General features: G+C 45.2%; 46 protein-coding genes and 1 tRNA gene. 27 read left to right on the forward strand and 20 right to left on the reverse strand.

Annotated elements, in window-relative coordinates:
• Positions 1-209 precede the first annotated feature (209 nt).
• The 3 genes from GCHA_RS21190 to mutY all read right to left on the reverse strand — a co-directional run bounded on the left by GCHA_RS21190 (position 210) and on the right by mutY (position 1911).
• Positions 210-285, reverse strand: a tRNA-Phe gene (locus GCHA_RS21190).
• A gap of 175 nt (positions 286-460) precedes the next feature.
• Positions 461-733 (reverse strand): oxidative damage protection protein, encoded by a 273-nt coding sequence (locus GCHA_RS21195; RefSeq protein ID WP_007992024.1) that lies wholly within the window; start codon positions 731-733, stop codon positions 461-463.
• A 113-nt stretch (positions 734-846) separates the two neighbouring features.
• The gene (mutY, locus tag GCHA_RS21200) at positions 847-1911 is read right to left on the reverse strand and encodes an A/G-specific adenine glycosylase (protein WP_007992026.1); all 1065 of its coding nucleotides are present in this window, start codon (positions 1909-1911) and stop codon (positions 847-849) included.
• Between the two features lie 76 nt (positions 1912-1987).
• Here mutY and GCHA_RS21205 point away from each other — a divergent pair, with 76 nt between their 5' ends.
• The 7 genes from GCHA_RS21205 (at position 1988) to arcA (ending at position 9130) form a co-directional block, all read left to right on the forward strand.
• Entirely contained in the window at positions 1988-2719 is a 732-nt protein-coding gene (locus GCHA_RS21205; protein WP_007992027.1) for an alpha/beta fold hydrolase, read from the forward strand.
• A gap of 80 nt (positions 2720-2799) precedes the next feature.
• Positions 2800-3519, forward strand: coding sequence for a tRNA (guanosine(46)-N7)-methyltransferase TrmB (trmB, locus tag GCHA_RS21210; RefSeq protein ID WP_007992029.1), 720 nt, complete (start codon positions 2800-2802; stop codon positions 3517-3519).
• Positions 3519-4550: a methyltransferase gene (locus tag GCHA_RS21215; RefSeq protein ID WP_007992030.1), complete on the forward strand. Its 1032-nt coding sequence runs from the start codon at positions 3519-3521 to the stop codon at positions 4548-4550. Before trmB ends, GCHA_RS21215 begins: the two co-directional genes overlap by 1 nt.
• A gap of 118 nt (positions 4551-4668) precedes the next feature.
• A complete protein-coding gene (gene glgA / locus GCHA_RS21220) occupies positions 4669-6099 on the forward strand; it encodes a glycogen synthase GlgA (RefSeq protein ID WP_007992031.1) in 1431 nt (476 codons plus the stop codon).
• Positions 6100-6105: 6 nt separating this feature from the next.
• A complete protein-coding gene (locus tag GCHA_RS21225; protein ID WP_007992032.1) occupies positions 6106-6447 on the forward strand; it encodes a hypothetical protein in 342 nt (113 codons plus the stop codon).
• Positions 6448-6559: 112 nt separating this feature from the next.
• Positions 6560-8203: a sensor histidine kinase gene (locus tag GCHA_RS21230; RefSeq protein ID WP_007992033.1), complete on the forward strand. Its 1644-nt coding sequence runs from the start codon at positions 6560-6562 to the stop codon at positions 8201-8203.
• A gap of 219 nt (positions 8204-8422) precedes the next feature.
• Positions 8423-9130, forward strand: coding sequence for a two-component system response regulator ArcA (gene arcA, locus GCHA_RS21235; protein WP_006993490.1), 708 nt, complete (start codon positions 8423-8425; stop codon positions 9128-9130).
• 76 nt (positions 9131-9206) lie between these two features.
• On the opposite strand, the gene GCHA_RS21240 is transcribed toward arcA, so the two are convergent.
• On the reverse strand, positions 9207-9710 hold the full coding sequence (locus GCHA_RS21240; RefSeq protein ID WP_007992034.1) for an FxsA family protein: 504 nt from the start codon (positions 9708-9710) through the stop codon (positions 9207-9209).
• Positions 9711-9969: 259 nt separating this feature from the next.
• Here GCHA_RS21240 and GCHA_RS21245 point away from each other — a divergent pair, with 259 nt between their 5' ends.
• Positions 9970-11760 carry a protein-disulfide reductase DsbD gene (locus tag GCHA_RS21245; protein WP_039992893.1) on the forward strand — a complete coding sequence of 597 codons (1791 nt, stop codon included), beginning with the start codon at positions 9970-9972 and terminating at the stop codon, positions 11758-11760.
• 35 nt (positions 11761-11795) lie between these two features.
• The gene (locus tag GCHA_RS21250) at positions 11796-12680 is read left to right on the forward strand and encodes an alpha/beta hydrolase (protein WP_007992036.1); all 885 of its coding nucleotides are present in this window, start codon (positions 11796-11798) and stop codon (positions 12678-12680) included.
• A 101-nt stretch (positions 12681-12781) separates the two neighbouring features.
• Here GCHA_RS21250 and upp read toward each other — a convergent pair whose 3' ends face one another.
• Both upp and GCHA_RS21260 read right to left on the reverse strand, forming a co-directional pair.
• On the reverse strand, positions 12782-13411 hold the full coding sequence (gene upp, locus GCHA_RS21255; protein ID WP_007992037.1) for a uracil phosphoribosyltransferase: 630 nt from the start codon (positions 13409-13411) through the stop codon (positions 12782-12784).
• A 25-nt stretch (positions 13412-13436) separates the two neighbouring features.
• Positions 13437-14036, reverse strand: coding sequence for an acyl carrier protein phosphodiesterase (locus GCHA_RS21260; RefSeq protein WP_007992039.1), 600 nt, complete (start codon positions 14034-14036; stop codon positions 13437-13439).
• 214 nt (positions 14037-14250) lie between these two features.
• On the opposite strand from GCHA_RS21260, the gene aroQ reads away from it, so the two are divergent.
• The 3 genes from aroQ to accC are packed head-to-tail and all read left to right on the forward strand — an operon-like array spanning position 14251 to position 16609.
• Positions 14251-14736: a type II 3-dehydroquinate dehydratase gene (gene aroQ / locus GCHA_RS21265; RefSeq protein WP_013752520.1), complete on the forward strand. Its 486-nt coding sequence runs from the start codon at positions 14251-14253 to the stop codon at positions 14734-14736.
• Positions 14737-14795: 59 nt separating this feature from the next.
• Positions 14796-15245, forward strand: coding sequence for an acetyl-CoA carboxylase biotin carboxyl carrier protein (gene accB, locus GCHA_RS21270; protein WP_007992042.1), 450 nt, complete (start codon positions 14796-14798; stop codon positions 15243-15245).
• Between the two features lie 14 nt (positions 15246-15259).
• Complete coding sequence (accC, locus tag GCHA_RS21275; protein WP_007992044.1) at positions 15260-16609, forward strand: acetyl-CoA carboxylase biotin carboxylase subunit; 1350 nt, start codon at positions 15260-15262, stop codon at positions 16607-16609.
• Positions 16610-16667: 58 nt separating this feature from the next.
• Here accC and GCHA_RS21280 read toward each other — a convergent pair whose 3' ends face one another.
• Positions 16668-18017, reverse strand: a complete 1350-nt coding sequence (locus GCHA_RS21280) for an MATE family efflux transporter (RefSeq protein ID WP_007992046.1) — start codon at positions 18015-18017, stop codon at positions 16668-16670.
• Between the two features lie 309 nt (positions 18018-18326).
• On the opposite strand from GCHA_RS21280, the gene prmA reads away from it, so the two are divergent.
• Entirely contained in the window at positions 18327-19205 is an 879-nt protein-coding gene (gene prmA, locus GCHA_RS21285; RefSeq protein ID WP_007992051.1) for a 50S ribosomal protein L11 methyltransferase, read from the forward strand.
• Positions 19206-19242: 37 nt separating this feature from the next.
• Here prmA and GCHA_RS21290 read toward each other — a convergent pair whose 3' ends face one another.
• Positions 19243-19755: a winged helix-turn-helix transcriptional regulator gene (locus GCHA_RS21290; protein WP_007992053.1), complete on the reverse strand. Its 513-nt coding sequence runs from the start codon at positions 19753-19755 to the stop codon at positions 19243-19245.
• Positions 19756-20478: 723 nt separating this feature from the next.
• Between GCHA_RS21290 and GCHA_RS21295 the strand changes: the two genes are divergently transcribed.
• The 4 genes from GCHA_RS21295 to GCHA_RS21310 all read left to right on the forward strand — a co-directional run bounded on the left by GCHA_RS21295 (position 20479) and on the right by GCHA_RS21310 (position 31847).
• Positions 20479-21150 (forward strand): PEP-CTERM sorting domain-containing protein, encoded by a 672-nt coding sequence (locus GCHA_RS21295; RefSeq protein WP_007992057.1) that lies wholly within the window; start codon positions 20479-20481, stop codon positions 21148-21150.
• Positions 21147-28196, forward strand: coding sequence for a family 16 glycosylhydrolase (locus tag GCHA_RS21300; protein WP_007992058.1), 7050 nt, complete (start codon positions 21147-21149; stop codon positions 28194-28196). Before GCHA_RS21295 ends, GCHA_RS21300 begins: the two co-directional genes overlap by 4 nt.
• 228 nt (positions 28197-28424) lie before the next feature.
• On the forward strand, positions 28425-30413 hold the full coding sequence (locus tag GCHA_RS21305) for a hypothetical protein (RefSeq protein ID WP_007992059.1): 1989 nt from the start codon (positions 28425-28427) through the stop codon (positions 30411-30413).
• Between the two features lie 315 nt (positions 30414-30728).
• On the forward strand, positions 30729-31847 hold the full coding sequence (locus GCHA_RS21310; protein WP_007992060.1) for a nucleoside hydrolase: 1119 nt from the start codon (positions 30729-30731) through the stop codon (positions 31845-31847).
• Between the two features lie 99 nt (positions 31848-31946).
• Here the strand turns inward: GCHA_RS21310 and GCHA_RS21315 are convergent, their stop codons facing one another.
• Both GCHA_RS21315 and GCHA_RS21320 read right to left on the reverse strand, forming a co-directional pair.
• Positions 31947-33218, reverse strand: coding sequence for a hypothetical protein (locus tag GCHA_RS21315; RefSeq protein WP_007992061.1), 1272 nt, complete (start codon positions 33216-33218; stop codon positions 31947-31949).
• Between the two features lie 109 nt (positions 33219-33327).
• Complete coding sequence (locus tag GCHA_RS21320) at positions 33328-33768, reverse strand: MarR family winged helix-turn-helix transcriptional regulator (RefSeq protein WP_007992062.1); 441 nt, start codon at positions 33766-33768, stop codon at positions 33328-33330.
• Between the two features lie 128 nt (positions 33769-33896).
• Between GCHA_RS21320 and GCHA_RS21325 the strand changes: the two genes are divergently transcribed.
• Complete coding sequence (locus GCHA_RS21325; protein ID WP_007992063.1) at positions 33897-34325, forward strand: organic hydroperoxide resistance protein; 429 nt, start codon at positions 33897-33899, stop codon at positions 34323-34325.
• A gap of 4 nt (positions 34326-34329) precedes the next feature.
• Here GCHA_RS21325 and GCHA_RS23095 read toward each other — a convergent pair whose 3' ends face one another.
• Positions 34330-34497 carry a hypothetical protein gene (locus GCHA_RS23095; RefSeq protein WP_007992064.1) on the reverse strand — a complete coding sequence of 56 codons (168 nt, stop codon included), beginning with the start codon at positions 34495-34497 and terminating at the stop codon, positions 34330-34332.
• Between the two features lie 162 nt (positions 34498-34659).
• On the opposite strand from GCHA_RS23095, the gene GCHA_RS21330 reads away from it, so the two are divergent.
• Positions 34660-35595, forward strand: a complete 936-nt coding sequence (locus GCHA_RS21330) for an AAA family ATPase (RefSeq protein ID WP_007992065.1) — start codon at positions 34660-34662, stop codon at positions 35593-35595.
• Positions 35596-37023, forward strand: a complete 1428-nt coding sequence (locus GCHA_RS21335) for a vWA domain-containing protein (protein WP_007992068.1) — start codon at positions 35596-35598, stop codon at positions 37021-37023. It abuts the gene before it with no gap.
• On the opposite strand, the gene GCHA_RS21340 is transcribed toward GCHA_RS21335, so the two are convergent.
• On the reverse strand, positions 36998-38008 hold the full coding sequence (locus GCHA_RS21340; RefSeq protein WP_007992072.1) for a GlxA family transcriptional regulator: 1011 nt from the start codon (positions 38006-38008) through the stop codon (positions 36998-37000). The genes GCHA_RS21335 and GCHA_RS21340 overlap by 26 nt on opposite strands.
• Positions 38009-38173: 165 nt before the next feature.
• Here GCHA_RS21340 and GCHA_RS21345 point away from each other — a divergent pair, with 165 nt between their 5' ends.
• Both GCHA_RS21345 and GCHA_RS21350 read left to right on the forward strand, forming a co-directional pair.
• Positions 38174-39355, forward strand: a complete 1182-nt coding sequence (locus GCHA_RS21345) for an acyl-CoA dehydrogenase family protein (protein WP_007992073.1) — start codon at positions 38174-38176, stop codon at positions 39353-39355.
• 2 nt (positions 39356-39357) lie between these two features.
• Positions 39358-40497, forward strand: a complete 1140-nt coding sequence (locus GCHA_RS21350; protein ID WP_007992074.1) for an acyl-CoA dehydrogenase family protein — start codon at positions 39358-39360, stop codon at positions 40495-40497.
• 287 nt (positions 40498-40784) lie between these two features.
• Here GCHA_RS21350 and GCHA_RS23100 read toward each other — a convergent pair whose 3' ends face one another.
• The 4 genes from GCHA_RS23100 to GCHA_RS21365 all read right to left on the reverse strand — a co-directional run bounded on the left by GCHA_RS23100 (position 40785) and on the right by GCHA_RS21365 (position 44099).
• Positions 40785-40973, reverse strand: coding sequence for a hypothetical protein (locus GCHA_RS23100; RefSeq protein ID WP_083880198.1), 189 nt, complete (start codon positions 40971-40973; stop codon positions 40785-40787).
• Positions 40974-41093: 120 nt separating this feature from the next.
• Positions 41094-41492 (reverse strand): hypothetical protein, encoded by a 399-nt coding sequence (locus GCHA_RS23105; RefSeq protein WP_039992894.1) that lies wholly within the window; start codon positions 41490-41492, stop codon positions 41094-41096.
• A 115-nt stretch (positions 41493-41607) separates the two neighbouring features.
• Positions 41608-41799 (reverse strand): hypothetical protein, encoded by a 192-nt coding sequence (locus GCHA_RS21360; protein WP_007992076.1) that lies wholly within the window; start codon positions 41797-41799, stop codon positions 41608-41610.
• 155 nt (positions 41800-41954) lie between these two features.
• The gene (locus GCHA_RS21365) at positions 41955-44099 is read right to left on the reverse strand and encodes a TonB-dependent receptor plug domain-containing protein (RefSeq protein WP_039992895.1); all 2145 of its coding nucleotides are present in this window, start codon (positions 44097-44099) and stop codon (positions 41955-41957) included.
• 256 nt (positions 44100-44355) lie between these two features.
• Here GCHA_RS21365 and GCHA_RS21370 point away from each other — a divergent pair, with 256 nt between their 5' ends.
• Both GCHA_RS21370 and GCHA_RS21375 read left to right on the forward strand, forming a co-directional pair.
• Positions 44356-45633 carry an MFS transporter gene (locus GCHA_RS21370; RefSeq protein ID WP_007992082.1) on the forward strand — a complete coding sequence of 426 codons (1278 nt, stop codon included), beginning with the start codon at positions 44356-44358 and terminating at the stop codon, positions 45631-45633.
• Positions 45634-45711: 78 nt separating this feature from the next.
• Positions 45712-46206 carry a hypothetical protein gene (locus tag GCHA_RS21375; RefSeq protein ID WP_007992083.1) on the forward strand — a complete coding sequence of 165 codons (495 nt, stop codon included), beginning with the start codon at positions 45712-45714 and terminating at the stop codon, positions 46204-46206.
• Here the strand turns inward: GCHA_RS21375 and GCHA_RS21380 are convergent.
• Positions 46203-46496 (reverse strand): ArsR/SmtB family transcription factor, encoded by a 294-nt coding sequence (locus GCHA_RS21380; protein WP_007992084.1) that lies wholly within the window; start codon positions 46494-46496, stop codon positions 46203-46205. The two genes, GCHA_RS21375 and GCHA_RS21380, sit on opposite strands and share 4 nt — an antisense overlap.
• A gap of 130 nt (positions 46497-46626) precedes the next feature.
• Here GCHA_RS21380 and GCHA_RS21385 point away from each other — a divergent pair, with 130 nt between their 5' ends.
• Positions 46627-47544: a permease gene (locus GCHA_RS21385; protein WP_007992085.1), complete on the forward strand. Its 918-nt coding sequence runs from the start codon at positions 46627-46629 to the stop codon at positions 47542-47544.
• Between the two features lie 186 nt (positions 47545-47730).
• Here the strand turns inward: GCHA_RS21385 and GCHA_RS21390 are convergent, their stop codons facing one another.
• Both GCHA_RS21390 and GCHA_RS21395 read right to left on the reverse strand, forming a co-directional pair.
• Entirely contained in the window at positions 47731-49458 is a 1728-nt protein-coding gene (locus GCHA_RS21390; protein ID WP_007992087.1) for an FAD/NAD(P)-binding protein, read from the reverse strand.
• Between the two features lie 263 nt (positions 49459-49721).
• On the reverse strand, positions 49722-50612 hold the full coding sequence (locus tag GCHA_RS21395; RefSeq protein ID WP_007992088.1) for a dienelactone hydrolase family protein: 891 nt from the start codon (positions 50610-50612) through the stop codon (positions 49722-49724).
• Positions 50613-50897: 285 nt separating this feature from the next.
• Here GCHA_RS21395 and GCHA_RS21400 point away from each other — a divergent pair, with 285 nt between their 5' ends.
• Entirely contained in the window at positions 50898-51692 is a 795-nt protein-coding gene (locus GCHA_RS21400; RefSeq protein ID WP_007992090.1) for a formyl transferase, read from the forward strand.
• A 122-nt stretch (positions 51693-51814) separates the two neighbouring features.
• Positions 51815-52693: an ADP-polyphosphate phosphotransferase gene (locus tag GCHA_RS21405; protein WP_007992092.1), complete on the forward strand. Its 879-nt coding sequence runs from the start codon at positions 51815-51817 to the stop codon at positions 52691-52693.
• 5 nt (positions 52694-52698) lie between these two features.
• On the opposite strand, the gene GCHA_RS21410 is transcribed toward GCHA_RS21405, so the two are convergent.
• A complete protein-coding gene (locus tag GCHA_RS21410; RefSeq protein WP_007992093.1) occupies positions 52699-53721 on the reverse strand; it encodes a patatin-like phospholipase family protein in 1023 nt (340 codons plus the stop codon).
• Positions 53722-53790 lie beyond the last annotated feature (69 nt).

Raw genomic sequence — 53790 nt, forward strand, 5'->3', positions numbered from 1 at the left:
ATTAACGTGGAATGGTATAAGTGAGGGCTGACATGGCAGGAAGAATAAAAGTTACGTGGTAGCGCTCCATCCATGGCAGGTCGTTCAGCCAGATGCTGCTACGCAGCTAAAGAGACTGGCTTCACCCCAGACTCGGTTCCCGCGTCTGGCTATCACCAAAAACAAAAAAGCCCCAACGGACAACGTTGAGGCTTTTTTGTTTTAAATAATGGTGCCCAGACGCGGAATCGAACCACGGACACGAGGATTTTCAATCCTCTGCTCTACCAACTGAGCTATCTGGGCAAATCTGTTAACGTTGCTGGCTTGTGCCTGCTTCGTTGTGGGTGCGTATTAAACGGATTCTCGGCATTCAAGTCAACTATTTTATGCGATTTATTTCGCTTTATTGTCTGTTTGCGTAAAAAATGCGCGTTGTTGGTTGAGTTCTGTGCAATTTTAGCGAGGTCCGTATGCTAAGTTAAGCTTTTGGGGGCACATAACCTTCAATGTCAGGTTCTTTTCCTTCGAATAAAAAAGCCTGCATTTGCGTTTCAAGAAAGTTACGCGCAGTTGGCTCCATCATATTTAATTTTTTTTCGTTAATTAACATGGTTTGTTTCTTTTGCCATTCGGCCCATGCTTCTTTGGAAATATTATCGAATATCTTTTTACCAAGTTCGCCGGGATAAAGTTGAAAGTCTAAACCGTCAGCTTCTTTGTTTAAGTGCTGGCAAAATACTGTTCTGCTCATGCTGATCCTCAATTTTAAAAGTTAAGGCCAGCAGTTGCTGGCTTGTTTTGACGCAGTCTATCAAATTCAATGCTTTGTGCTAAGCAATGAATGCCTTGGCTTTATATACTTGCTTAAAGCTGGGTCTGGCACACTGCAAGTAATTTCTTAGTGGGGGCGGCTAAGCCGACGTTTGGTTGTTTCAGCAAATCGTACCAAATTTGTTGCTTTTCGTTCACCTGTGATGATGACGGTTGTTCAAGAAGCAAAATAACGGGCTGAATATCTAAATGGAAGTGACTAAATGTATGACGAAAAGGCTCAAGCGTGAGACGAGTATACTGACCTAGCGCTAATTGCTGCGCTGTGGCATCAAGCGTATCTAATGATTCTGCTTCATAGAAACCCCATAGACCGCCCCATAAACCACTGGGTGGTCTTTGATAAATCAAAACCTGTGATTGCCACATAGGAATGAGCATCACGGTGGTGCGCACGGGAATATCTTTCTTAGGTTTTTTACCAGGCAATTCACTTTGCCGGCCTTGGGCAAAAGCCAAGCAATTTTGTTGCAATGGGCAGCTATCACACTTGGGTTTACTGCGGGTGCAAATGGTGGCGCCCATATCCATCATGGCTTGGGTATAGTCACCAGTGCGTGAATTGGGGGTGAGGGAGTCTGCATATTGCCATAATGCTTGTTCGACGTCTTTCTTGCCGGGCCAGCCATCGACGGCAAAATAGCGCGCTAGCACACGCTTTACATTGCCATCTAAAATACTGTGATGCTGTGCGCATGCTAAAGACAGCACCGCTCCAGCAGTGGAGCGGCCAATGCCTGGCAAGGCAATTACATCGTTAATGTCTTGAGGGAATTTACCGTCATATTGGTCACGAATGACTTGAGCCGCTTTTTGTAAGTTCCGAGCGCGGGCGTAATAGCCTAGCCCGGTCCAGTGATGTAGCACTTCGTCTTGGGGGGCATTGGCTAAGGTCAAAATATCAGGAAAGCGTCGCATAAATTTTTGATAGTAGGGAATAACCGTTTTGACTTGGGTTTGTTGCAACATAATTTCTGAAACCCACACTGAGTAAGGGGTTTTCCCTTGCTGCCAAGGTAAGTCTTTGCGACCATGGCTATCAAACCAAGATAAAATACGGTTTGCGAAAGAAGATGTTAGCTGAGACTGTGATTGCACGGGTTGATATACTGCTTATGTACATGAAAGTTATAACGCGATCATACCTTAATAATAAACAAATGGTTCATTTGAAATGACAACGATCCCCCCCCAAGCTGCATCCAATACCTCTCTTTCTCAGCCGGTTGTGTTTTACCCAGGCACCTTGTGCGATGAGCGTGTGTTCATGCCATGTTGGCGAGACATTGATATTCCAAAGCGTGCATTTGTGCCGTTACAGTGGGCAGAATCATTGGAACACATGTTAGCGTTGAGCCGCGATCGATTGGATTATTTTGATGAGCCTGCACATTTAGTTGGCTTTTCAATGGGTGGCTATGTGGCAGCCTTAAGTGCATTAGAGCAGCCGCAGAAGGTTGCCTCACTGACCCTGATCGGCAGTTATCCAGGGCCGTTTGCTGAGCAAGAACGCCAAGCGCGTAAAAATATCATTCAAACGATAAGAAATAAAAAATATCAAGGTATGAGTGACAGCCGCTTGAAGCAGTTTGTATCTGCATTAGGCAACACCAAAGTGGTAGACACTATTAAGGCGATGGAAAGTGACCTAGGCCCAGCAGTATTGGCCGCTCAAATGGGCGCTTTAAGTGAACGCGAAGACTTAACAACGCGCTTAGGCAAAGCAAAGTTCAGGATACATTTTCTGGTGGGTGAGCACGATAAAATAGCGCCGCCCAGCAAAATAGGCGCGTTAAGCGCTAACATAGCCAACAGCCAACTGAAGATTATTGCTAATGCTGGTCACATGCTGCCCCTAGAGCAGCCTAACGTGCTTGCCCAGTATTTTGCTGAAAATTTCAGCTAAATTATTCTTATAACCTTGCAATAGCTGTACTGGGCGGCATAATGCGCGCCTGCTAAGTACAGCGAGACACGAGAAAAACCATGAGCCAATTTAAATCCAAAGAAGAAGCAGCCGAATCCGGCGTTTATATCCGAAAAATTCAGAGCTTTGTAAAGCGTGAAGGCCGCTTAACCAGAGGCCAAGAAAAGGCAATCGAAACCAACTGGGAAACCATGGGTTTAGAGCACAAATCTGGCTTGCTTGATATGAATGAAGTGTTTGGTCGCACGGCACCTGTGGTGTTGGAAATTGGTTTTGGTATGGGCAAATCTCTAGTCACCATGGCTAAAAATGAGCCTGATAAAGATTTTATTGGCATTGAAGTGCATCGCCCAGGCATTGGCGCATGTTTGGCTGACGCACAAGAGCAAGGCGTCACTAATTTGCGTGTTTACGAACATGACGCGGTTGAAGTGTTAGCGGATTGCATAGCCGATGGCAGTTTAAGTCGTATGCAGCTGTTTTTTCCTGATCCTTGGCACAAAAAGCGTCATCACAAACGTCGTATTGTACAACCGGCATTTGTTGAAAAGTTACGCAGTAAATTGGCTATTGGTGGTGTATTCCATATGGCGACCGATTGGGAAAACTACGCTGAGCACATGCTAGAAATTATGGCTGTGGCACCGGGCTATAAAAACCTTTCATCTACCAACGATTATGTACCGCGCCCAGAGCAGCGCCCTTTGACTAAGTTTGAACAAAGAGGCCATCGTTTAGGCCATGGCGTGTGGGACTTAATGTTCGAGAGAGAAGCATAATGTTAACAGCAGCAAGCCAAGTATTATTGCGTAGCGAAGAACTTCTAGAGCAGGGTAAATGGTTGCTCGTAAACCCGACAGACGGGCAAGTGTTCTCAGAATTAGCTAACCCAGATGTTCATGGGTTTCATCAGTTTTTTGACATTTACGAGCAAAGCGTGGCAGTGACGAAAGGCCAAGGGCGCGACTCTCAGCACCAGTTTGCTGCTGCTTACGAAGCCGACGCATCGTTTGATGGCGCAGTACTGTATTTGCCTAAAGCTAAAGCGCATGGGCAAATGTTGTTGGCGAATATTGCTCCTTGTCTCAAACCTGGCGCCACGTTGCTGGTGGTTGGCGAGAATAAAGGCGGCATTAAAAGCGCAGCAAAACTGTTAACACCTTACTCCGATAACGTGAATAAAGTCGACTCCGCACGGCACTGCGCCATGTTTGCAGCGGTTATTGATAAACCTGTTGCGCCGTTTGATATCACTAAATGGCAGGATGTTTCAGAGTATCAAGTGTCTGATATTACTTTTAAAGTGTGTTCGTTACCGGGAGTATTCAGCCATGGTGATCTAGATACAGGTACACAGTTGCTGCTCGATAATATTGATAGAGTGGTATCGGGGCGTATTTTAGATTTCGCTTGTGGCGCGGGTATTATCGGTTGCTTTGCGGGCCTTAAAAACGCTCAAGCTCAGGTCGTGATGAGTGACGTTAGTGCCTTGGCTATTTATTGCTCGCAAAAAAGTGCAGAGTTAAATGGTGTAAAAGCTCAGGTTATTCCTTCGAACGGTTTGCGAGCGCTGACAGGTAAGTTTGCCCAGGTTTTTACCAATCCTCCGTTTCACACTGGCATCAAAACAGATTACTCGGTAACCGAAAGTTTTATGCAACAGCTTAAAAATCATCTGCAAGACCGAGGCAGCTTAATTTTGGTGGCGAATAAGTTTCTGCGCTATGCAGATGAACTTGAAAAACAATTTAAATCAGTACAGTTTTTAAAAGAGACAAGCAAGTTTAGTGTTTATTGTTGTCGTCGTTGAATGCAGTTATATTAAAGCGCTAACAGAGTAAATGTATGTCTTTGAGTCCACGTTAATCAGCATCGCTATGATTTTCCGATAAGGCAGTGAATCGAAAAACCAATGGGGTATAGTGTTGATGAAAGTATTATTCGTTGTATCTGAGGTTGAAGATCTGGTCAAGACCGGTGGCCTGGCAGATGTAGCAAAAGCCCTGCCTATCGCATTGAATGAAATGGGTCACGAGGTGTGTATCGTGATGCCTTATTACAAGACACTTGCACAGCAACACCCAGGGGAAGATTGGGCTGAGCCACAAACATTGTTTGCTAGCCGTAAACCTTACGATTTTACTATTAAGCGCTTACAGATTGGCAACGTTCCTGTTTACGCAATAGATTACCCCGCCTACTTCTCTCGTGATGGCTTGTACTCTGACAGTTATCACGCCTACCCTGATAACGCAGAACGTTTTGCTTTTTTTGCCCAAGGGGCACTTCAAGTCGCTAAAGCGATAGATTTTCAACCTGATATTGTGCATTGCAACGATTGGCATACGGCGCTAACACCGTATTTTATGAGCATAGATGACAGTGGTTTTTTTGATCGCAGTCGTAGCGTGTTTACTATTCACAATGGTGCTTATCAAGGCACCCATCGTTTTTCAGATATCCCGTTTTTACAGCCACATTATTTACTGCACTCGCAATTAGACGGCGACGCGCTGAATTTTGTGCGTATGGGAATTCGCTACGCGCATAAAATCAATGCGGTGAGCCCTAACTACGCTCAAGAGCTTTTGACACCGCTTGGTTCACATCATTTGTACCACGAGTTTCAACAAAGGCGCAGTGACTTGAGCGGTATCCTAAATGGCTGTGATTACACCCAATGGGACCCAATAAACGACCCCAATATTACTCAAACCTATACCGCTGATGATATGAGCGGCAAAGAAGCGTGTAAAATTGACTTACAGCGAGAGGCGCAACTGCCTCAGGACTTAGGTATTCCGCTGGTGGGCATGGTCTGCCGTTTGACCGAACAAAAGGGCTTCGGTTACATTTTACCTATGCTTGAACAGCTCATGCAGCACAATGTTCAACTGGTTATTATTGGCACCGGCGATCCGCAAATTAGCCACACCTTGCGCGGCGTTGCTGAGCGTCATCCTGACAAGTGCGCGTTTATCGAAGCCTTTAGTGTCCAAAAAGCCCATATGCTTGAAGCAGGAAGCGACTTTTTCTTAATGCCGTCATTGTTCGAACCATGTGGCTTAAATCAGATGTATAGCCTTGCTTTTGGCACTTTACCTATCGTTCGAGGCGTCGGCGGGCTCAAAGATACAGTGACTGATTTAGCGGATAATCCAGAACAAGCAACCGGTTTTGTGTTTGAGCACCCAGACAGCGAAGCATTGCTTGCCTGTATTCAACGCGCCTTGTTGTTCTACCGAGAGTACCCGCAACGTTTTAAAGAAACACAAATGCGTGCCATGCATAGCCGTTTTACTTGGCAACAAGCGGCTGAACAATATTTGGCATTATATAATGCGGCCTTAGGTGGTTAATTTAGCATGAGCTTAATGGCTCATAAGCCTATTGTTGTCGTGCTTGGTGGAATGCTCGGTGGCCTGTTATTTTGCAATAATGCGCAGGCCGTACCTGAGCAATGCTTGCAATCGAGTGCACGTAGCGAAACGTGCCCACATTTACTATATAAAAAGTCACCGATTGATATTGCAAAGTTAAGTATTAAAACGGGTGAGATGGTGTGCCTTTGTTTGACCGATGTTGCAGGAATGCGTGGTGCGTCTGAGGAGGACCTAAGCCGCCCTAAACTACTGGTATCTCTGCGTCGGTTGGCTGATGATTGGGATTTGTCAGAATCAGAATTACTACGCCTGATACGTAAATAGAAATACGGCGAGGATAATAAAAGCCCCTTCATATGCGATTAACTGTTTCATTTTTAACTGGTTTAGCTCAATATGGAATACAGGCTTGGTTAGGGTCCAATTTTAACTACATATGCATGCTAAAAGTAATTTTTTGTCGATTAAAAGCCTGATTATTTGGGTTGTGATGGCGATTACATCGTTAGCATTGCTTATGGCAACAAGCATCAACTTATACGGTCAAATCAGTAGCTATCGAGTGCAACTGATAAACAACGTCAATATTTTCTCTGAACTGATTAGCCGCAACGCGGTTTCGACCATCGAAGATGAACTCAATTTCAATGAAGAGCGTAACCTTAGCACCCTTAGCGCATCTGATATCCTAGAAAACGTACACATCTACCGCTTTGTTGAGGACGGCAAGTTAGAGTTTTTTGCAAGCTACAATAAAGATGGCGTAGCACCTGTAAATGCAAAATTCGATCGTGTTGACTCGCTATCTGAGCCGACGATTGATGGCAGCACGGTAGAGATGATCCGAGAAATAAAGCGCGATAACGGGGAATTACTAGGATACACCTATGTGCGCGCATCTGCCGATGGTCTAGAGCGTTTGATTTCTCGCTCCATTGGGATCGCCGTAGGCGTATTGTTGCTGTCTTTATTGTTGTGCTTTTTGCTTACGCTGAAGCTTCAAAATACCATCACAGCGCCTATTCGTAACCTCGCGCACTTAGTACAGCGCATCTCTCGGCACAAAGATTATTCAGGTCGGGCTAAGCCCAGTAGCATCAAAGAACTAGATATTCTCAGTGATGCTTTTAATGCCATGATGCAACGTACGCAGGAGCATATGCAGCGCCAAAACGAGGCTGAAGAAGAACATAGGCGCCTGAATATTAGCCTAGAAGAAAAGGTCACCCAGCGCACCCTCGCCTTAAAAGAAGCGAACAGTGAGTTAATTCAAACATTGGAAAAGCTTCATCAATTTCAGCGCCAAATGGTTCAGAACGAAAAAATGGCCTCTTTAGGAGACATGGTAGCCGGGGTCGCGCATGAGGTTAATACGCCTATCGGGTTGGGTGTGACAGCGTCCACCATGATGCTCGACCGTTTAGCCAGTATGGAAAAAGACTTCGAAAATAAGACCTTAAAAGCGAGCTCACTTTCTAAATTCATTGCAGAAGGGCAGGAAAACCTGAATATCATTTACCGCAACTTGAACCGAGCTGCCGAACTGATATCAAGCTTTAAACAAGTTGCGGTGGACCAATCATCAGAAATTGACCGCGTTTTTTCATTTTCTAAGCTAATGGATGAAATTTTGCTTTCCATGCGGCCTAAATTAAAAAGCATGAAGCATGTGATCAACATCGATTGCCCTGAACATCTCTATATTGAGTCAAAGGCGGGGCCAATAAACCAAATCATTATCAATTTGATCATGAATTCCATCATTCACGGTTTTGAACACAAAGACCAAGGCGTGATTAATATTAAGGTGGCACTGATTGCAGATAAAAAAATCAGTGTGCTGTTTACCGATGACGGATCGGGTATTCCCGAATACTTGCGCAAACGGATTTTTGACCCGTTTGTGACAACCAAACGAGGGCAGGGTGGAAGTGGCCTAGGTATGCACCTTGTTTATAACCTTGTAACGCAGGCATTGAATGGTTCTATTTCGTTGAATAGTGAAGAGGGACATGGGGTTGAATTCACCATAGTATTCCCGGTGAAGAAAGCGACCCAGAGCGCGCCACATTTGAATTAAGCGCATATTTAATGTTTGCTTTTTTGCTTTTGATCCCCACATCACTTTCGTACTGGAAAATATCTTCAATGTGTTGTACGCAAGTGCCTAACCGTTGGGTACAAATGCCGAGTTAGGTGGGTTGTTTGCACTAGTTAAAATTTAATCTAGATAAAACCCTGATTTTTAGATATTTTCTGATAAACTTTTATCCATATTTTTTAACATGGTGTGAAAACAATGCTGACGCCCAATATTTTAATTGTAGAAGATGAAGTTGTTACCAGAACAACACTCAAAAGCCTGTTTGAAGCAGAAGGCTACAATGTATTTGAAGCCGAGAACGGCAGTGAAATGCATGAGTTTTTTGAAAATCACGCAATCAACCTAGTGATCATGGATATCAACCTTCCGGGTAAGAACGGTTTGATTTTGGCTCGCGAAGTGCGTGATCGTAAAAATATCGGTTTGATATTTTTAACTGGCCGCGATAATGACGTGGACCGTATTTTGGGTCTTGAAATTGGCGCTGATGATTATTTAACTAAACCGTTTAATCCGCGGGAATTAACCATCAGAGCAAGAAACTTGCTAACGCGTACTTTGAATAATGCAGAAGATGATGACTTGCCAAGTCGTGTAAGCTTCAACGGTTGGACTCTGGACGGCGATAGCCGTAGCTTGATTTCACCTAGCAAGAAAGAGTTTAGACTACCGCGCAGTGAATTCCGTGCGTTGCATTTATTCTTAAGCAACCCTGGCAAAATATTAACGCGTGAACAGTTGATCATGGAAATGACCGGCCGTGAATTACGCCCTAATGACCGTACAGTTGATGTAACGATTCGACGTATCCGTAAGCACTTCGAATCAGAAGTGAATGCAGACGAATTGATCGTGACCATTCACGGCGAAGGTTACCGTTTCTGCGGAACAGTTGACGTATAGTCAGTTGTAGCTCAGTGTAGACTTAACAAAAAAGCGGCTTAGTAGGCCGCTTTTTTTATGATTGTAGTATGAGTATCTAGTCCGGTTTGTTAAGCCTTTCTGACTCAGGCTTTTTGTCGTCTTTGCGTTCATACTCACCTTCAATAATATCATCGTTTGAAGAGGGGCGTTGCCCAAATCCTTGACCTGGCTGACCACTGAAGCCACCTTGTGCTTGATTAACAACTTGAACGGATAGTTTGGCCAATAACCCTTTGGCTATAAGCGGGCGTGTCATGGGTAGACAAAACAGAAAGCCTAACGCATCTGTTACAAAACCTGGGGTAACCAACATAACACCAGCGATTACCAACAGTAACCCTTCTGCAACTTCTTGGCCGGGAATCGTTCCCTGCTGCATTTTCTGTTGCGCATGAACCAGCGTGCTGATGCCCTGCTGACGAACCAAGTACGAGCCTATCATAGCCGTTGCGACCACGATTGCGACTGTATTCCAGCCACCAATTTGCTCACCAACACTGATTAACAATGATATTTCTATGATTGGCAGCAAAACGAACAATAAGAATAATTTACCCAAAACTGTCTCTTTAATTACTTTATGAATGAATATAATGGCGTCAAAAGGCCGATAACCAAGGGTAACAGTGTTACAAAGTATGGCAACTGCTCATTGCTGCGTCACTTAGTGGTAAGCTGTGATTGATTATCATATTTTTGAAAGACATCACACTTTGATAAGGTCCATATTGGTCTATTAGCGGATGCCTGATGCATTGTTGGTGGTATTCCCTTATTCTAGTTTTAACAGTTGTACTGAAATAAAGAAGTCGTTTTTAATGAAGTTAATACAATCGTTTTTCGTGCTTTCGATCCTGTCTTTGTGGTCGCTATCTAGCTTAGGCCAAGACAATGCTTTTGATTCTTTGTTTAGCAATGAACCTGAGTTTTTAAAGGTCGATCAGGCCTTTGTGTTCGATTACGTGCAAAACGGTAACGAACTTATTGTGACTTGGGACATAGCAGATGACTATTATCTTTATCAGCAACAGTTTAAAGCTGTTTCGAAAAACGCCACCTTAGGCGAGCCTACTTTTCCGAAAGGGAAAATGAAGGAAGACGAGTTCTTTGATGAGCCCCAAGAGGTTTATTATCACACCGTTTCTGTATCGTACCCTATTTTACAATCGAGCAATGATTCAGCGGTTAAAATCCGTTATCAAGGCTGCGCTGAAGCAGGCTTGTGCTATCCCCCGACCACACAGGTCGTTTATTTAAATGCAGTTAGCGGAGCGCAAGCTGCCACTGGCGGCGAATCAGCTTCATTAGGGGCAAGCAGCACAGCTAGTGCATCTGTCTCGCAACAATTTGAATTAGTAGATTTACTGACAGGTGAACAAAGCCTGGTTTGGGTGTTATTGATCTTCTTGGTATTGGGCGTTGGTTTAGCCTTTACCCCATGCGTATTCCCTATGTATCCGATTTTATCGGGTATTGTGATCGGTCAAGGGAAGGGGATCAGCATTTCACGCGCGTTTATTTTGTCTTTTGTTTACGTACAAGGTATGGCCCTCACTTATTCTCTTCTCGGTTTGGTTGTAGCATCGGCTGGTGTGAAGTTTCAAGCTGCCTTGCAACACCCGGTCATTTTGGGTGTGCTGATCGTAATTTTTGTATTACTCGCATTGGTCATGTTTGGTGCCTACGAATTGCAGTTGCCTTCTCGCTGGCAAGAAAAACTAAATGGCATGAGTAATAAACAGAAAAGTGGTAGCTATTTCGGTGTCTTGCTTATGGGGGCGATATCCGGCTTGGTTGCATCGCCATGCACCACTGCACCCCTAACTGGGATCTTGTTGTACATAGCGCAAAGTGGTGATTTGCTGCTGGGTTTCAGCGCTTTGTATGCATTAAGTTTAGGTATGGGCATACCGCTAATATTATTTGGTATAACGGGTGGAAAATTACTGCCCAAAGCTGGCCCATGGATGAACATAATCAAAGTTACTTTTGGTTTTATGATGCTAGCAGTGGCGTTGATGTTCGTAGAGCGCTTAGTCAGCCACGTGGCAACAGATATATTGTGGTCACTGTTAGGACTCGTGACTTTTAGCTATTTTTACGTAATGAACCAAGCTAGCCAAGTTAGCTTTGCCAAAGGAATACGAGCCCTCGTTATTTTTATCGGCCTGTTCGCATCTGCGATGTATGGGTATCAAACACTCTTCCCGCAGGCGCCAACGAATGCCAATCATGCTCAGCAAAGTCACCCTACTTTTGCAGTCGTTAAAGACCTGCAAGATTTTGAACAAAAGTTGGCTGCGGCTAATGCCCAAGGTAAAACAGTCATGGTCGACTTATATGCAGATTGGTGCGTTGCCTGTAAGGAATTTGAAAAGTATACCTTTCCTGATGCGCAAGTTGTTGATGCTCTAAGTAACACAGTTTGGATGCAAATTGACTTAACCGATAACACCGCAACCAATATTGCATTTCAAGAGCATTTTTCCATCTTAGGTTTGCCAACTATTTTGTTCTTTGATACCCAAGGTAATGAAATCAGTGGGTCACGGGTTACTGGCTTTATGCAAGCGCCTGCCTTTGCCGCCCATGCTAAAAGTATTTTATAACCTGAGAAGTAATGGATTTAACAAGGAATGAATACATGTTAACTCATCGCATTATTAAACCGTTCGCTAGTGTGTTGCTGCTCTTTGTGGTGTGTTTTACCGCAAGCGCTAACGTCGTATCAGAGCGCGTGATAAGCCTAGCAAATTCGACGCAAGCAACGTTTACCCAAGCCCAAGGTCTAGAACAAGACCAAAAGCTAGGCAAGGTTCATCCAAAAGCCAGTGTGTTACTCATTCATGGATGGGCAGGAAATATGAATGAAGTGGGTGATATATACAAACGCTTAGCCGCACAGCTAGCTAGACACCAGATAGCTTCGCTAAGAATTAATATACGCGGTGAAAGCGAAGGGGCAAAAAACGGCTTTCGTTTAACCAGCACGTTTACATCCCGAGTAACAGATGCTGAGGCAGGGTTAGCATTTTTACGCCAGCAATACACTGATACACCCACAGGTGTAGTGGGTTTTAGCCTTGGGGGCGCAACGGCAATCAAATTAATGGGGTTACACCCAGCCGATATTAATAGTGTGGTCCTTTGGTCAAGTGCAGGAGACCCAGCATTAGTAGGGCAAAGTATTTTATCTCCGGCACAAATGCGTGAAGTGCTCGAAACAGGTGAGGTAAAAGTGCCCACATGGGAAACGCTGACCGTAACCAAAGAACATATTTTGGGCATGATGGGCCATGATATTTATCACAATGTGAGTGCTTATCAAGGTGCTCTGCTGTCAATTCGAGGCAGTGAGGATTACGTCAAACCCATTGAAAAACACTTATTCCCATTAACCTCATCGGCAGTTGCAGAAGCACGGATAATTCAAGGGGCCGATCATATATTCAACACATTTGAGCAGAATCGTAATTATGACGAACGGCTAATCAAGCAAACGGTTGATTGGTTGGTCGATACTCTTTAGTAATGATCTTCAAAGGGCCGAGGGAAATGAAGCGCTGATTAAATACGGCTGAATTAATACGGCAATGGTTCGGCCCATTGCCGTGTCGCCCAATTTAAACGTTACCGAGTGCCAAATATTTTGTCACCAGCATCGCCAAGACCAGGCAAAATATAGCCATGTTCATTAAGCTTTTCATCTACCGCTGCCGTGTAAATATCCACATCTGGGTGCTTGCTAACCACCGCCTCAATACCTTCAGGCGCAGCGACCAAAAACAATCCCATGATATGCTGGCATCCTTTTTCTTTGAGCAAATCTATAGTAGCGATTAAGGTGCCCCCTGTGGCTAACATGGGATCAACAATCAGTGCTGTGCGCTCTTCAACGTCTTTAACCACTTTGTCAAAATAGGCGACCGGTTGCAGGGTTTCTTCATCACGATATAAGCCAACCACACTGACCTTAGCGTTGGGGATCAGCTGCATTACGCCATCTAGCATGCCAAGGCCTGCGCGCAAAATAGGGACTATAGTGATTTTCTTGCCCTTGATTTTTTTAACCTTAATAGGCTCATCATTCCAGCCACTAATCTCGACAGTCTCGGTTTCTAGTTCTCGGGTCGCTTCGTAGGTCAGCAAGTTGCCTACTTCACTGGCAAGCTCTCTGAAGTTCTTACTACTAATACCCGCTTCGCGCATTAAGCCCAATTTATGTTGTACTAAGGGGTGGTTGATTTCTTTAACTGACACAAGTTACCTCGAACGTGAAATAGATCTATTTAATAAGTTTACTGACAAACAACGCACTGTGCCCAAGTAAATCTGGATAAAAGTGTAAAAAAGACTGTTGCAAGCCAGCTGAATTTTCGTGAATGAAGCCCATGGCTTGTTGTGCGAACTCAGTGGGGCGAGTGAAGCGTTTCTCGACCGTTTGCATGGCGCGTGAGCAGGCATCAAGCTGTTCATAATCGTCTAGCCATTGGTGGCGCAAAAGCCCGGTTTTCACTCGGCTAAAATGCGGGCTAATGTCGTGATGCAATAATGCCAAGTCATGATAAAACTGGTTAAACAGGGTGTGTTTTTTGACGTCTATTGCAGAAAAATGTTGCCAGTGTTGCATCAGCAGGTGATCAAAATAGATATCCAGCACTATGCCTGAATAGCGGCGTATTGATTTCGGAAACTGCTGTTTTAATGCCAGTACTACAGGGTGGGTATCTGTGTAGGTATCAATTTGGCGGTGCAAGCGCACACCGTGCTGCAAATCCAGCGGCAAATCGTCTAGGGCGCTTCCTTTAATAAAGTCGCCTAAAAAATTACCAACCAAACTGGTTTTTGTATGTTGAGCAAGGTGCAGGTGAGCAATGTAATTCATAAGTATATTTGACCCTGATATTGGCTTGGCGTCAAACAAGCGATAAATATACCTAGCGTGAAGATTAAATACGCAAACTTTGGGTCAATCTTCGCTGATAAGACCAGTATTTTGCTGCTAATTTGTAAGTTAGCTCTATAATGGCCTCAATTAAGTGCAATGAGTAGAGAATTTCGACGAAAATAGTCGCTAATCAGATACTTATTTGCTAATAATGAAAGATAATTATCATTTTAACGAAGATAGCGGCGTATTCTTGAAAGTTTTATTAATTAATGGACCCAACCTCAATATGTTGGGCAAACGTGAACCTGAAGTCTATGGCTCACGCAGCCTACAAGATATTGTTGATACCCTACAGGTGCAAGCGAATGAGATGAGCGTGGAAATTAGCCATGTTCAATCTAACGCTGAGCATGAGTTAATTGATGCTATTCACAATGCCTATCAAAAAATTGACTTCATTATTATCAATCCAGGGGCCTTTACCCACACAAGCGTCGCCTTACGTGATGCATTGTTAAGTGTTTCAATTCCTTTTATTGAAGTGCATTTATCTAATGTGCACGCACGCGAGCCTTTCCGCCATCATTCATATCTATCTGATGTTGCTGTTGGTGTTATTTGTGGTTTGGGTGAGCAAGGCTATGGCTTTGCGCTTAATGCAGCACAGCAATATGTGAAAAATTTAACGAATTAGTTGCCGTGGTCGGTTTGCTACCGGTCGCTTATGTATACAAATCAAAAAGAGATAACATCATGGATATACGTAAAATAAAAAAACTCATTGAGTTAGTAGAAGAATCAGGAATTTCTGAACTAGAAATCACTGAGGGTGAAGAGTCTGTACGCATTCATCGTAGTGGCCAGCCGGCTGCACAAGTACAATACTCTGCGCCAATTCAACAAGCTGCACCAGCACCTTTAGCTCAAGTAGCTGAAGCGCCATCAGCACCTGTTGCCGCTGAAACTAGCGGGCACCGTGTTAAATCTCCTATGGTTGGCACCTTCTACCGCTCATCTTCTCCAGGTTCAAAACCATTTGCTGAAGTAGGCCAAAGCGTAAAAGTGGGCGACACTTTATGCATCATCGAAGCAATGAAGATGATGAACCAAATCGAGTCGGACAAAGCAGGTGTGATCAAAGAGATATTAGTCGACAACCAAGAGCCGGTTGAATTCGATCAACCCCTATTCATCATTGAATAAGCAGGTTACTGAAAATGCTTGATAAAGTACTGATTGCCAATCGTGGTGAAATTGCACTTCGCATCTTGCGTGCCTGTAAAGAGCTAGGCATCAAGACTGTCGCTGTGCATTCCACCGCTGATGAAAGTTTGAAACACGTGCTTTTGGCCGATGAAACCATTTGTATTGGTAAGCCATCTGCAACCGAAAGTTACTTGAACATTCCGCGTATTATCGCAGCAGCAGAAGTCACTAACTCAGTGGCTATTCACCCTGGTTACGGTTTTTTAGCGGAAAATGCTGATTTTGCTGAAGCCGTTGAACGCAGCGGTTTTATTTTCATTGGTCCAAAAGCAGAAACCATTAATTTGATGGGCGACAAAGTCTCGGCCATTAAATCAATGAAGGCGGCTGGCGTACCTTGTGTCCCGGGCTCTGATGGCCCTCTAAATGACGACGAAGCGCGTAATAAGAAGTTAGCCAAAGAAATTGGCTACCCTATTATTGTTAAAGCGGCTGGCGGCGGTGGTGGTCGTGGTATGCGCGTTGTGCGCAATGAAGCTGAATTGATTGGTTCAATTGCAGCGACCAAAGGTGAAGCAGCAGCAGCGTTTAACAACGATGTGGTTTACATGGAGAAATTCCTTGAAAACCCACGTCACGTTGAAATTCAAGTGCTTGCAGACGGCCAAGGTAACGCTATTCATTTAGGTGAGCGTGACTGTTCAATGCAGCGCCGTCACCAAAAAGTGGTTGAAGAAGCTCCTGCGCCAGGAATTAGTGAAGAAATGCGTGCCAAAATTGGTGCGCGTTGTTGCCAAGCGTGTATCGACATCGGGTATCGTGGAGCGGGAACATTTGAATTCTTGTTTGAAAACGATGAGTTTTATTTCATTGAAATGAACACCCGTATTCAGGTTGAACATCCAGTATCAGAAATGATCACAGGGGTGGATTTGATCAAAGAACAACTGCGTATCGCAGATGGTCAGAAGTTGTCGATTTCTCAAGACCAGATTCAAGTACGTGGCCATGCTATTGAGTGTCGTATTAATGCCGAAGACCCTGATACGTTTATTCCAAGCCCGGGTAAGATCAACATGTTTCACCCTCCAGGTGGTTTAGGTGTACGTTGGGATTCGCATATTTATGCCGGCTACTCTGTACCGCCAAACTATGATTCTATGATCGGTAAATTGATAACTTATGGCGAGACCCGTGAAGTTGCAATTGCCAGAATGCAACATGCATTGGGTGAGTTGGTTATTGAGGGTATCAAAACTAATATTCCACTACAGCAGCGTATTATGGCGGATGAAGCCTTTGCCGCTGGCGGTGCGAATATACATTACCTTGAGAAGAAGTTAGGCCTAGGCGGTCATTAATTTCTACCAAGTCTTGTGATAAAAAAAGAGTGCTGCGGCACTCTTTTTATTTGCTCACCTAATGTGGTCTTAGTTGCAGTTGCTTTAAATACCGTAACGAATACCAAGCCACCAAAATACCGGAAATAACATTCGCCAGTGCGATGCCCACAAAGACGTAATCTGCCTTTGCATATAGTGCGCCTACCCAAGACAAGGGTACATAAAACAATGCAGAGCGAACCACATAGTAACCCAAGCCCAACTTCGCTTTGCCAATAGCATTAAACGCCGCAGCGGCCACTATGACGATGCCATAGCCCCAAACACTCATAGGGATGATACCTAGATAAATAAGCGCCAACTGGGAAACCTCATTATCATCAGTAAAACCTGCGACAATAAAGGGCCCGACAAACCACAGAAAGATACTTAGCAATACTGCCCATACGATACACACCCAATAACTGATTTTAAGCCCTTGCGTTATTCTATGTGTTTGGCCTGCCCCCCAGTTTTGCCCAGCAAGCGGACCAATGGCAGAAGACAAAGCTAACATGGGAATAACAGCAAAAAACTCTACTCGTGTGGCTAAACCAAACGCCGCAACGGACTTTTCACCGAACCAAGCGATAATGGCGGTCACAATAGCAATAGATAAGGGGTTGACCATATTACCTGCCGAAGCGGGCACCGCAATAGACAATAAATAGCGCCATGACTCAACCAGTTGTTCTTTACTAGGTAGATGAAAACTCAGCAGCTTTTCACGGATAATGAGTATCGCTAAAGACGCGAACAAGGTTAGCACTTGGGCAAACAAGGTGCCGTATGCGGCTCCTTCGATGTCAAAAGCTGGGATCACGCCCCAACCAAAAATTAAAATTGGGGTGGCAATAATATTAACCAAAGCAGAGCCAATCATCATTAAGCTAGGCCAAAAGGCATCGCCTACGCAACGAACAAGCGCGTTGGCGATCATGGGGACCACTAAAAAGGGTACAGATATAAACCAAATGCGCATATAGCGAGCGCCGAGTTCTAGAACATCGCCCGTTGCGCCAAGTACGCTAAGTAAAGGTTTAACGTATATATAACCCGCTATCGCGACCACCATCACGACCGTAATGCCTAATAACAGGCTATCAGTAGATAATCGCTTGGCTTGCTCGCGATCATTCGCGCCCACCGCTCGAGAAACCGCAGAGGCAGCGCCCACGCCTAAACCAATCGCCAAGCTAGAGATGCTCATGGTCACCGGAAAACTAAAGGAAAGGGCGGCAAGATAGTCTGTGCCTAGCTGACTGACAAAGTAGGTGTCAATTAAAGATACAGACAACACGGCGATAATACCGAGGATCATAGGTAAGGTGAGGCGAGATAATACTTTATATACTGGGGGAGTGAGTAAATCACGAGAAGGGGCCAAAATACCTCCAAATTAAAGGGAATGTGTTCGAAAAATACGTGCTGTAAGAGCAAAAAATAGGGTTGTTTTATGACAGGGCGTTAGTTTACCCAGAATCCTATCAGTAATACCAATCCGCATTAATAAGTGCTCTTCAGACAAGTTTTAAAGGACTTGCACTGCGTTGCATGACTTCGAAAGAGCACAATTAATCAATCAGTCATGGGCCTTGTTTAAGTCCTTTTACACTGTCGCTGAGAGATCACTTATTGCCGTGCAATGAGATAACTAATGTTATACTGGCTTCTTTGCCAATTGATAAGACCTGATATGCCTTGGATCCAACTCATCATAGACACAAAAGCCGACCATGCCGAGCAGGTAGGCGACATGTTAAGCGCTAACGGAGCGCAGGCGGTCACCTTTGTAGACGCCAAAGACACCCCCATGTATGAGCCTAAGCCAGGTGAAGTGATGTTATGGCCAGAAACGCAGGTAGTCGGCTTGTACGAAGCAGACCATGATATGGATGGCGTTATTGCAAGAATAAGCAAATCAAAAGTGCTAGGCCCAGGTTTCCCCCATAAACTCGACCAATTAGAAGACAAAGATTGGGAACGTGAATGGATGGACAACTTTCATCCTATGCGTTTTGGTCAACGATTGTGGATTTGCCCAAGCTGGCGCGAGGTGCCAGACCCAACAGCGGTCAACGTTATGCTCGACCCTGGATTGGCATTCGGTACGGGTACGCATCCAACCACTGCCTTATGTTTACGTTGGTTAGATGCCCTAGAGCTTAAAGATAAATTGGTGGTTGATTTTGGTTGTGGCTCAGGGATATTAGGCATTGCTGCAATAAAACTGGGCGCTGAGCGTGTAGTGGGTATCGATATAGACCCCCAAGCGCTTCTATCAAGCCAAACCAATGCAGATCGCAACCAAATAGGCGATAAAATTGAGCTGTACTTGCCCCAGCATCAACCTGAATTAATGGCCGATGTGGTACTGGCGAATATTCTAGCCGGGCCCCTCAGAGACTTACGAGAAGTGATTACCGCGTACTGTAAACCGGGTGGGAAACTAGTCCTTTCAGGGATTTTGGCTGAGCAGGCCCAAGAGATAAACGATTTATACAGCCAAGATTTTAAGATGGAACCAATTGAAATAGAAGGTGAGTGGGCAAGGGTCTCAGGCAAGCGCAAGTAGTAGTGGCTGTGCGCTAATATCGTCAATCGATAAGTTGTTATGAATTGCCGGCGTAAACCTCAGTGTTAATGCCGGTTTCCTCACCTCTTTCCACCTTGTTGGAAATACCTGTGCCCACTTCTTTTGACGTGTTGCCAGCATTAAGCTCTTCACCACATTCAGTGCAGCTAATACGCGGGATGCCTTTTTTACCACAAGCAGAATGAAAATAGTTAACGGGCGGCCCATCGCTGTCTACTTCCCATTTATCTCCCCAATTGGCAATTGCCAGCATGATAGGCAGTAAATCATCGCCTTTCTTGGTAAGTTTATACTCGAAGTGCTGCCTGTTTTCGTCGTACAGTTCTTTGTAAAGCACGCCTGACTCGACTAAACGGTTGAGTCGGTCAGACAATCGATGTTTGGTTATTCCCAGAGACTTTTGCAGTGCAGAAAATCTGCGCACTTCCCAAAATATGTCCCTCAGTATGAGCAGCGTCCAGCGGTCACCAAAAATAGATGCTGAGCGAGCGATCGAGCATGTTTGTTCACTGATTTGGTTCCACTTCATGGTGTGAATTATTACCTTTTGTTTTTCTATGTGCTCGGATAAAAGATGCATAAAAACGATGTATTTATGGTCATGTTAGGTACATCTTTTTGAAAAAGTGTGCGTAAGCAGATAGATAAGTATTGTCGTTATCGTCAATGTTTTTAGTAGACCAAACATCGCTGAAAAATCATTCACTTTAAGCGTGGTTTTTAAAAATTGGCAGTTAATATGAATGTTAGAGCCGCAGATTACTAGCGAAAAATAATGGTTTTTTGATAATACTTAAAAACTTATCGCTAAAACGGTAAAAATATTCAACATCAATGACTTAGCTGAATAAACTTCATTTTAAGTCAGCATATATCCATAACTCGTTTCTGAAATCATCACCCATTAAGCTTAAAAAAAGATCAATGAAAGCGCTTTCATTGGTTCGGTTTCTTTGTTACTGTAAAAATATTGTTTCTTAATTGTTAATTTTGCTGGCGGGTACCAAACACACGCCGAACATTTGTATTAAGCGAAAATGAAAGCGCTTTCATTGGGTGGTTTTGATATCAAAGTCGGTTTTGGTCATTACCAATGAGTAACAAGAAACAAGTGAGTAATGGATTTGGGTTTTGTTGTGTACTACCTGGGTTGTCATCAAGCGGTTCTCAGGGTTCGACCTACCTAATGAATATGCAAGGTACATAAAGTCGCCTTTAAAGGCGAAAAATCAGACACATTCAGGAGAAACACATGAATAGAACCTTTAAACATATCGCCTTCGCCAGCACTCTGCTTATTGCAGCCCCGCATGCTATGGGCAGTCTTTTAACTGGAGGTAATTTCGCAGACAACTGCAGTATTGCGGATTGGGAACAGCATGGAAATGTTGCCATTAGTGGCACTCCAGGCAATTGCGCCGCCATGTTAAGCGTTGATGATGTAGTTGATTTTGAGACTGAGCTAACACAAGTGGTAGCATTAAGTAGCGGCATTGACTACCTCTTGAACGTTGATTTTAGTATCGACACAACAACAACCGATCCCACTTTAGACGATGTATTTTCGATCAGCTTACTTAATCAAGATTTTGATTTCATCGAACTGTTTTCAACAGACATTCTGGCTGCGCAAAACTTTAGTGAATCGCTAACGATTGCGGCCACAGAGCTTGCTAGTTATGCAAATCAAGACTGGTCACTGTCGTTTTTCCTGTTTGATGGTGCAGATTTTGATGACAACCAATCTAGTGTATCTATTGCATTTGCCTCGTTAGATGCCGTTGCAACTGATGTGCCTGAGCCTTCCAGTCTTGCTCTACTCGTGTTGGGTTGTGCTGGAATTTTAGGACGTAAAAAGCGTTTTTTCACGCGAATAAATAACAACATTAGCGCCAACCAAACAAGAGGTGGGCATAACCAATGAAAAACAAACATGAGATTAACAGCATACTGAGTGCGCTTTTACTTGCCACTTCTTATTCTGCATCGGCCGAGTGGGCAGCGCTAGACAGCAGCGTAGACGTTAGCCAATCTAGCGCGCGGTACGTTCGTGCAGAATCCGCTTATATCGCCCAGGTAAAGGCAACCAACAACGGTGAGAATACAATATCTGGGCCGTTTAGAGTTTTAATTGAAAATGCCAGCTTGAACGTGAAAAACGCCGATGGATTAACTGAAGATGGCGTGCCTTATTTTGACTTTTTACTAGACGAAATAGCGCCTGGTGCAGCGATTTCCACCACTGTTAGCTTTGAATACGCTCGGCGCACACGCCTTAGCTTTGCTTATGAAATCCAAAATAATGCCTCCATAGATGCTGACGGTGACGGGGTCAATGATGACATTGATCAATGTCCTGCAACGGGGGAAGGCGAAGACGTTGATGACGCTGGTTGCGCATTAATCGATAGTGATTCTGGCTGGGCGTTAGTCTGGCGAGATGAGTTTAACGGTAATGCGATTGATGATACCAAGTGGACCCACGAAGTGAACTGTGACGGTGGCGGTAACAACGAAAAGCAATGTTATACCGCGAGTAGCGACAATGCCTATCTTGAAAATGGCGTGCTGAAAATCGTCGCCAAACCAGAGTCGGCTCAAGCATTACCATACAGCTCGGCGCGTTTAATCAGTAAAGAAAAAGGTGATTGGACCTACGGGCGCTTTGAAATACGGGCCAAAGCACCATCAGGACAAGGGGCTTGGCCCGCGATCTGGATGCTACCGACAGACTGGAAATATGGCGGCTGGCCTCATTCTGGTGAAATAGACATATTTGAAGCCGTTAACTTAGGTGTACCTCTTGACGATGGTCAGGGATCTATTGAAAACAAGGTGCATGGCACACTACATTATGGCAAGAGCTGGCCGAATAACGCGTATTCAGGACACAGTTATACCCTACCAGATGGGGAAAACCCCGCAGATGATTTTCATGTCTACGCAGTTGAATGGCAAGAAGGTGAAATACGCTGGTATGTAGACGGCGTACTGTATCAAACACAACTAAAATCTGAAGTGAGCTACAACAGTGAAGGCCAAGCTGATGGCTTAGTGCACAAGGGCTGGTTCACCGAACAAGACGGTGAAAACCTGTTAAACAACGCACCCTTTGATGAGCGTTTTCACTTGTTGCTTAACTTCGCTGTGGGCGGCAACTGGCCGGAAGCCGTAAACCAAGGAGGGATAGATGCAAGTGCCTTTGATGGCCAAAATAGCTTCGATGTGGATTACGTGCGCGTATTTGAATGTTCGGTTTCTCCTAGCACGGGAGAAGGCTGTGCAACGGTAACAGACAACTACTTAGATCCTAAATCTGAAGGTGGCACTTTGATTAACGGCGCTGCACCCGCGCCAACTGCGCCATCAGACGGTATTGCTCGCGATTTAATTATTTTCGAAGATGACATGACTGCCTCTTGGCCTGCTTGGGATTGCTGCGGTGGTACCAACCCTAATGTGGTATTCGATGAAGACGTTCAATCTCAAGTGATCGAGTTTACAGTTGGGGGCGCTCCAACCGTACTAGGTTTTAACACGAATGTAGCGAGCAGCCCAAGCCCGTTCGATGCTTCACCCATTTATGAATCAGGCGTGCTTGAATTCGCCTTAAAGTTGGTCACTGCGCCAAATAATGCAGCCGCGGGTTGGAATGTGAAGGTTGAACAGGGCAATGCCGCGACCGCAGCGCAGGTGAGTATCGCCACACCCACTGAAACATGGCAGCATTATTCAATCCCAGTTAAAACTCTAAGTGACGCAGGTTTAAACCTCAATGGCATTGACATCGTGATGCTATTCCCTGATTGGGGCCAAGGTGAAGGAGCTGTTTTCAGAGTAGACAACCTACGTATTTTACAAACACCAAGTAATGGCGCGGACAACGGCGAGGTCGAAAGTAATCTGCCGGCTTTTGATTTTGAACCAGAAGGGTTAGGCGCAGCATTAAACTGGAACGTGTTCGAAAATAGTGATAATCCGCCACTGGAATTTGTAGCCAACCCGGATACATCGGGTATTAATAGCTCATCAACGGTCGCCAAAATCACAGCGCGAGTCGATGGTGCGCCATGGGTTGGTACTGAAATACAGCACGGACAAATTACTCCGTTCACTTTAGATGAAAGCAACAGTATCGTTAAAATGATGGTCTACAAAAGTGTCATTAGTGATGTTGGTGTTAAGTTCGCGATTGCCAGTGGCGGTGCCCAAGGCGAAATAAAAGTCGCCAATACTAAAGTCAACGAATGGGAAGAGCTTACTTTTGATTTTAGCGATTATATTGGACGCGTAGAAACCATAGATATTGATCAAGTTATTGTATTTCCAGATTTTGATTTCGCGACTCGCGAACAAGATAATCTCGTTTATTTTGACAATATTCGCTTTTATGGCAGCGCTGATGACGACACAGGCGACAACGGAAGCGGTGGCGAAGATGGGGGTGACAATGGCGGCGAGCATCCTGAGCAAGAAGGAGAGTTAATTGGTAATGGCGGTTTCACCAATGGTAGTGAAGGCTGGGTTGGGGCCGTTAATGTTATCTCTGATAACGGCAACAATGTGTTTATGGCAGACGTTGCTGTTGCGGGTAACCCCTGGGATGTCAACTTAAGCCAAGTAATGACCTTGGTGCCAGGTGAAACCTATGAACTGACCTTTAAAGCTAAGGCGTCAGTAGCGCGCAGTATTATCGCTGGTTTAGGGATGAACTACGCTCCATGGACAAACGTAGCGCATACTGTAGCGTTATCTACGAGTTGGCAAACTTTTACCTATACCATTACTGCAGCAGGATTTGGTGATGACAACAGTCGGGTCTTCTTTGATTTAGGCGCCCAGGCAGGGGTCGTTTATATCGATGATGTCAGTGTTGTAGTAAAGAGTGAAGATGATGGAGGAGGCAATAACGACGGCGGTGACAATGGCGCAAACACCTTAGTCACCTTCGACTTTGAATCAGCAGGGTTTGGTGCTGAACTAAGCTGGAATGTATTTGAAAATAGCGATAATTCACCACTGGAGTTTGTAGCCAATCCTGATAGCTCAGGTATTAATGACTCATCGACGGTTGCGAAGATCACTGCCCGAGTCGATGGCGCGCCATGGGTAGGTACAGAAATACAGCACGGACAAATTACCCCATTCACCTTAGATGAAAGCAACAGTATCGTTAAAATGATGGTCTACAAAAGTGTCATTAGTGATGTTGGTGTTAAGTTCGCGATTGCCAGTGGCGGTGCCCAAGGCGAAATAAAAGTCGCCAATACTAAAGTCAATGAATGGGAAGAACTCACTTTTGATTTCAGTGGTTATATTGGTTTAGTGGAAACCATAGACATCGATCAAATTATTGTCTTTCCTGATTTTGCCACCCGTACCCAAGATAATGTCGTCTACTTCGACAATATTCGCTTGACCAACGGTGACGACGTTATCACCCCGCAGGGCTGGAACTTAGTCTGGAGTGATGAATTCAGTGGGACCTCCATAGATCAAAGCAAATGGACCCATGAAGTGAACTGTGACGGTGGCGGCAACAACGAAAAGCAGTGTTATACCGCAAGCAGCGACAACTCTTTTGTGGAAAATGGCGTGCTAAACATTGTGGCTAAAGCCGCAGCAAATCAACCATTGCCCTACAGTTCAGCGCGTTTGATCTCTAAAAACCAAGGCGATTGGACTTACGGCCGCTTTGAAATTCGCGCAAAAGCACCCTCAGGGCAGGGGGCATGGCCGGCTATCTGGATGTTACCTACAGACCAGATATATGGCGGTTGGCCACATTCTGGTGAAATAGACATATTTGAAGCGGTGAATTTAGGTGTTGCGCTAAACGATGACGGCGGGAATGTAGAATCTTACGTACACGGCACACTGCATTATGGTCAGAGCTGGCCGAACAATGATAGCTCAGGACACAGCTACCTATTGCCGGATGGAGAGAACCCAGCGGACGATTTCCATGTTTACGCGATAGAGTGGGAAGAAGGTGAAATACGTTGGTATGTAGATGGCGTACTGTACGAAACCCAGCGCAAATCAACACTAAGCTACAACGACAATGGAGATGCGAACGGGTTAGCGCATAGAGGCTGGTATACAGAGCATAGCGGCGACACATTATGGAATAACGCCCCGTTCGACGAGCGCTTTCATTTGTTGCTTAACTTCGCGGTGGGCGGCTCATGGCCAGAGGCCGTTAACCAAGGCGGAGTAGATGCCAGTGCGTTTGACGGCACAAACCGTTTTCTTATTGACTACGTGCGTGTGTACGAATGTGCCAATTCACCTAGTAATGGCCTAGGTTGTGCAACTATCACTGAGGGCTACGGGGATTCTGTTGAAAATGGCGGAACCTTAATAAACGGTGCGGCACCAATTCCCGTGCCTGAGTCTGATGGTATCGCGCGCGATTTGCTTATCTTTGATGATGCGATTAATCCCCAGTGGCCTGCTTGGGATTGCTGCGGCGATTCAAATCCTGTGGTGGTGTTCGATGAAGATGCCCAATCACAGGTGGTCGAATTCACAGTAGGTGCAACGCCAACTGTACTTGGCTTTAACACTAACTTTGCTGATGTACCTAGCCCTTTTGATGCCTCCCCTATTGAAGCGAATGGCACGTTAGAGTTTGACCTTAAGTTAGTTACGCCAACTCATAATGCATCTGCCGCGTGGAACCTAAAAGTAGAACAAGGTGGGGCATCTACTGAAGCGGTTGTGACACTTGCTACGCCCACACCACAGTGGCAACACTACTCAATCGAGGTTGCAGCTCTCAAACAGTCTGGCCTGAGTTTAAACGGTATTGATGTGGTGATGATATTCCCTGATTGGGGCCAAGGTGAAGGTGCTGTGTTCCGAGTCGACAACATGCAGTTTTTACAAGGCGAAGATGACGGTTCAGGCGATGATGGCGGGAATAACGGTGATGACGGCGGCACTGACCCTGTCGTGGGTGATGAGCTAGTAGCAAATGGCTCTTTTGAAAATGGCAGCGAAGGCTGGATTGGTGATGTAAGCATAGTGGAAGATACGACTTCTGCTGATGGCAATCATGTGTTTCAAGCCGATATTGCGATGGCTGGCAACCCATGGGATGTCAATCTAAGTCAGGTAATGACCTTGGCTTCAGGTGCTACTTACACTGTGACTTTCAAAGCCAAGGCGTCAAAAGTACGCGATATGTTAGTCGGACTTGGTTTGAACCACGATCCGTGGACAAACGTCACTCAAAGTGTTGGGCTGACAACTGATTGGCAGAACTATACCTTCACGTTAACCGCCAATGGTTTTGGCGATGACAACAGTCGGGTATTCTTCGACCTTGGTGCAGACAATGGCGTGGTGCAAATAGATGATGTCAGTGTTGTGCAAGTCGAAACAACAGGAGGTGATAACGGTGGGCCAGCCGAGCAAGAATTTGTTTTAATTTCCTCTACTGACGAGACTGATATCGACTTTTTGCCCAGCACTGTGGGTGAATGGAGCACGGGTACCACCATTCAAAGCGATGTGATGTTTGATGGTCTGCTTGGCTGGGAATTAACCTCTAGCTCAAATTCGCCCGAACAAGGTAATTGGGGCACGGTACTCGCTTTCCAAAATGGTATTAATGGCGATTTTAGCTTGTTTAATCGCATTGAGTTGACGTTAGCCACGACTGGCCACTTTGCTGGTGGTTATAAAATTGCTATCTCGGCCAATGGGGTGAACAAAGAAATCTCCCTACCAGTCAATGAGTCAATTAGCACATGGCAGAGTATCGTCCTTGATATGGCTGATATCCCGCTGAACCTGTCGCAAGTTGATTGGATAGCTGTATACGGTATAGGCGGTCAATCAGGTGTGTCGCAGATTCACTTGACCGACTTTTCTTTGCTAAAAAGTGCAGCGATTGAATTTGATAGCAATACCGAAAATGACTTTGTGTTTATCTCATCCGATGCCTCAGTTAGCAGTGACTTGATTGTTGATAACGACAATTACAGCGACGCTGGTAACGTCATATTTGGCGAGTGGAGCACAGGTACTATGATATCAAGTACCCAATATGCAGGTTTGAACGGGCTACGTTTGGCTGCAAATGGGTCTTGGGGCGCGGTATTGGCTTTGCAAGGTGATATATCTGATGGCGTGAATATCGATAACTATGACGTTGATTTTAGTCAATACACTAATTTGCGCTTTAAAGCAGCCTCCCATGGGGCGTTTGAGCGTTACGCTGTGTCTATCGTGTCTAAAATCGGTGACGGTGAAGTGGCCCAAGAAGTTGGATTTACCTTGGCAAATCAAGCTGATTGGAACGAAATTGATATTGATCTAGCTATGTACGGAGTAAATTTATCCCATGTGAGTCAAATCGCTATATTCGGTGTGTATCAAGGCGGCTCTGCGAGCCAAAGCTTGTACATTACCGACCTTGTGATGTACGACACAGGTAAAGTCGTTGCCAATAGCAAAGACAGCTCAGATGACAAGTTTGTATTCTTCTCATCGACTGGCGAAGATACTGATATGGTATTTGACGGTGACGACTCTGCTCACAATGGCAATATGACGATCAGTGAGTGGTCAACGGGCACTACTTTTAACTCAGAAGTGATATACAACGGACTTAGCGCATTTCAATTGATACGCGGCTCAGCAAGTTGGGGCGCAGTGCTGGCATTAATGGGTGACATATACGGTGATGTGCAGGAATACAGCATAGATGTTGCACAGTATAAAACCCTCAATTTTAAAATTGCTGCCCAGGGTGGGTTCTCTGAGTACACCCTAGATTTCGTGGTAGATGGGGCAGAGCATAAGATTCCGCTTACCGTGAACAGCAATTGGCGTGATGTGACCATCGACTTAACAGACGTACCGTTAAATCTGTCTAAGCTCACCCAAATCGCCATTTTCGGTGTGGGCGGTGCTCAAGGTAATAGCATTTACATTACAGATATGAATTTTAGTCAGTAGTAAAAATAACTGAGCCAGGGGGGAAATGTGCTTAACCCCTAACTTAGCTAAAATCCGAAAAACCTAAACCATGTTACGACTAAGTGGTTTAGGTTTTTTTTGATGACCTGCGTTATGAAAATGGTCAAAGTTTGACTCATCGGATGATTGACCATAGTATTTGCTCGAACCCACTAGAAGCAAAGGAGTGCATGGGTACTCCTACCGCTGTATAAAAAGGAATTACGTTTGAAATACTCTAAAATCGCCATCGCTGTATCCGCAACTGTTTTACTGAATGGTTGTCTGGAAGTCGAAGATAAAAATAATTCTGAAGTCGTGAATGCTCTTCAGCAACAAAATGAAATTCTCAGTGAGCAAGATCAGAAGAAATCCGTGACGGTTCGCGGCTTGATAGTGAACGCCAGAGATAGTGAACCAGTGAGTTCGGCCAAAATAACTGTTAAGACCGGAGTTGAGACGATAGCTGAAGGCATAGTCGGTGCTGACGGTAAATTTAGCATCAGCGACTTACCTTCGAACTCCGATTTAGATCTTATCGTCACAAGTGACAGTGATGAATTTATGTCTCGGGCGTTTTTCTTTAACACTGAATTTTCCGAAGGCTCAAATAACCAGCAAGATATTGGCATATTAGGTGTATCTGAAGCTGTAGATGTGTCTTTTACCGTGTTGAATGGTGCTGATAACACGCCAGTAACCGATCTGGTTTTTAAAGCTGACTCTAGTTCTCCGAGTTACTCAGGCGTGAGTTCCAGTACCTTCGAATATTTGCACTTATCGACCTTCGACGAGGTTAACGGCATATATAACATGACATTACCTAGATACATTGACGTAGCAGCGACGGCTTCTTTAGACGTTAATAAAGATGGAGAGCCTGATTATGTGCTTGAGAGCCTTCCCTTTTCTAGTGGTAATAACATTACATTCTTCTCAGCAAATGAAGGTGATGCGAATGAGATTTACCTGTTAACAGCAGATGATGCAGCACCAGAGGAAGTCGAATACCGCGTAGCGTTAGTTGACGAGTTCGGTGATCCGCTTCTTGGGGCTACCGTACTCGTAAATGATCAATACAACGATGATGTAAGTGCTACTTATGACGCAGAGGCTGGCGAATACGTCATTAGTGCAGCATTTGTACAGAGCTTGAGTATTCAGATCCCTGCCTTTAGTGTAGGCGAGATCAATTATCAGAGTGCATCAATTAATATAGGCGAACAGAATGATGGCCGTTTGAGCGTTTATTACTCAGGGGCTGCTGATTATGCCTCCTATTATGTGTCCTCTGATACAGAATCACTGAGTTTTGCAATTCAACCACAAGAAATAGTAAATAATGTAAGTGAACTTGAAGCGGTTTTGGTGAGCGAACCGAGTAAGATGGATTCAAGCTGGAATGTGTTTTATTCACAATCTGTAGCCGTTGAAGTAAGCGATGTTACATTGACTAATCTAGATGCTTTTACTGTTACTAAAGGGAATGCAAGCACTGATGATTTGGTTCTAGCAGGAACAACCAGTATTGTTGGCGGCATTGATATGGCTGTTAGTGTGGCTTTAAGCAAAAATGATACGCGTTTAACGGTCTCGCCAGATTCACTTTTAGTCGCAGGTGATTCATATCAATACACAGTGGGGACGATTGAAGTTGTCGCCACGGGACAAACTATCGACTTAGCGTCTGACAGCAAACAATTCACAGTGCCGGCAAATGAAGAAGCCGTATTTGATATAGCTCAGGTTCGCTTAGATAATAATAACTACACAACAAACGGTAACGCCATTACTGCACAAAATACAGCAGGTGAAGCATCGACTCCTTTCGATTATGATCGCAATGTATATTTAGTATTACCATCTACCGTCAATAGCTTACAAAGTTTCACTATGCGTAGGGTCTCCATTGTGGAGGATGGTAGTAGTGCTCTATCAATAGAGACCTATAATCTAGTTGAAAATGGAAATGTTCAACTTAATTCAAGTGCTTTAGTTGCGCTCGCTCAAAATGAAACGCTTTATACAGATAACATAAACTTCAGTATTTATGACGGGATGAACTTACCTGATGTAGCAAAAGCATATATGAGACAAATGTATATTTATCTTTCTGACAGCACTTCAAGTAATGAAAATAGTGCTACCTTTGAGTATGCTTACGAAACAAAATCGGGTGATGTTGTAACGGGTAACATCAAGCTCAATGTTGAGTAGCTCAATGCAGAGTAGCTCAGTGTAGAGTTACATCACTGATAAAAACCTAAACCATGTTACGACTAAATGGTTTAGGTTTTTTTATGTCGTAATCGTAATAAAAACTGTAGGAAGAGCTGCAGCAAAACTGGAACGAGAGCCGCAATAAAAAGCACAAAAAATGGTGCAAGCTCTAATTACTTGGTGCACTGCGGGGGGTATCTATATTTTATTCATAGCCTAAGGCTTTGAATTTAAAGGTTTGTTTATTAAGAGAAATGTGGTGCTGTTTTTGCTACATTTGCGCTCCTTTCATTATTAGTTATTGGTATTTAGATGTTCCAACGTTTTTCCCGCTTATCAAACGCGTCACTGTTTGTCGTATTTTCTATTTTTTGTTCCACTGCATCTGCTGAAAAGGTCATTTATGACACGGATATGGGGATAGATGATTGGTCTGCCATGCTGGTGGTTGCTAACCACCCAGAGATTGAATTACTAGCGGTTACCTCGAATGGCGTTGGGGAAGGCCACTGCGCTGAAAACATGGTGAATATTCCAGGCTTGCTGGCGCTATCAAATTCAGCTGATGTACCCTTTGCCTGCGGCGACCATTTCCCAATGGACGGCTACTTTGTTTTTCCGGCTCCGTGGCGCAAGCAGGCTGATACTTTGTCAGGGGTGCCAGTGCCTACAACTGATCATGTGCCCACAGAGCTTAATTCTGTTGATTTGATCCATCAATTACTTAGCGAACAAGACGAGCAGGTGGTGTTACTTAGTGCTGGTAGCTTGACCAATATTGCCCAGTGGTTGCAGAAGTACCCTGAGGATATGCCGAAAGTGTCGCGCTTGGTCATGATGGGCGGCGGCTTTGACGCCCCGGGGAACATCATAGTGCCTGGTTTTACCGGCGATCACCCCAACAAAAAAGCAGAGTGGAATATTTATGTGGATGCCGTTGCAGCAGACATCGTATTTGCATCGTATTTGCCGGTAGAAGTTGTGGGGTTAGATTTAACTAACCAAGTAATGGTCACGCCTGAATACGCAAAGCGTTTCAAGTCTGAGGTGAAAACACCAGCCGCTGAATTTTGGGATAAAGTGCTAGATGATAACGACTGGTTCATCGAGTCAAACGAGTATTACTTTTGGGATGTGTTAGCGGCGCTTGTGGTGGTTGAGCCAGAGTTGTGCCAAGGTGAAATGCAATCAGTTTGGGTTGAGCATAATAAAGTTTCATCTGGAGATAAATGGGCAGACACGAGTATACCTAACGTGACTGAAGCAGGCATTGCGCGTTCTCACTATGACCCTGCTACGTTCGGGATCACCCGTATTGGTGGTGATAATCCTGCGGTTAAAATCTGTCGTCATACCCAGCCACAAAGAGCGTTTGATGCACTTATTGAAATTTTGAATATCCAAGACTCGTCGAATAATAAGACGATATAAGCGATAAACGTGTTTAGGCATAAAGATATACACTCTGGGGTGTCAACACAATCTTATGCCTAAAACACTTATTCGGGTTTCAAGTCAGCTGCCACATACCTAATTAAAATCAGGTATGTCTTTGGCCAGCTTTTCAGCCAATGGTAGGGATATAGACACCGAGCTTAAGGTATTCTGACGGCTTAAATCCATTGGCTGTGCGGTGGTTTGTTTTTTGAAAAAGCCTTTATCACGCAATTTGAAAACGCGGGTAACCGTGGGCAGTAAGCTGTTTTCTGCTAACCATAGCAGGCCAGCGGTCACAGGCCCACCGGCGACCAAACCTAGGCCTAAAAAGCCGATGCTTAAGGCCACTTTTTTTATGCCGCCATCCTGTTCGTCGTTTTCAAAATGTGCCGACAAGGCTTTAGAGTATTTTAACGAAACCTCTTCAACTAATTTAGCGTTGGCTTGGCCTGCAAAAAACTGATCCATCACGTCTTGATATTCTTTTTGCACGGCGGCGACGTCACTGAATGGGTCGACCAACTCTTTCCATAATTGTGGGCGGTCAAACGAAAGCTTTTGCGGTATTTGAATTGAAGGGATATCGACTAATTCAGATTCAGTTGGTTGACCAAGTTGAATTAAATCTGCGAATGCTCGGCTATAGCGCGTCTCAACCAGTATTTTACGTTGGCTAAATTGCGCACTTAAACATACCGCAAAATTATAGTGATAGGCTTCTGTTGCTAAGCCCATTAGCTCATTTAGTTTTGCTTTGCCTTGTGGCTCATTACCGACAACCTCAATGCAAGCTTGCTCCCAGCGGGTGCGCGTCGCTTCTTTGTCGGTCTTATTTTTCGCTGTGTAAAGGTCAAATACTCGCTGAAAATCATCGTTAGATACGGCTGTCATGCCCAGCGTGTCGACCTGTAAATCACGGCTGCGCCCGAGCATATTGTCGAACCCATGACTGATGTGTTTCTTTGGCCAAGGGATAAAATTTTCGATGCGCTGTAAACCTGGCTCCCACTGCTTAAGCATGCGCTGTAAATCAGGCCATTCAGCACTTTTTTGCAAGGCTTGAAAGCTGTCTACGCCCTGAGCGGCCATTTTCTCGGCTACGTCTAAAAGTGAGCCGCTACGTGACATTACCTGTACAAAGTTTGCTTCTATTAAAGCTTTTAGCGGAGAGGATGTTGGGTTAAGCAATGCTTGGCGAGCAAACGGGTGATTAAGTAAATAACCATCGTTGATAATGATCTTTTCGCCCAGCAGGGCTTTACGGATCAGCATCTGGTTAAACTGCTGTAGGCCTATTTCTATGTTCCACGGATAACGCTGCACCACATCATCTAAGGTGCCTAAATAAGTTAATGCTTGTTGCACAGTAAATCGACTCAGTTGGGAAAAGTAAAATTGAGTATAACCTTACTAGTTACTGATTTTTATGCCTTTTTTAATTGTTTTTCAACAATAAAAATTGTTAGTAAACCGATTACTCTTGCTCATTTGTATTGCCGACAACCAAGTCAAGTAGCCCCATTAGCTCAGTCATGTGTTTTGGGGCTAGTTGTGGAAATTGGCACAAGACTTTACTCGGAATATCCGTGGCTTCCAGCTTCATCGTTTGGCCCGCCTCACTGAGCTTAATTACCCGTTTACGTTTGTCTTGTTCGTCTTTGATGATACTCAACAGATTTTTGTCAGCCATTTTTTTCAAAATTTGCGTCATCGCGCCGCCATCGATAGCTGTACGCTCGATAAGCTCAGCAATGGTGATATTGTCTTTCTCCCATAAGGCCATCATCACCACATATTGCGGGTAAGTCAGGTTCAACGCGCGCAAAGGCTCACGATAGGCTCGGGCGATATTGTTCGATGCCATGTATAGCCGATGACAAAGTTGATTTTTTAGCTGTAAATTTTCAAACGACATAAAATACCTCGGTAAATATTTTAATTTGCATACAAATTATTTGCAAAGCTTAATTTTCCGCACTATTATTTTGCATGCAAAATAAATTCAGTGCTAAATTTCGATAAGCACTAATGACGGAGAATCTTATGAACGTATTAAAAAATGTCGCCTACACAGCGAAAGCCACCGCTACAGGCGGGCGCGAAGGTACAGCCAAATCTGACGATGGTCGCTTAGAGGTAAAACTGTCCACTCCTAAAGGATTGGGCGGTGATGACGGGCAGGGTACAAACCCAGAGCAGTTATTTGCAGCGGGTTACGCAGCATGTTTTATTGGCGCGCTAAAAGTGGTTGCTGGCCAAGCAAAAATTGCCCTACCTAGTGATGTGTACATCAATTCAGAAGTGTCTATTGGTGGCATTGAACACGGCTTTGGTATCGCCGTTAAACTGGCTGTGTCAGTAGGAGACATGGACAAAACCCAAGCCCAGGCATTAGTCGAAAAAGCCCATCAAGTATGCCCCTACTCAAATGCAACTCGTGGCAATATTGAAGTAGAAATTTCAGTTATCTAAGACGTTAGCAGTCACAACAAAAAGCCAGCTTTAGCAAGCTGGCCTTGTACATAGTTGATATCAATTCGTCTTTGTGCGCCTCTGGTTTGTCATCAAACTTTAGGTTAGAAGCCAGCCAAATGCTGCCAAGAATAAACACAGTCACAGGTAATAAAAACCATAGCTCTTGCATAAACATCTTCCTTTATAGCTATTCAAGTCACGCTGCATTTCCTGTCCAGATTGGCCTAACTATTAGGCCAGTTGATTGTGTATTAACAGCTATAACGATTTGCATTTGCCTGAACCTTGCACGAATAATGCGCTATCACTCCATTTAAACCGTCGGAAATTTGTGATCATAAAACACCAAGACAAAATTGCTTCAGCGCAGGTGATCCAACGCCAGTTTGAGGCCTTGGGCTACATTTGCAGCCAGTCAGTCGCCACCGCTATTTATCTGGCCTGTCATTTACAAAAGCCGATCTTGATAGAAGGGCCCCCTGGCGTAGGTAAAACTGAGTTGGCTAAGATAACCGCGGCTTATTTGAATGCCCCGCTTATTCGCATGCAGTGTTATGAAGGACTCGACGAGTCAAAAGCGTTATACGAATGGAAGTACGGCAAACAGTTGCTTTATACCCAAGTGCTTAAAGAGCAATTGGGTGATGTGCTGCGCGGCGCAAGGGGGTTAGAAGAATCGATTGCTAGGCTGCATGATTTTGGCGATATCTTTTATTCCCAAGACTTCCTGGAACCTAGGCCCTTGTTGCAAGCACTGCAAAGCGAAGAAGGTGCTGTGTTACTGGTGGATGAAATAGACAAAGCAGACCAAGAATTTGAAGCCTTTCTGCTTGAGTTGTTATCAGATTATCAGGTGTCTATTCCTGAAATTGGCACGGTGAAAGCGAAATCTACGCCTATTGTTATGCTAACCAGTAACAACACCCGAGAGCTAGGTGACGCGTTAAAACGCCGCTGTTTGCATTTGTATATTCCGTTTCCTGACACCGAACTGGAAAACCGGATATTAGCCGCCCAAGTCGACGATTTAGGCGTGTTGCTGCGAGAGCAAATTGCGCAACTGGTCACTCGATTACGGGAATTGCCTTTGAAAAAATCCCCGGCGGTCAGCGAAACAATCGATTGGGCAAGGGCGTTGCTGCTTTTGAACGTAGATGAGCTTGATGCCCACTGGGTAAAGGAAACCCTCAACCTGCTGTTAAAGTTTCAAGAAGACATCGACTTAGTCGAGCCTGAAATAACAACTCTATTAAAAGGTCTGGCGTAAGTGCGTTTTATCGCTGATTTTATTGGAGCGCTGCGCGAAGCAGGGCTACCTATATCACCAGCGGAATCATTAGATGCGCTTAATGCCGTTAGTTTGGTTGGACTTGAGCGTCGTGAAACCGCTAAAACGGTTCTTGCACTGACACTTGTTAAGCGCCAAGAGGATAGAGGCGTTTTTGACACACTGTTTGGGTTGTATTTTGCTGGGCTGAAACAGCCAAATGAACCGAACGCGAAGCAAGGTAATGAGCAAAAGCCAACAGATCAGACAAACCACCCTCAAGGTGCGCAAGCTCTCTCGAAGAATGCGCAAGCCAACACAGAAGAGGCGCAGCGCAGCGATGCTTCCTTTGGCGCTCAGGCCAGCGCCAGTTCAGCTTTAGGCCAATCCCTTAGTCAACAAGAGGACATGGGGCTTGCTATTACACAAGCCGCCAGCGCTGAAAATCTCTCGTCAATTGTGTTATTTACCCAGAAAAATCAATTTGTGTACAAGATTATGCAGCGTCTCGGCGATGAAGAGCTGCGCGAAGAGTTGAAAAGTCAAAACCAAAACCAAACTCAAACCCTAGAGCAAAGCACATTACTCAGCGACCTTGAAAAACGCCGCGCTCAGTTATTTGAACAAGTAACGGACTACGTTGAGCAGCAATATTTGATTTTCGCGAAGCAAAAAGGCCTGCGCTTCCGCGACCAGCATATGCAACAAGTGAAACTAAATCAGCTTGAGCAAGCAGATTATCAGCGAATGCAACGCCTAGTACAAAAGGCGGCACGCAAATTAGCCGCCCAGCATAGTCACCGCCGATTGACCCGCAAACGGGGCGTGCTTGATGTGCGTAAAACTATTGCAGCCAATGCTGCGTTTGACGGTGCATTGTTTCATACCCGCTGGAAAGCCACTCGAGTCGAGAGACCAAAAATAGTGGTGATCTGTGATGTGAGTGGGTCGGTAAGTCGCGTAGCGCGCTTCCTATTATTGTTTTTATATTCACTGCAAGACGTTATCCCCAAAGTGCGCTCGTTTGTGTTTGCCTCGCAGATGATTGAGGTAACCGAGCTGTTGCAACAACAACAGATTGAATCTGCACTAGAGACAATCATGCAGCGCTGGGGCGGTATGTCCACTGATTACGGTAAAGCCTTAGCCGGTTTTGGCTCTCAGTCGTTAACCAAGCTAGACAAAAAGACCACAGTGATAATGCTGGGCGATGCACGCAATAACCAAGGTGACGGGCGCACAGACATCTGGCAAAAAGTGTATCGTCAAAGCAAGCGGGTTTTGTGGTTAAACCCAGAGCAACGCAGCAGCTGGGACACAGGAGATTCTATCATGTCAGAGTATTCGCCTTGGTGCAGCAGCGTTGAACCTTGTCGTAATCTGAAAGATATAGAGGGGATATTTAGCCGAATTTTAAAGTACTCTTAGTGTTGGGTGCTTTTGCTCCTGAAGGCCGCAATCGCTGGCGATATTCACGGGGGGTGACATCCGTCAATGTCTTAAAGACTTTCGAAAACGAGCTAATATCCCGATAACCCACGCCCATTCCAATGGTTTTGATGCTGTCTTGGGTGTTGCCAAGGCGATGTTTAGCCGCTTCAATGCGCAGCCGTTGTAAATAGCGAGAGGGTAGCTCTCCGGTTGCTTTTTGAAAGCGGCGAATGAAAGTACGCTTACTCATACCGATTTGATTGGCCAGCGCTTGCAGTTCAACACTTTGGGTAAAGTGTTCATCTAGCCAGTCTTGGGCACGGTGAATTCCCACGTCACGATGCTGGCGAAAGCCGGCAATATTAATTAAATTCAAATCATAGGTGCGCCGACTATCGAAGCTGATGTCTCGAGCCAAGCCCGCCGCAATCGAGGCTCCGCAAAACTCTTCAACCAAGTGTAAGCTCAGATCCATTGCGGCGTTTTGTCCATTTGAGCTATAAATTCTGGCGTGTTCAACACTGGCTTGGTTGGCTTGCCATTGTACCTTGGGATAGCGCAGCTCAAACTCGCGTAAATGGCGCCAATACGTAGTGGCGCGCCCGCCGTCAAGCAAGCCTGCTTCTGCAGCCCAAAAAATCCCACTGTTAACACCGGCAATACGTGCACCGTTTGCATGTTGCTTCACAAGCCATGGCGGAATGGCAGGATATTGCTCAGTAAGGTGCTGAAAGTCGCCCCAATAATGGGCCAGCATAATCAAATCATAAGGCGCATCGCTGATGGTGGTATCGCTCTGTATGGTCTGCCCACCGTAGAGCTGAATCGGCTGGCTATCGGTACTGATTAAGTCGCACTGAAACTGCTTATCTTTTGGCTGGCGCAGGTTAACGCTGTGAAAAAGCTCTAAAGAGCCATACACAGTAGATGCCCAAGCCCCGTTGAATATCAGTAAGGCTACCCGCCATTTCGCTTCTGACATGCTTTTACTTCTCTGAGGTTGTTCAATATGGCACTTATGCCATATTAAGTGGCATTTTGCACTAAATACAATGCTGCCCAAGGGGCGTACAGTAGCGTCATACGGCAGTAAGTGTGGTGGCTATTCATTAGCCTCGAAATGTAAAATTGAAAGAGGAAGCACCAAGTGGATATAACTTTTTCGGCTGAGGAATTGGCCTTTCGTGACCAAGTGCGCGAATTTTTAGCCCAGAACTGGACTCCAGATTTAGCACGCAGAATTCGCGGTGAAGATGAAGAGTTCAAAGCGGCGCAAATTGAGTGGCAAAACAAACTAAACGACAAAGGCTGGCTTGCCCCAGGCTGGCCTGTTGAGCATGGCGGTGTGGCATGGTCGGTCACTGAGAACTTCATTTTTGAAACCGAGCGCTCACTTGCTGGTGCTCCTGATGTGGTGCCATTTGGCTTGAAAATGGTCGCCCCAGTTATTTACGGTTTCGGTAACGAAGAGCAAAAACAACGCTTCTTACCGCGCATTCTTAAAAGCCAAGATTGGTGGTGCCAAGGGTATTCAGAACCCGGCGCAGGGTCCGACTTAGCGGCCCTTAAAACCAAAGCAGAATTAGATGGCGATGATTACATTGTTAACGGTGCGAAGGTATGGACCACCTATGCGCAATACGCCGACTGGATTTTCTGCCTAGTGCGCACAGATGCTTCTGGCAAACGCCAAGATGGCATCAGCTTTTTACTGATTGATATGAAAAGCCCGGGGATCACAGTCAATAAGATTTCTTCTATTGACGATCATCACAGCTTAAACGAAGTGGTGTTCGATAACGTTCGCGTGCCTGTGGCAAACCGCATTGGCGAGCAAGACAAAGGCTGGACTTACGCAAAAGCCTTGTTGGCCCACGAGCGTACGTCTATTGCTGGCGTTGCTGACTCGAAGCGTCGTTTACGTGACTTACGTAAGCTACTGAGCGAAGAAATTAGCGGCGGTCGCCCCTTGATTGAAGATGTGCAATTTCAAAACCGTCTATCGAACACAGAAATTGAACTGATGGCCCTGGAATACACAGAGCTGCGCGTATTGGCTTCAACCGCTGACGGCAAAGGGCCGGGGGTTGAATCATCATTGTTGAAAATTAAAGGCACCGAAATTCAACAGGCTATCCAGCAGATGTACATGGATTTAGCGGGTTATTACAGTGGTGTGCTTCACGGCGATGAAACCGCTGAAAGCATAGGTCATGCTTTTGGTCACGACGCTAGAAAAGCCTACATGTACGGACGTGCCGCCACCATTTACGGTGGGTCAAACGAAGTGCAGAAAAACATCACCGCTAAATACGTACTGGGTCTTTAATCATGAATTTTAATTTATCTGAAGAACAAAACATGCTCAAAGACAGCGTTGCGCGCTTTGTGCAAGACGAATACGACTTTGAAACTCGCCGCAGCAATGCTGCTAATCCTTTAGGGTTTAATCCTGATAATTGGCAAACCTTCGCTGAATTAGGTTGGTTGTCTATTCCATTTGAAGAAGCCTATGGCGGTTTCGGTGGCGGCCCAACGGATGTTATGGCCGTGATGGAAGAAATGGGCAAAGGCTTAGTGGTTGAACCTTTCGTGGCAACGGTACTGATGTTTGGCGGCTTGCTGAGCAAAAGTGACAACCCAGCATTAAAAGATGCCAACATTGAAAAAATTATCGATGGCTCATTACAAGGGGCCTTTGCTTACGTAGAACGTCAAAGCCGCTTTGAACTGGCCGATGTAAAAACCCAAGCTAAGCGCGACGGTGACGACTTTGTACTCAACGGCGAAAAAACGGTGGTGTTCAATGGCGCCGCAGCCAACAAAGTGATTGTTTCTGCTAGAACATCAGGCGAGCAATGTGATGAAGCAGGTATCACTCTGTTTTTGATTGATGCAGATGCGCCAGGCGTCGAGCGTACCCAGTATCGCCTAATGGACGGCCAATTAGTGGCCAATATTAAACTTACTGATGTACGCGTAGCGGCAAGCCAAGTCGTTGGTAAAGTGGATGAAGGTTACACCCTGATAGACTCGGTAGTCAGTGACGTGACCATCGCCCTGTGTGCTGAAGCATTAGGCATTATGCAAAAACTGAATACTACCACCATTGAATACACCAAAACGCGCCAGCAATTTGGCGTGGCAATCAGCAGTTTTCAAGCTCTGCAACACCGCATGGTTGATATGTTTATGGCAGGTGAGCAAGCCAAGTCGATTTTGTATCGCGCGGTTTGTGCAGCAGAAGGCGAAGCAGATGATTTAGCCAAAAACATCGCCGCGTTGAAAGTGATGATTGGGCGAAACGGCAAGTTGATTGGTGATGAGGCGATTCAATTGCATGGCGGCATGGGCCTTACCGATGAGCTAGATGTTGGTCATTACGTTAAGCGTTTGATGATGATTAACACCACGTTTGGGGATGCGGATTATCAGCAACAGAAGTTTAATCGTTTAGCTTATGCAGAGTAAGCAGCGAGTTGTGATGTAAATATGCGGGCCAGCTTATAAAGCTGGCTTTTTTGTTTTTTAGCATGCACTTCGTGCACTTATGAGCTGCGCTCACTAGAACATGCGCTTTGCTTACTTATGACCTGCGACCACTACCGCATGCGCTTTGCTTATTTATGGCCTTGGGCCACAGAGCATGCACTTCGTGCACTTATGAGCTGAGTTCACTAGAGCATACGCTGCGCGTACGGCATCCATGCCTACTTTCAACCCCCGTCCCGGAGCTCGAGTAACTCTTTCTTCAACAGCTAAGAAAGAGTCACCAGAAAGAAGCCGCCTCCGGCCAATTTTTTGCTCCCATATTTGAACCCGACTTCAGTGCCAGAACGGCGAAAGGTAACATCCATGTAAATCACTTCGCCTTGCCCAGACATCCCTGTCAGGGCATCTGGCAAGCCGACTTCAAATATGGAAAATTGGAGTCGGTAGTAAGTCAAAAGCAGCGACTGCGTCGCCTAAATATGTACTTCGTACATTTGTGAACGGTGTTCACTCAATCGTGCGCTGCGCTTACCAGCATCCATGCTGGATATGACAGACCATCCGTGGTCAGCCAGTCACTTCTTTCTAACAGCCGAAAGAAGTAACCAAGAAAGGCCGTGCTCCAGCAAACTTTCTAATCCGCTAACCGCCGCGCCTTTTTTGTCATACCGGCGTGAGGAAACATCCCTGTAAAGCGCACGCCGATCAGGTTCTTCGAAGGTGTTTAATACAAAACTCATTTTCAACCCATCCTTGGTAGTGCAGCCAGCTTCACCATCCATGGTGAATCGTTCACCCGACAGGAGCGCTGCTCCTAAAAGCCTCGGGTTCACCCCTATCTGGCCATCTGACAAGTCGCTGCTGTTATCGGGAAAGTTTGAGTCGCCAACTGATTCGCTGCGCTCACTAAAGCATACGCTGTGCGTATTTATGGCCTTGGGCCACAGGGCATGCACTTCGTGCACGTAAAGCATGCGCTGCGCTTACCAGCATCCATGCTGGATATGACAGACCATCCGTGGTCAGCCAGTCACTTCTTTCCAACAGCCGAAAGAAGTAACCAAGAAAGGCCGTGCTCCGGCAAACTTTCTAATCCGCTAACCGCCGCGCCTTTTTTGTCATACCGGCGTGAGGAAACATCCCTGTAAAGCGCACGCCTTGTCCAGATGTCCATATCTGGCCATCTGACAAGTCGCTGCTGTTATCGGGAAAGTTTGAGTCGCCAATTGATTCGCTGCGCTCACTAAAGCATGCGCTTTGCTTACTATGGCCTTCGGTCACTACTGCATGCGCTTCGCTTACTATGGCCTTCTGCCACTACAGCATACGCTTCGCTTACCAGCATCCGTGCTGGTACGTATCGCGTGTGCTATTTGGCCACTGCTATAAATAATCAGTGCGCATAAATGTTTGCTAACAAAAGCAGCTGATTCCGCCTATTCGCCGAATTTAATTCTTACCCCTGCATTGGCGATAAACCCATCATTGCGTGACCAGATGTCTGTGGTCCATTGGCCGCTGGCTGCTTGTGAGGGGAGCAATAGGGGGTGTTCGTCTGTTTGTTTTACATCTAGCAGGTTTTCTAAGTTGATAAACCAGCTTGCTCTGCCAACCGTGATTTCACCCATGAGACCTAGGTGCCAATACGGATTCGATTCGTCCATGTAAGGGTTGTCGTCTAATGTTTGCGGGCCAGTGTAATACGCTTCAAAGCCGACTCTGAAGTTTCCGTGTTGCTCCCACATGGCAACAAAACCAGCGGAGTGTCTTGGGGTGAGGGCGATCTCTTTTCTACCGCTGCCGTCTGTAGAGGCTTCGGTGGCGTCTAAATATAAGTAGCTTGCGGTGAGTTTTACGTCGCGCCAGTAGTAGCGTATCAATACTTCTGACCCGCGGATCTGTGTTTCGCCTTCGGCGTTTACGAGTCTTACTCTGTCGAGCTCATTTGTGTTGTTCGATGAAAAGGCTTGCAGCTCAGTAACATTTTCAACATTAGAACCAAACGCTGTCACGCTAGCTTCGATACTCTCGAATCGATAGGTTATATCCAATGACGCGGTTTCAGCTTGCTCTTCCTCAATGTCTTGCAATGGTTCGAGGCGTGACAATCCGGCGGCTTCTATCTCTTCTACAAACGGGGTAGGGGCATAATATCCTTGCCCATAAGAACCTCGAATAGTCAGATCGCCCGGGCGGTAAAGCATGGAGATTCTGGGGCTAAATTGAGTGCCGTATTCACTGTGATCATCTATTCGGGCGCTCACTGAAGTGCTCAGTTGCTCGTTCCATTGATAGTCGAGCTGGGTAAAAATGCCGGGCACTTCGTAGGAATAGTCAAATTGCTCATCGCTAAAAGAGGTAAATTGTTCTGCCTGATAAGCGATACCGACTAACCAGTCGGTGTCGCCTTTGTAACCGGCGAGGCTGCTTTCTAATAAGTAGCTTTCGTGTCGATCATCTTCTGCAATATCTGCATAGGTGTGATCGTGCTCTTGCACCATAGCGGAGGCTCTGGCGTTTAGGGTTAACGTCTCTAACATGGGCATATTAAACACTACACCGCCGTCGAAGCGTTGTGAGTCTTGTGTTTGTTCATAGGGGTTGCCATCAGCCACGGCGGCGCCTGGCATAGTGCCGCCTTCACGTTGTTCAGTCATAAAACCCGCCGTCGCGTATAGCGATTCTCCATTTTGTCCTTGCCAAAATAATCGAGGGCGGGCGCTATATCGCTCGTATCCAGGCAGGTCAATCCAGCCATCATCGTCCACATCTTGTGTATCCTGGTGGTGCGCACCGACGGTAAGAGAGCCTTTTAGATCATCAGTTAGCGGACTTTCTATATAGGAGGTTAAGTCTTGGCCGTTACGGGTAGTCACATTGACCAATGCTTCGCCATTTAGCGTATCGCCCGGTGTTCTTGATACAAGGTTTATAACGCCCCCTAATGCGGAGCCGCCGTAAAGCGAGGATGCCGAACCTTTAATGATTTCGACTCGACCAAGATCCGTGGGCGGTATTTGTAACAAACCGATAGACGATGCCTGATTGCCGTAAAGGGGTAGTCCATCTGCCAGTAGCTGGGTATAGCGGCCATATAAGCCTTGAAGGCGAATGTTAGCACTACCTAGCGCTGGAGATGTTGTTTGCACGCGTACACCACCTGTTTCGGCAACTAGCATGGAAATATTGCCTGGGCGCATGGCCGCCTTTTCTTCAATTTCTTCTCTGTCGATGAGCTCAACACGTATTGGTTGATCATTGGCGATGCGCCCTGAGCGAGTCGCTTGAACGACAATGTTTTCTATTTCCTCTTCGTGATTTTCTTCATGTTCGTGCTCCTCTTCATGTTCGCGCTCCTCTTCATGTTCGCGACCGGTGCCCTCATCGGTGTGCGCTTGTTCGATTCCTGCGTTATTTTTTGCGTGCTGTTTCGTGGGCTTTACTGCCTGATAAGCGGTGGTTGCTGAGCTAGGTAATATCTCACTGGAGGACAATGTTTCGGCTTCACTAAGGGGAATAAAACCAATGGAGATAGCGCTAAGAGGCACGAAAAAAGTGGTACAAAATGAGGGTGTCGGCATGAGTTAACTAATTGAGTCTATGAACAAAAATTTGGCCAAGGATAAAGGTTCCTGCCACTGGAAGGTCAAATAAAGTGAAAAATATTTTGTGTACACCTGACCGGATGAAGCTAACACATAAAGCTTGTTCTAAGCAGATACCCAGTGGTGTTGATTAAATGTTCAAACTACCGCAATTCATTCTGGACATCATATTCTGAAACAACCACTATGTGAGCCAGTGGCTTGTTTAATAAATCATCTATCGGATTTCGCTATGCCGACCTTGTTAAAGTCTATGTTTTCTTTGTTGTTTTCGGCTGCCATCTTGCTGGTGGGCCATGGTTTACAACTGACTATTGTGCCGCTTTACGCGATTAATTTGGGCTGGGAGCCGGATTTAATTGGCTATATCGGTTCGAGCTACTTTTTTGGCTTTGTTCTAGGTTGCTTGACGGTTCCCCGTCTTGTGGCTCGTGTTGGGCACATTCGGGTCTTTACCGTGTTAATTGCGTTATTTACCTCTTCTTTGTTGTTTATTGGTTTGGTCGATCATTTCGTCATTTGGCTGTTAGCGCGCTGCCTTATCGGTTGGGGTATCGCCGGTATTTATATGGTCATCGAAAGTTGGCTGAATGATAAGACCTCGATTGAACACAGAGGCAGCGTGTTATCTGTGTATACGGTCATTTCCTTGTCTGCTATTTGTTTAGGCCAGTTGTTGGTGGGCTTTGACTTAGGGTTTGCTGGGCTATTTATGTTGGCGGCTGCGCTCTTAGTATTAGGCATAGTGCCAGTCGGTCTAACGAGGCGGCCTGCTCCCCAGCCCATACCTGCGGTCAGTTTCAGCTTTAGGCGCTTATTTGCTGTATCTCAAGTCTCTATGGTGGGGGCATTTTTTGGTGGTTTAGTAACGGGGGGATTTTGGGCATTAGGGCCAGTTGTGGCCAATGCAAACGCGTTAAGCCCAAGTCAGGTTGGTGTGTTTATGGCCGTTACCATACTAGGCGGCACAGCCTTGCAGTTGCCGGTTGGGCGTTTGTCGGACCGAATCGACAGACGTTACGTTATTACCGGTTTAGCCGTTATTGCGGTGCTAACAAGTATTATGGCAATTCTGCTTGATAGCCGAAATCCTCAGGTTATCTATGTGACTATGTTTTTATTAGGTGGTTTGAGCTTCCCGCTGTATTCCCTGTGCTTAGCTCATGCTAATGACAATACAGACTTATCGATTATGGAGGTGGGCAGTGGTGTACTGATGATGAATAGCATTGGCAGTATTCTAGGGCCCCTTAGTGTGTCATTTTTGTTGGGATACACCCATATGGCTTTGTTTATTGTCTCAGGTGCAGCAATGTCCATTTTAGCGTGCTGGACTTTATATCGAATTCGTTTCCATGATGTTGCCCGTGAGCATTACGAGCCATTTGTCAGTATGCGTAGTACCACCCAGGAAATGGTCGAAATGGGTTTAGAAAACGAAGAGCCTGAAGTATCTGAAACTGAAACGTCAACCCAAGCCCCACAGGAGGCGGAAAATAAACCAATTTAGTGGACACGTATCTGCTATTTCAATACAGTGATACGCACGATTTTTATACACAAAATGCATTTTTTTAGGGATAAAACGATGAAGTTAGTAACAGTATTATTGGTATTATTTTTAGCGGGCTGTGGCAGTACTTCATCAAGTAATAAGAGCAGCGAGTTGCAATCTCAAACTGCGCAAGTTGATGAGCAAAACCAAACAACAGACACCATGGCGTATCGTAACTTAGCGGCTGTTATTTACCCAAAATCGTTTGAAACTGGCGGTATTTTCAAAGTGAAAGCCACGGGCAATAAAGAGGGCCATGTATTTTTAAATACCCAGTACGATTACCGCGACCCAAGAAACATCACGATTGTTATTCCCCCTGAGGTGGCTAGCGAGCTTGAGGAAAACGTGAAAATGTCGCCTGAAGCTTATTTCTTGAAAAAGCGTATATTGGTAAAAGGCTCACTCGTTCAAGTAAAGGTTTGGTTTAGCGCCAACGGCAAGCGCACCAATAAGTACTATTACCAGACTCATATGCGCGTTGCTTCATGGAAAGATATCAATCTTGTTGGCGAAACATCCTCTTAGGTTTTTTCGTCAGCGCAACACTCTTCCTGCAAAAAATCGATAACTGACTGTAGCTTGTCGTATTCCGCTACGCAAAATAGGGTTCGGCTTTCACGACGCTGTGTAATTAAGCCTGCTGAGAGCAAGCCTGAAATATGATGGGACAAAGTCGACCCTGGGATCTCAAGTTTCTCTTGCAAGCCACCAACGGCAATCCCCTGATATCCTGCTCTGACAACACTTCGGTAAATATTTAAGCGGGTAGGGTGGCCTAATTCTTTTAGCGCTTTAGCCGTATTTTCTAAATCCATATTGCTGATCCTCACAAAATTATATTTCGATATTACTAGAAATAACTTGATCTGGCGAATGCAAATCTTTATATTTCGATTAATCCAGAAATATAGATTTATTCATGAGTAGAGAGATAGGTACAAAGTTATGTTCGAAATAAATATGACAATGGTGCACGACGCACTAAGTATGTTTGCATTTTTAACTGCGGAGCTCACCGCGCTGTTTTTGCTTATCAGCTACTTGGTGGGCGTACTGCAAATGTATATTCCGCCCTCAAAAATTCAGTCCATTCTAAGTGCAAAAAACGGTAAAGGTTATCTTGTAGCAGCTTTACTGGGAGCCATAACCCCATTTTGTTCCTGTTCTACCATTCCTTTTTTGAAAGGGTTATTAAGAGCCAAAGCGGGTTTTGGCACCATGATGGTGTTTCTATTTGCTAGCCCGTTGTTAAACCCGATCATTATCGGCTTGTTTGCCGTTACTTTTGGGATAAAGGTCACGATGTTTTACTTCACCATGGCGATGGGCGTCTCAGTTGTGGCAGGTTTCCTATTAGAAAAGCTAGGGTTCGAAAAGTACGTCCGAAGTGAAGCGTACATCGAACCAGATGCAGCAACATGTGGAACGGGTTGCGGTGGGGCTGTAGCGCCCGTGAATAAATGGAGAAAAATATGGGATTCAACTTGGAGTGACTTTAAAAAAGTATTGCCCTATTTAATCGGCGGCATTGCGATTGGCGCACTGATCTACGGTTTTATGCCCACTGAGTTTGTAGCAAGGGTGGCTAACGAGAATAATCCATTTGCAATTCCTATTGCCGCTGTCATTGGCATTCCTTTGTATATTCGGGCTGAAGCGGTTATTCCGTTAAGTGCTGCGCTTGCTGCCAAAGGTATGGGCTTAGGCGCAGTCATGGCACTGATTATTGGTAGTGCTGGGGCTAGCTTAACTGAAGTGATTTTACTTAAGTCGATTTTTAAGAACCCCATGATAGTGGCATTCTTAGTGGTTATTTTATCAATGGCGATAGGAGCTGGCTTTGTGTATAGCGCACTCTTTTAACTTTGGTTTAAAGCCCTTCGCTAAATAAAGCCCCCTTAGCTAAGTAAATGCCTTTCGCTAGATGCTAGATGACAGCCTTGAGCTGGCAAAGAGCCTTGAGCTGGAAAAGAGCCCTGAGCTCACAAAAGCCTCGAGCCAAATATACTTGGGGCTTATTCGTGCCAAGCGCTGCGCTCATCCAAGCTGTTAACTCGCGTAACGCATCGCGTGCTGCTCAGTTAATTTATCCACTATGATAGTGGACACCTGATCGCAAAAATCAAAGCCCGAGTAATCGGGATTAAATCCGCTGATAAACGGTACTGCCATTATAAAGTAGCGGTCACTTGGCTTGCCATTGGCTAAAAGCGGTTGGTATTCATCATTAATAGCAAAGCCTTTTAGCCTGAGGTAATACTCGCCATCTGCACCTATTGTAACGTTTTTGCTATCGAGTGAGCGTTGCTTTTCCCCGTGTGTTTTATCTTTGAAACACACACAAGCAGGCAACACTGCTTCTTGCTCAAACATCGACTTAAAGGGAAACTCTTCCATAGGTAAGTGTTGTTGCCCCGTACAATCTACAAACGTCTGATACGCTACCGCGAGCGATCGCTTCGCACTATCTTCATAGTGATAAATAAAGCGGTGATCACCTTCTATTTGTACACTGCTGTTCGCATCAACACAGATAAGCTCAAGCACTTCACTTTCGTACAAAGCCAGTAGCTGCTCGGCCGACGGTTGGGGCACGTTGGCGATGATTATTCCAATCAAAGGTAGCAGTTTACGATGTAAACGAAGCGTATCTTCGGCTGAAAAGTATTTGGCGGGATGATTTATCGTGAAGCTAAGCAGCGCCAAGGTTTCTTTCCAATGCAATGTCTGTTCAAGTTTGATCGATTGCTCGGCCTGAATGTACTCTATTTTGAACAGGGTAAACGGATCGAAGGCTTTCCTTGATTCGAGCATCCATTCGGTGAATTGTTCTAGGTTTTTATCAGCGATTTTCTGATAAAAATGGGTATCACGCTTTTTAAGTCGTTTTTTGAAATTATGCTCAAAGATAAAATCTAAGCTTAAGTACCCATTGTTTTCGGCCCTATGTTTAGCCAATTCCTGCTCAGTAAGCATGTCTTCATCTGAGACTAAAGGTTCGCCCAAATGAAAACGTACGTTAGGTAAAAGCCCTTCTAAAGAGTGCATCACGATTTTAAATTTAGTGCTCTGTTCGTTTCGTTTGTATTTAAGCTTTTCTTGGTCGTAATAGAATCGTCCGTTGGCTTTACTCAGTGTTCGAATGGCATCAATTGCAGTAAGCGAACAGCCTTTGAGGGCCACTGGGTGGTTGTATTCACGTTGCAGTTTCTTGGGTGGGTAAGGCGAATCGAAATAGCCTGCCACTTTTCCTTCGTTTTCACGCGGCCATGAATGGCCGGTACAGATGATGACCTTATCAAACCCTGTCGAGCAGCCAGAGGTAGAATATACATCGCTGGTCTTTTTATCGGAACTGGGTTTTACATCTAGCACTTCACAGCTTGTATGCACATTAATAGTTATTTTTTGTTTTTTCGCTTGTTTTAATAACGCTTTAAATTGCGCGTTTAAATAGTCACCAAATAACAATCTGGGGATCACTTGTTTAGTGTGTAAACTGGCCTTGTCGACCCCATACTCGGCTAGGTATAACTGACTCTGTTTTCGTAACCATTGGGCTAAGGATTCATCGAAGGGAGCTAATTCGTCTGATGATATATTGGTAATGTGCTCAGCCGTTGCCCCTTCGTGGCTGTAGGGCATCCCTTTGCCCAAAGATGGATTACGTTCAAATACATCGACGCTAAAGTGGCTAAATTCACAGCACAGCAATTTCTTGATTATAGACAGCGCACTAGGGCCTCCGCCTATCAGAGCGATTCGTATTTTATTCATGCGCACACCTTACAAGTCAGCGACTAAACGGGGTTAGGTATAAACGCTAAAGCATGTGCTATGCCTAACAGTATTGTTAATCTGGTATAAATAATATCCAGTAAAAACAAAGCATTGTCAGATGACGCTGAACAAAGTTATAGCCGCTCTTGAAAGTTAACCAATTGAAAAGACGTTAATTTTTCTTGTTGTTAGTAAAATTTACAAACAAGGCAGTGCACTTGTTGGTGCACTGATTTTTTACATAAGACGTGATGTTCTGGTTACGCTAGGTGATTTTTAAAGAAAGCGACTGTTCGTGACCACGCTAGCTTTGCCGCCTCAGGCTCGTAACGGCTGGTGGAGTCGTTGTGAAAGCCATGTTGAGTGTTGGGGTAAATATGGGCTTGGTAGTCAACCTTGTTGGCTTTTAATATGCTTTCGTACTCAGGCCAGCTTTCGTTTACCCGGCCATCGTTTTCAGCGAAATTAAGTAGCAGGGGGCCTTTTACTTGGCTGACTAAGTCGTCAGAGGCGGGGGTGCCATAAAAAGGAACGGCTGCGTCAATAACATCAGGTATTTTAGCCGCTAAAAGATTACTGATATAACCGCCAAAGCAGAAGCCAACCACACCCAGCTTATTGTTAGTTTTACTGTGTTGTTTGATAAAACGTGCAGCAGCAATAAAATCGTGCTCAATTTTTTCACGCACCATGCTGCGCTGCATTTCACGCCCTTCGTCATCATTGCCCGGATATCCCCCCAGTGGAAATAACGCATCAGGGGCGAATGCGATAAAGCCGTCTTTGGCTAATCTGCGTGCTACGTCTTTTATATAAGGATTAAGCCCGCGATTTTCATGTACGACTAAAACGGCTGGCGCGGGTTTGGGCATATCATTTGGTAACACTAAATAACCTTGCCCAATTCCGTATCCCTCGGGTGATTCAAATTTCTGATAGCTGGCCGTAATGTCTTCATCGTTAAAAGACACTTGTTCCGCTAAGGCATAGTTAGGCGTTAATGCACTACTGAGCGCGCCAATGCTCAAGCCGGCAACAGATAAAGAGGCTAAACGGGTCATAAAAGTACGCCTGTCCATGTCGCCATGGGCATATTCGTCGTACCAATCGAAAGCTTGTTGTGGAATGTGTTTAGGGTCGATGTGTGACATGAAGATTCTCCTATTGGTTGATAACGCAAAACAGAGGTTCAAAGGCATGTTGATAGGGTGTTTATCTGTTAACAGCATAAACTGACACTACTATCTATTGTTCTTTGGCATAATTCAATGCTTAGCATGACTCAGGAGTTAACCAGCTTGGTAACCACTGTAAATTTATTTCTTACGGACTTCTTGTTTAGCGATTCCTTTATTAGCCTCTGTCTGACTGCTCATTTCAATTCGGGCTCATTAATGCTTTACTGAGGCTTGTTGTGGAATAAATAAGCGACATGAATGAACATTGTTATTTTGGCCAATCGCGACCTTGCCAGTAATTTCGCGCTGAATTTATTAGTCCCTCACTTATCGCAACATAATGTCAGCCTATTTTTATCTGCCAAAGTAGGAGGAAGTGACTTAAAGCCTGTGGAAATCCAAACCCTTAGTTTCTTTGAGCAAACCCTGCTGACCCAATTGTTATCTCCACTCCTTGAGAAATTAAACAACCATCATGGCTTTAAAAGCTTTGGGCAAATTAGCAAGGAGTTTGTTCAGCCAGTGTCAGAGCTTAACGAAATAAACAGTCCTCTGGGGCTAGCAAAAATCCGTAAATTACAGCCTGATGTGATTCTGTCTATTCGATACGGCAGAATTTTAAAGGAAGCTGTGTTGGCACTACCGCCGCTTGGCGTTTTGAATTTGCATTCGGGGTTGTTACCTGATTACCGCGGGGTTATGGCGTCCTTTTGGGCTATGCTCAACGGGGAGAAGCAGCTCGGCACGTCGTTGCACTATATTGATGATGCCAGTATTGATACTGGGCGTATCATCGCACAATCTTATATGCCAGTGCGGCCTCATCAGTCTTACCTTTGGCACGTGTTGCAACTGTATATTGGCGGTTGTGAGCTTGTCACTCAGGCATTGCAGACGCTTGCACTAGGTGAACAATTAAAGACAACGGAACAACAGCAAGGGCGTTATTACTCATTCCCCAACGAGCAAGCAATAAAACGTTTCGAGGAGCAAGGACTAAGTTTAGTAAAAGAAGATGAACTGGTCGCGCTTATCCATCAATACTACTTTTAACTCGCGGGAGCGACAGCGTCATCCTCTTGCCAGACAATGGAATGACGAGGCTTAGTTGACTTCTAACGGGCTAAGGCACAACCTAATACTCAAGGTATATATTGTGTGAATAAGGGAGAGCGATGAAAATAAATCCAGCAGACTTTCAGGCTAAACAGGGCGAGGCGTGTGACCTGCATCAACGGCCTACAGACATCTCGCCTTTATATACTTCTAAAGCCCACTATAAAAAGAAGCTCAAAAAGCAAATCGATAAGATGAGTGATTTGCAGCGCAAGTTATATGCATCGAATGAGCATTCTGTACTGATTATTTTTCAAGCCATGGACGCCGCCGGCAAAGACAGCTCAATTCGACATGTAATGTCGGGTATTAACCCTCAAGGGTGTCAAGTGCATAGCTTTAAACATCCAACGGAAACCGAGCTGGATCACGATTTTTTATGGCGCGCGAATCAGGTTTTGCCAGAGCGCGGACGAATTGGTATTTTCAATCGCTCTTACTATGAAGAGGTGTTGATTGCGCGCGTACACCCTGAGATTCTAGACAGTCAGCGTATTCCGGATGAAGCATTACACAAAGAGCATATTTGGCGCGAACGCTTTCGCTCGATAAATGATTTAGAGCAGCATCTGACTCGAAACGGAACGCGAGTGATAAAATTTTTCTTACATTTATCTAAAGAGGAACAATGCCAACGCTTTTTAGCTCGTATCGATAATCCTGATAAAAATTGGAAATTCAGTGACGCAGATATTCAAGAGCGTGCTTTTTGGCCTCAGTATATGCAAGCCTACGAAGACTGTATTAGTTCAACGACCAGTGACGAAGCACCTTGGTATGTGATCCCGGCGGACGATAAGCGTAATGCGCGCTTGATCATCGCTAAAACCATAGTAGAAACATTCGAATCGTTGGATATGCTCTATCCGGAAGTTGATGAGCAGCGCAAACTAGAATTGCAGCGTTTGCGCACTCTATTGGTTGACCAGTCGAAATAAGGTTTTTAATCAGGTTTGTACACAATTGGCTTACCACTTGTTGGGTCAATTCTGTCAAGCGAAGGCCCCTCGTAGCTGTTGTTGAGTAACTCAACAACAGCCTCGCCATATTGATCAAACCAGAAATCACCCATGCCCTTGAGGCGTTTAATATTGGTTTGGCTGATGTCGTCCATTGCGTCATCCGGCGCTTTTTCAAACCCAGGTTGTTGACGCATTTCAGCGTTAACACGAATGTAATTGCCTGGCGGGGTGATGGTTATTGCCTGATATCCAACGACTTTTTCATCTGATAATACGTCAATGATGCAACCTTTTAGCATCCATTGCAGAGCGCCCCAGTGGCGCGAATCGGGTCCATTGATTTTTCGAGTTTGGGAACCTGTCCCTATGGATAGCACTCGTCGAACGGAGTCGGGCCACAAGCGACAGGCTTCGGCAATGGCGCACATGGTCGGGTTGTTCGCCACCACACCACCATCAATTAACCACGCTTGTTCGTTGTCTGGGGGTAAGGTCATGTCTCGGGTGGGGAAGTAAGTAGGCGCCGCGCTTGAGGCATCAGCAACCTGATATGAGAGCAAGTTCTGAAATTCGCTACGGGTCGATTTAACCACATACGGGCGGTGTTTTTCGACACCATAGGTTACGGCCAAAATATGTTTGCCTTCAGGCACGTCTTTTATTTTTGCTTGGCCGAGAGATTTCTTAAGAATATCGGTTTTACCTTTGGCTTCATATTTAGGTGCATTGATGCCATCAATTTCAAGAAAGCCTTCGTTTTGTAGAAAGATCTTTTTCGCATTCGTGACATTGTACAGCTTGTTAATATCTTGAATGTCCATGTCTGTGGTGGCGAGGGCTAAAGCGATAAGGCTGCCGGTACTGGTTCCTGCGTAAAAGTCCACGCAGTCTCTGAGTGACTTTTGATGTTGTTTTTGCAGTGCTTTTTCTACATGAGTTAAAAATTGAGTAGTCGCTGCGCCGCGAATACCACCTCCGTCCAATGAAAGTATCAATTTAGACATGCTCTTCTCCTGTATTTTTGCTTAAAAAGCAAAGTGAGTTAATCCGTTTTAATACCATTCCACGTTAAT

This window comes from Paraglaciecola chathamensis S18K6 (assembly GCA_000314955.1).
GTDB classification, from domain to species: Bacteria; Pseudomonadota; Gammaproteobacteria; order Enterobacterales; family Alteromonadaceae; genus Paraglaciecola; species Paraglaciecola chathamensis.

Excerpts from the sequence above, each read along its gene's own strand:
- GCHA_RS21300 (WP_007992058.1), top strand. The coding sequence starts at position 21,147 with ATGAAAAACAAACATGAGATTAACAGCATACTGAGTGCGCTTTTACTT.
- GCHA_RS21215 (WP_007992030.1), top strand. The coding sequence starts at position 3,519 with ATGTTAACAGCAGCAAGCCAAGTATTATTGCGTAGCGAAGAACTTCTA.
- trmB (WP_007992029.1), top strand. The coding sequence starts at position 2,800 with ATGAGCCAATTTAAATCCAAAGAAGAAGCAGCCGAATCCGGCGTTTAT.
- GCHA_RS21410 (WP_007992093.1), bottom strand. The coding sequence starts at position 53,721 with ATGTCTAAATTGATACTTTCATTGGACGGAGGTGGTATTCGCGGCGCA.
- GCHA_RS21205 (WP_007992027.1), top strand. The coding sequence starts at position 1,988 with ATGACAACGATCCCCCCCCAAGCTGCATCCAATACCTCTCTTTCTCAG.
- accB (WP_007992042.1), top strand. The coding sequence starts at position 14,796 with ATGGATATACGTAAAATAAAAAAACTCATTGAGTTAGTAGAAGAATCA.
- prmA (WP_007992051.1), top strand. The coding sequence starts at position 18,327 with ATGCCTTGGATCCAACTCATCATAGACACAAAAGCCGACCATGCCGAG.
- aroQ (WP_013752520.1), top strand. The coding sequence starts at position 14,251 with ATGAAAGATAATTATCATTTTAACGAAGATAGCGGCGTATTCTTGAAA.
- GCHA_RS21395 (WP_007992088.1), bottom strand. The coding sequence starts at position 50,612 with ATGTCACACATCGACCCTAAACACATTCCACAACAAGCTTTCGATTGG.
- GCHA_RS21375 (WP_007992083.1), top strand. The coding sequence starts at position 45,712 with ATGAAGTTAGTAACAGTATTATTGGTATTATTTTTAGCGGGCTGTGGC.
- GCHA_RS21350 (WP_007992074.1), top strand. The coding sequence starts at position 39,358 with ATGAATTTTAATTTATCTGAAGAACAAAACATGCTCAAAGACAGCGTT.
- GCHA_RS21325 (WP_007992063.1), top strand. The coding sequence starts at position 33,897 with ATGAACGTATTAAAAAATGTCGCCTACACAGCGAAAGCCACCGCTACA.
- GCHA_RS21385 (WP_007992085.1), top strand. The coding sequence starts at position 46,627 with ATGTTCGAAATAAATATGACAATGGTGCACGACGCACTAAGTATGTTT.
- GCHA_RS21320 (WP_007992062.1), bottom strand. The coding sequence starts at position 33,768 with ATGTCGTTTGAAAATTTACAGCTAAAAAATCAACTTTGTCATCGGCTA.
- GCHA_RS23095 (WP_007992064.1), bottom strand. The coding sequence starts at position 34,497 with ATGCAAGAGCTATGGTTTTTATTACCTGTGACTGTGTTTATTCTTGGC.
- GCHA_RS21370 (WP_007992082.1), top strand. The coding sequence starts at position 44,356 with ATGCCGACCTTGTTAAAGTCTATGTTTTCTTTGTTGTTTTCGGCTGCC.
- GCHA_RS21245 (WP_039992893.1), top strand. The coding sequence starts at position 9,970 with ATGAAGTTAATACAATCGTTTTTCGTGCTTTCGATCCTGTCTTTGTGG.
- GCHA_RS21230 (WP_007992033.1), top strand. The coding sequence starts at position 6,560 with ATGCATGCTAAAAGTAATTTTTTGTCGATTAAAAGCCTGATTATTTGG.
- GCHA_RS21390 (WP_007992087.1), bottom strand. The coding sequence starts at position 49,458 with ATGAATAAAATACGAATCGCTCTGATAGGCGGAGGCCCTAGTGCGCTG.
- GCHA_RS21400 (WP_007992090.1), top strand. The coding sequence starts at position 50,898 with ATGAACATTGTTATTTTGGCCAATCGCGACCTTGCCAGTAATTTCGCG.
- GCHA_RS21365 (WP_039992895.1), bottom strand. The coding sequence starts at position 44,099 with ATGCCGACACCCTCATTTTGTACCACTTTTTTCGTGCCTCTTAGCGCT.
- GCHA_RS21340 (WP_007992072.1), bottom strand. The coding sequence starts at position 38,008 with ATGTCAGAAGCGAAATGGCGGGTAGCCTTACTGATATTCAACGGGGCT.
- GCHA_RS21310 (WP_007992060.1), top strand. The coding sequence starts at position 30,729 with ATGTTCCAACGTTTTTCCCGCTTATCAAACGCGTCACTGTTTGTCGTA.
- GCHA_RS21225 (WP_007992032.1), top strand. The coding sequence starts at position 6,106 with ATGAGCTTAATGGCTCATAAGCCTATTGTTGTCGTGCTTGGTGGAATG.
- GCHA_RS21195 (WP_007992024.1), bottom strand. The coding sequence starts at position 733 with ATGAGCAGAACAGTATTTTGCCAGCACTTAAACAAAGAAGCTGACGGT.
- accC (WP_007992044.1), top strand. The coding sequence starts at position 15,260 with ATGCTTGATAAAGTACTGATTGCCAATCGTGGTGAAATTGCACTTCGC.
- arcA (WP_006993490.1), top strand. The coding sequence starts at position 8,423 with ATGCTGACGCCCAATATTTTAATTGTAGAAGATGAAGTTGTTACCAGA.
- GCHA_RS21405 (WP_007992092.1), top strand. The coding sequence starts at position 51,815 with ATGAAAATAAATCCAGCAGACTTTCAGGCTAAACAGGGCGAGGCGTGT.
- GCHA_RS21380 (WP_007992084.1), bottom strand. The coding sequence starts at position 46,496 with ATGGATTTAGAAAATACGGCTAAAGCGCTAAAAGAATTAGGCCACCCT.
- glgA (WP_007992031.1), top strand. The coding sequence starts at position 4,669 with ATGAAAGTATTATTCGTTGTATCTGAGGTTGAAGATCTGGTCAAGACC.
- GCHA_RS21260 (WP_007992039.1), bottom strand. The coding sequence starts at position 14,036 with ATGAATTACATTGCTCACCTGCACCTTGCTCAACATACAAAAACCAGT.
- GCHA_RS23105 (WP_039992894.1), bottom strand. The coding sequence starts at position 41,492 with ATGCTTTACGTGCACGAAGTGCATGCCCTGTGGCCCAAGGCCATAAAT.
- GCHA_RS21295 (WP_007992057.1), top strand. The coding sequence starts at position 20,479 with ATGAATAGAACCTTTAAACATATCGCCTTCGCCAGCACTCTGCTTATT.
- GCHA_RS21250 (WP_007992036.1), top strand. The coding sequence starts at position 11,796 with ATGTTAACTCATCGCATTATTAAACCGTTCGCTAGTGTGTTGCTGCTC.
- GCHA_RS21290 (WP_007992053.1), bottom strand. The coding sequence starts at position 19,755 with ATGAAGTGGAACCAAATCAGTGAACAAACATGCTCGATCGCTCGCTCA.